Here is a 56665-nt window from a genome sequence, read left to right on the forward strand (position 1 = left end):
GCCCACACAGATTGCTTGATTCAAATTGTTAAAGAGCGTCACGCTTATCGCGTTGAGGAGGCGCATCTTACGCGCCTCACTTCGAAAGTCAAGCGATTGTTTTCGCTTTTCTTTCGGCGCCCACTTCCTAAGGAAGCTGGCTCATCAGGTTGGCGTGGTCCGCCGTGCTGGTAGGGGCGCATTATAGGGAGCCGCGCCGGGATGACAAGGGCTTTTTCACCGAGAAGAACCGTTCGCTCAGATATGCAGCAAAGCGGTTCTATTTCGTTCGCGTCACCACCATTTCGGGCTGTCATTGGATTTAAATTGAATATTTGAAAAGCCACTTTATAATTGGCTTTTCAAATGTTCAATTAAGGTTTCATTCATGCACCAGATCCTGGATAGCCGCAAAGAGGAGAGAATCGTTCCTCTGTTCCGCCTCGGGTTTCGGCCTTTCTTCCTGTTTGGCGCCTTGTTCTCGGCTTTGGCGATGCTCGGCTGGCTGGGGCAGCTCAACGGCTGGTTCGCTCTGCCCCGGATTGCCAACCCCATCTGGTGGCATGCACATGAAATGCTGTTCGGCTTTGGTGCCGCCATAGTGGCGGGTTTTCTGCTTACCGCCGTCCAGAACTGGACCGCTCACCCAGGTGTACGCGGTTGGCCGCTGGCACTGGTCGTGGGATTGTGGGCCATCCCGAGAGGCCTGCTCCCCTGGTTTGGAGAAAGCAATGTCACTCTGATGGTCATGGACCTGGCCTGGTTGCCCCTCTGTACCTGGTTCCTCGCCAGACCCATCATAGTAACGCGCCAGTGGCGCAATCTCTTTTTTGTTCCCCTGCTTCTCGTGTTGACCCTGCTCAATGCCGCTTGCTGGCGGTGGCATGCCGAATGGCCATTGGTGGAACATATACTGCTTGCAACCGTGCTCCTCTTCACGACCCTGATTGCCGTCATGGGAGGACGTGTCATTCCCTTCTTTACCGCCAGAGGCACTGGGGCGGAAAAAGCACCCCCACTGCCGTGGCTGGAGCGCATTGCCCTCGCGTCTCTGTGGCTCATCCTGCTGCTCTGGTTGGTGCTCCCGACACAGTGGGTCACCGGCATCCAGATGTTCCCTCTATATATAGTGGCGGCAGGGGCTCACCTCTACAGGCAACTGCGCTGGCGACCCGGAACCACGGTGGCCCACCCTCTGCTGTGGTCGCTTCACCTGGCCTACCTCTTTATCCCACTGGGGCTGACCGCCCTGGCGACACGCACGGCTGGCTGGCCGATTGCCTTGTCACTGGCCAGCCATCTGTTCAGCGCGGGCAGCATGGGGGCCATGATCCTCGCGATGATAGCCCGTGTATCCCTCGGACACAGTGGCAGAGCCCTGCAGATAGGACGCAGGATCACGGCAGCATTTGCACTGGTGATCCTATCCGCGCTGTTGCGGGTCTTGCTCCCCCTCTTTTGGCCAGACCTCACCCTCACTGGATGGAACCTCAGCGGATGGAGCTGGGTTGCCGCCTACGGTCTGTTCATCTGGGTTTATACCCCCATACTGACCAGTCCCAGGGCGGATGGCCGCCCCGGCTAATCATCGCGTGGCCATGGCCGGATAGTGGATCAGATTGTGGAAGATGGCGGGAGCGACCCCAAGATTGCGATAGCCATGGGTACGGTCCGCTGCAAACCGGACGGCCTCCCCCTGATCGAGGGAACGCCACGCTCCGTCAACCAGTACCTCCATCACACCGCTGATGACGATGACATGTTCGGTCACTCCGGGTTCATGGGGTTCTGATTCCCGCTGGTAGCCAGGTAGCAGGGTCAGTTCGAACAACTCGAAACCAAAGCGGGCCTCATAGGGGAAAAGCGGGGCAACCTGCATCCCCTCTCCCGCCGGCTGCTGTCGAATATCATCGGCAATACGGTATACCGTCTCTCCCTGTGCCGCTGGTGTCGGCTCAATGAAACTGGAGAAAGAGACCCGAAAACCGGTGGCAATCTTCCACAATGTTGCCACCGTCGGACTGGATTCACCTCGCTCGATCTGTCCCAGCATGGCCTTGCTCACCCCCGTTTCACGGGCGGCCATATCCAGGCTCCATCCTCTTTCAGTGCGCAGCCCTTTCAATCGCTGGGCCAGATAGCGACTCATCTCCTGCATCTGTTCTCCGATTTCTTCGAGCCATATTGTGCGCCATAACGCACAGCGTTATAGTCGAAACCACATTGTACGCAATAGCGCACAAGCTACCAGCATCCACAAGGAAGTTTCCCATGCCCCTAGCCCTCCCCCACATGGTCGCGGGACTCATCGCCGTATTGGTGGGTTACACGAGTTCTGTCGTCTTGATCATCCAGGCCGCCACGGCCGCCGGTGCCGATACAGCCCAGGTCTCTTCCTGGCTATGGACACTGGGTATCGGCATGGGGGTCAGCTGCATCGGCCTCTCCCTCTATTACCGGGTGCCTGTCTTGACGGCCTGGTCTACCCCGGGTGCCGCCCTGCTCATCACCAGCCTGGGGAACTTCAGTCTGGCTGAAGCCATCGGCGCCTTCATCATCTCTTCACTGCTGATCACCCTCTGCGGTATCAGCGGCTGGTTCGACAGGCTGATGCGTCACATTCCCGCCCCCCTGGCGGCCGCCATGCTGGCCGGAGTCTTGCTCAGGTTCGGGCTGGATCTCTTCAAGGTGGCACCGCAAGATCCTCTGCTGCTTGGCACCTTGCTACTGGCTTTCTTGCTGGGTCGCCACCTCTGGCCCCGCTACACCATGGTGCTGGTCCTGGCTGCCGGCATGCTGCTCTGCACCCTGAGGGGCGAGCTGCAACTCAACGAGGTTCACTGGCAACTCTCCACCCCGGTCTGGATCTCGCCAGCCTTTTCCATCGACGCCCTGCTCGGCATCGCACTCCCGCTCTTTCTCGTTACCATGACCTCGCAAAACATGCCGGGCATTGCCATCCTGCGCGCCCACGGCTATCAACCGGCCACTTCTTCCCTGATTGGCTGGACCGGATTCATCGGCGTGCTGCTGGCACCGTTTGGCGGCTATGCCTTCAATCTGGCCGCCATCACAGCCGCCATCTGCATGGGCAAGGAAGTGGATCACGATGTCACTCGACGCTGGCCTGCTGCCGTGTGGGCTGGATGTTTCTACCTGCTCACAGGCTGTTTCGGTGCCACCGTGGTTGCCCTGTTCAGCGCATTCCCTGCGGTGCTGGTCACCTGCGTGGCCGGGCTGGCGCTGCTCGGCACCATAGGCAGCAGCTTGCACAGCGCCTTGCAGCAGGACGAGGAGCGGGAAGCCGCGCTACTGACTTTCCTCGTGACTGCCTCGGGGATCACCCTGCTCGGGGTCGGGTCTGCCTGCTGGGGATTGCTGATCGGAGTGACATTGCATCAAGTCAACCGGCTCCGCTCCTGACCTGACCATCTGGGGAGACTCCAGTGAGACGCAGCACATAATCCTGAGAAGAGCGTTCACATATGAACCTTATTCCTTTCTAGTGAGAAAACGGCGCAGATCCTTCCCGACAAGCGCCGTTGTCAGACTCAATACTGGAGAACGAAGATGAGGAATCAGGCTGTCATTTTGTTACTGGCACTGCTGGGCGCCACCACGACCCAGGCTGCCGACACCGATCGGGAGCTGGCACGCCAGCTCGCGCTGCAGCAGAAGAACCTGCTGCCACTCCTGCACAATCAGGAATACCAGAGCCCGCTGCCCAACCTGCTGCCAAAGGCCAGCCCGCGTCTGAAGCGCCAGGCTCGGGATGCCAACCAGGCGGCCATCAGTCGGCAAGGGCTGGATGGCGAGGTCAGGGAACTGATGCAACTGCGGCTGGCCAATCCGGATCAGGCGGATGCACTGCAACAAGGGGTTGAGCCACTGGTTGCCTACATACCAAGTGGTGACGAAAAGAGCTGGAGCGCCATCGAGGCGTTCGACAGCGCCGGCAGCCCGATCTATCTCGATGTGAACCAGCCGCCGGCGCGGCCGGTACTGGTGGTGGAGGCCGATCCGGTAAAAGCCAAGAATGCCGGCCTGAAGGTGATGCGAAAGGCGCTGGCTGCCGCCGACATGCAGGTGACGCCCCGTGCCACCAGCAACACCACGCCCCTCAAGACCAGCATTCTCAAGAAGATCAGGCTCAACGATGATCAGGAGCCCTGGCTGCTGGGCGCCGCCGAGGTCTATGCCGTCGTGGCCGGGGTCAATCCTGGTAGGGACGAGCCCGTGGTAGATATCGTCGACATGCCCTATCTCGACTACGACAACACCGACTACACCCCCAACCAGATCCTGGTCTATTGGGATCGCTACCGCTGGGGAGCCGTCGACGTGGTCATGATGGAGCAGGATGACAACGTCAATTACAAGGCGCTGAGTGCCCTCCTGATTGACGCACTCAAACTCGGCTTCACTGCGGGCGGCGTACCCGAGGCCCTGCCCTTCCTCGACCTCGGCGGTCGTATCGTCAAGGCACTTCCGGACTCCTGGATGACCAACAACGACGACTACCTCGACACCTTCTATACCCTGGAGCAGGACCAGAGCTATCACCAGTATCCCGGTGCCGCCGGCAATGCAGTCATCGATCTCGAGCCCAGGGAGATCCAACCAACCCGGCCCTGACTGTCGCTCAAAATAAAAAGCCAATGAGAAGACTCATTGGCTTTTCTGTATCAGAGCCGCGGATCAGGCCTGACCTTTCGGCCTCACACCCAGTGTGTGACAGATGGCGTAGGTCAGCTCTGAGCGGTTCAGGGTATAGAAGTGGAAATCCTTCACCCCTTCCTGACTCAGCACACGCACCTGGTCGATGGCAATGCTGGCTCCCACCATGTTGCGAGTCATCTGATCGTTTTCCAGCCCTTCGAAACGCTGGTGCATCCAGCGCGGGATCTTCACGTTGGTGAAACCGGCAAACTTGGCCAGGGTCTGGTAGTTGGAGACCGGCAGTATCCCCGGCACGATCTCCGCATCGATACCGATGGCGGCGCAGCGATCCCGAAAACGCAGATAGGTCTCCACATCGAAGAAGAACTGGGTAATGGCCCGGTTGGCACCGGCATCTATCTTGCGCTTGAGGTTGAGCAGGTCGGATTGCGCACTGCGAGCCTCGGGGTGGCCTTCCGGATAGGCGGCGACCGAGATATCGAAATCGGCTTCGGATTTGAGCAAGGCGACCAGGTCGGTGGCATACATGTCAGGCTTGTCGAGGCCGGGAGGCAAGTCTCCGCGCAGGGCCACGATGTGGCGAATGCCGCTGTTCCAGTAGTCACGGGCAATGGTGCGCAACTCGTCACGGCTGGCATCGATACAGGTCAGGTGCGGGGCGGCGATGAGCCCGGTACGCTCCTTGATGTCCTTGATCACCTTGTGAGTGCGGTCCCGGGTGCCCGAATTGGCGCCATAGGTCACAGAGACGAATTTGGGCTCCAGCACCTGCAGGCGCTCGATGGACTGCCAGAGGGTGTTCTCCATCCCTTCGCTGTTGGGCGGGAAAAACTCGAAACTGACCGATATGTCGCCACCCAGATCCGCCAAACTCTGGTTGAGTGCCTCAACCTGACGCGCGCTGTGAAATCCCATCTGCTCTCTCCCTGTCCTGCAACCCATTCCTTCACGCCAAAACGGATGTTTGGACGTCTAAACGTCTTTCTATCTTTATGATAAAACGGATCAAAGTCAATACCGATTTGTCAGCGACAAGGGGGATTGCCGATTTTTTTATTTTGCAATTCAACCTAAGTAATGAGCGACCCCATCCCAAAATGCTGTCAGGCACGCTATGATGCGGGCGGATCGTCCTGGACGTTCTGAATCTGCGTGTGATTGTTTGGCCGGGTTTCCCGGCCTTTTTTTAACTTCTTTCCCCGCCTGCCGATAAGCAATTCAAGCGTTTGCAGGAGCCCCATCATGGAAGATCACCCCGGTTTTGCCACCGATCTGCTGTTCGATCGCTATCAGGGCGAGGTGACGGATCATGATGCGTTCTGGACCGTGCGCACCCCGGGCTCTCCAGACTACTACTTCGGCAACTACCTGTTGCTGCCCACCCCCCCAAGCGATCGTGACAAGGGCTGGCTCGAGGCCAGTTTCGACAGGCTGATTGGCTGGGATCCCCGTATCCGCCACCGCACCTTCCAGTGGCCCCTCGCCGCAGGCCAGAACAGCCGGGTCGCCGGGTTCGTGGCGGCGGGATACCAATACATGGAGTGCGTGGTACTGGCGCTGGGTGCAATGGAGTGGCAAGCCCCCACCGGCAGCGACCTGGCTCCGGCTCGCCCGTTCACCGCGGCAGACTGGGATCAGTGGCTCGCCTTCGAGCTGGCAGAGCGGGATCCCGCCCATTCGGAGGAGCGCTATCTTCCCTATCTCTTGTCACGCCGCCAGCTCTATCAGGCCATGATCGATGACGGGCTCGGACAGTGGTGGGGGTTATGGCACCAGGATCAACTGGTTGCCAGCTGCGGACTCTTCTTCACCGGCACCCTGGGACGCTTTCAACTGGTGCGCACGCACGCAGAGTGGCGAAACCGGGGGCTCTGTCGTCTGTTGCTGAGCCAGGTCGCACGCCAAGGACTGGCACGGGCCAGTTCGCTCATCATAGTGGCAGACGAGCACTATCACGCCCAGCGGGTCTATCGCACTCTGGGTTTCGTGCCGGTGGCCCGTATTGGCAGCCTGTGCCGCTTGCCACGGGAATGACAGGTCATCACGCAGATGAAGAACGGGAGGCCAAGGCCTCCCGTTCTTTATGGTGAACCATCAGGGCTGTGCCCCCTCCAGTTCGCTGGCGAGCGCCTCCTCCACTTCGGCAGGAGGCGCTGGAGCGACGGCTCCGGACACCGGTACTGACGGAGGCAGGGTCGCGCTTGCTCCGGAAGGCGCTTGTCCATCCGGCACCACAGGCGCAGCAGGCGCAGCAGGTTCGGTCCCGATGGCACCCGACACAGGGACGGCAGGCACGCTCGCCTCACACTGACACTCCTGTCCCTTGCCCTGGTTGCCCTGATGGGGGGCATACCACCCTTTCAACCCCTGTTCCAGGCGATCGGCCGCCGCCTTGGGTGCCACGGTTCCCAGCAATACCTGCTGGCTCACCTCGGCCAGTTCATCCCCGAGCTTGGGAGTGCCGCGGGAGAGGATCTGGGTGGCAACCCGGATGGTGGAATCGCACTGATCCCGCCACTCCATCATCTCTCTGGCCGCCGGATTGGTGGCTTCAAAGAAGTGGTTGGAGAGCGAGAAGAAGCCGGGCAGCGAGTTGGTATAGAGCTCGGCAAACTGGGGAGTGGTCAGCCACTGCAGGAAGGTCATGGCGGCCTCCTTGTTCTTGCTGGCCGGATTCATCCCCATACCGATATCGGTGTGATCGGTGAAGAAACAGCCATCCCCCTGCTTTGCCACGGGCGGGCGCATGACACCGAAGTCCACCTTGCCGGTGAAGGGGGCAATCTCCCAGGATCCCGCCGCATAGAAGGCAGCCTTGCCCGAGGTGAACAGCTCGTTGGTGGTGGCGTAGTCGCGGCTCTCGCCCCCCTCCCCCAGGTAGTCACGCCAGCGGGCCAGCTCCTCGAACACCTTGACGTATTGCGGGTTGTTGAAGCGCTCCTGGCCCCCGATCAACGCCAATCGACCATCCTCCCCCTTCCAGTAGTTGGGGCCTATGTTCTGGAAACCGAGCTCGGAGGCAACCCAGCTCTCCGAGCCGCTCACGGCGAGGGGAACATAGCGACCATCCGCCTTCACCTTGTCCAGGGCCGCGAAGAATGCCTCGCGGGTCTGGGGAACCGTCAGCCCCAGCTCACTGAAAATCTTCTTGTTGTAGAAGAAGCCGTGAATCACCGATGCCATGGGTACGCAGAAAGTCTGGGCGCCACTGTCGGTCTGCCAGGGGGATTGGGCAAAGCTCGGGAAGTTCTCCATCCCCGCCATCTCGCTCAGCTCCACCAGATGGCCCGCCTTGAACAGGGCCAGGGAGTCGTCAAACGGGCGGCAGGTGATGAGATCCCCCGCCTTGCCCGCCTTGAGGCTGGCCCAGAGGGTCGGCATGTACTCGACGTTCTGCACCCCGTTGAATTTCACCTGAATACCCGGGTGGGCGGCCTCGAATGCAGGAATGATCTTCTGTTCCCACAAGGCCTTGTCATCTATGCGCCAGCTCTCTATCACCAGCTCGCTGGCCATCAGCTGGCCACACAACAGGAGACTCAGGGCCCCGATCCACTTGTTAGCCATAAGTCCTCCTACACCTTGAAATGGGCGATCAATTGCTGCTGCTTGGCGACCAGATCCGCCAGCACCTCACTGCTGCTGGCCGATTCCCGCGCCTCCCGCTCGGTCTCGTAAGCCACATCCGCAATGCCGGCGACATGACGGGCAACCCCCTGACTCACGGAGATCTGTTCCTGGGCGGCATGAGCCACCTGATCCGCCATCGCCTTGATGGCACTCATCCGCTCGGCAATGGATTGCAACGCCTCGTCCATCACCCGGGTCTGGGCCACGCAATCCTGGGTCTGCTCCTGGCTGCGTGCCATCACGGCCACCACGTGCTTGCTGGAACTTTGCAGGTTCTCGATCATGGCCTGGATCTCCTCGGTCGAGGTCTGGGTCCGGTTCGCCAGTGCCCGCACCTCGTCCGCCACCACCGCGAAGCCGCGACCGGCGTCCCCCGCGCGGGCCGCCTCGATGGCCGCGTTCAGCGCCAGCAGGTTGGTCTGCTCGGCGATGCTGCGGATCACGTCGAGGATACTGCCGATGTTGTCGCTGAATTCCCCCAGCTTGTGGGTGATGCCGACCGCCTCTTCCATGGCACCCGCCAGTTGTTCGGTGATCTGGCGCGTAGTCGCCACCTGTTTGCGTCCGGCGCGGGCCTCTTCGTCCGCCAGGTCCACCTCACGCTTGGTGCCATCGGTGGAACGCGCCACCTCGGTGGCACTCACCTCCAGCTCGGTGATGGCGGCAGCCACCTGATCGGTCTGGCTCTTCTGATCCTGCACCCGTGACATGGCCCGCTCGCTTATCTCGGCGGCGCGGCTCGCCTCGTCCACCAGATGGCGCGAGCCGGCATTGATCTGGGCGAGCAGCTCGCCAGTCTTGTCTGCCAGGGTATTGATGGAGCGGGTCAGGCTGCCAAACTCGCAGCGGCTCTGGTAGTCGATGCGCCGGGTCATGTCACCCGTAGCCATGCGATCCAGCTCCCGATCGATGAGTTGCAGCGGACGCTGGATACTGCGGGCCGTGGTGTAACCGATGAGGAGCGCGGCGGCCGCGGAGATGGCAGACACGATCAGGATCCAGGCGCTGGCGCTGCTGACGGCGTCATCCGCCCCGACCCGGCTCGCTCTGGCAATGCTGCCCGCCGATTTGGCCATCTCGTCCAGCAGCGCTAGGCTGTTGACCAGACTGGTGTCGAGCTGCTGGTTCAGGGACTGCAGCGAGGCCGCCAGTTGCTGGCCATTGCGCATGGTCGCCAGCAACCCTTTCGGGCCGAGGGCCAGCTCCTGCATCCGATCGAGGTTGACGATGAAACGCTGCCTCACGTCATCGGGCACCTGCACCCGTTCGAGCCGTTTGCGTGCCATCTCGATATCCTTGCCGAGCACCTTCTCCAATTCATTGAGATCGGTCTTGGCATCGGCCCGGCGGATGTTTTTCAGATCCCGGGCAATGCCGGAGGTGATGAGTTCGGCCTTGTTGCGCATGGAGCGTTTGCTCGCGGTCTGCTGCAACAACAGGTCGGCGGCCCACTGGTAGGTATCTTCCAGCCGGATGAACGCCAGCTCCAGTTCATGGCGCCGATCGAGTGCGGCCACCCACTGGCCGTGCTGGGTCAGCACCTGATCCGCCAACCCGTAGAACTCGCGGGTCGCCCCGTCGACCTGGCGGAACCGCTCGCTCGCCTCGGCCACCCCGTCAAACCGGGCCATCTCCTTGCTCTGGGCCAGGAAACGCTCCTGCTGCGCCTTGAACTGGCTGGCCAGTTGCGGCAACTGGGCCGCCTCCTCGCTGGTTCTGTAGGTGAGCACCCAGCGGTTGCTGTCCTGCAGTGCCCCCTTGAGCCCGGCGACTGCGATCACCAGGGGGGTGGCACGATCAGAAACCTGGGAGAGCCCCTCGTTGATCCCCCGGATCTTCAGAATACTGATGAAGCCGAGCAGAACCAGCAACAACAGCATCAGCACGAAGCCGGCGATGATCCGCTGCACAATAGATAAACCCATGGAGGCATCCTCACTCGTTGGGGAAAGGGGTGAATGCCGAGGTTATCGGCAGCGGGGTGCAATGGAATAGCGGTTCGTGACGCGATGGCGGGCCAGATCACAGTTGGCGTGACATGGCAGGCAGAAAAGGGCCCGAACAGAGCCGGGCCAAAGAGACATGCTTGGTTGTCATGGCCGAGCACCGACCACGTTTGTCATCAGAAGCGGTAGCCGACGCCGAACATGAAGGCCACCGGATCGATGGAGGTGTTGATGGTGCCCACGGCGGTATGCACATCGGTATCGATGTCGATGAGCCAGGCGGAGGCGTTGACGAACCAGCGGTCATTGATCGCCATGTCCAGGCCCACCTGACCCGCCATCCCCCAGGAGGAGTCCACGCTCACATCCGTCCCGGCCAGGGCACCGCGCCCTTCCTCGTCGAAGAAGGTGGTGTAGTTGATACCGGCCCCCACATAGGGGCGCACCTTGCTGTTGGCATCACCGAAGTAGTACTGCGCCATCAGGGTCGGCGGCAGGTGTTTGACCTTGGCGACCTCACCCAGGCCGGCAGTCGACACCGAGTGGGAGAAGGGGGTCGCGGCCAGCAGCTCGACACCCCAGTTGTCCGTCAACATGTAGGAGAGGGTCAGGCCAAGCTGCATGTTGCTGTCGATCTCCAGCTCGCCCGTCCCCAGCACGTTGTCACTGCTGGTCTGGGGAGAGACGAACGCCAGGCCACCACGGACCAGGATGTCACCGGCCTGATGTGCCATGGCGACGGGGGAAGCAAAAGCGGCTGCGATTAACAGAGGAAGGATCTTTTTCATCACATTATTCCTTTTTTGTTTTCTTTCTATGTTGCAAGCCCGAAAACTATAAAAGGATGTGAATGGCCGGTTATTGATTTAGCTCAATAGTTATCAAGAAATAGATAGATGTACACGGCAGCTTTGATTGGACAATCAAACCGCAGATGAAAATAAAAAGTCATTCAAATACATGATGATGCCTTAAATTACCGCATCAGCATGAAATGTAAAATACCAATTAAATACACCTTAAACACCTTCATATCACCTTTCAATTGTTGTTTAATTATGCCCCGGGGCGTATTTTATTAATGCGATGTAACCACGCTGTAATTTGAATTTTATGAAACCACAGACACGCAAAGACAAAATTCTCGGCATTCTTGCCGCCATCTGGGGGATAGGTTCCTTCCTCTTCATTCTGCTGGGTTTCCTGTTCGCCCTCGCCTTCCTGATGCTGACACACTGAGTCTGCCGGACGAGTCCCTCTTTTCTCCCTCTCATCCCTGGCCGGGCGCCAGATCGGTGCACCTCGCCACCGGCCAACAAAAAAGGGGCCCTGGCCCCTTTTTCTCGAGTGACGCTTATTTTTCCAGTAGAGGAGCGAGGAAGCGCGCCGTGTGGGACTCCTTGCAACGGCTCATCTCCTCAGGCGTACCCGTCACCAGAATACGGCCACCACCAGCGCCTCCTTCCGGGCCCAGATCAACGATCCAGTCCGCGGTTTTGATGACGTCCAGGTTGTGCTCGATGATAACGATGGTGTTGCCCCGATCCCGCAGTTGGTGCAGTACCTTGAGCAACTGCTGGATATCGTGGAAGTGCAGCCCCGTGGTCGGTTCGTCCAGGATGTAGAGGGTCTGGCCGGTGTCCCGCTTGGAGAGCTCCCGCGCCAGCTTGACCCGCTGCGCCTCGCCGCCAGAGAGCGTGGTAGCGGACTGACCGAGCCGGATGTAGGAGAGGCCCACGTCCATCAGGGTCTGCAGCTTGCGCGCCACCGCCGGCACCGGATCGAAGAAGGCACGGGCATCTTCCACCGTCATCTCGAGGATTTCGTGGATGTTCTTGCCCTTGTACTTCACCTCCAGGGTCTCGCGGTTGTAGCGCTTGCCCTTGCAGACGTCGCACGGCACGTAGACGTCCGGTAGGAAGTGCATCTCCACCTTGATGACCCCGTCCCCCTGGCACGCCTCGCAGCGTCCCCCCTTCACGTTGAAGGAGAAGCGGCCCGGCTGGTAGCCACGGGAACGCGCCTCCTGGGTGCCGGAGAGCAGCTCGCGGATCGGGGTGAACAGGCCGGTGTAGGTGGCCGGGTTGGAGCGCGGGGTGCGGCCGATGGGGCTCTGGTCGATATCCACCACCTTGTCCAGATGCTCCAGCCCCTCGACGCTGCGATAGGGCGCAGGCGTGGACTCGGTGGCCTTGTTCAGCTCGCGGTGGGCGATGCGGAACAGGGTGTCGTTGATCAGGGTCGACTTGCCGGAACCGGAGACGCCGGTGACGCAGGTCATCACTCCGATGGGCAGATCCAGGTTGACGTTGCGCAGGTTGTTGCCGCTCGCCCCTTTCAATTTCAGCCACTTGCCAGTGAGCGGGGTGCGCTCGGCCGGGATGGCGATCTGCTTGCGCCCGGAGAGGTAGTCACCGGTCAGGGACTCGGGGTTCGCGATGATCTCCTCCGGCGTCCCCTGGGCGACGATGGCACCGCCGTGCACACCAGCCCCCGGACCGATGTCGAGCACATGGTCGGCGAGGCGAATGGCATCCTCATCGTGCTCCACCACGATCACGGTGTTGCCGAGATCACGCAGGTGAGTCAGGGTCTTGAGCAGTCGCTCGTTGTCTCTCTGGTGCAGGCCGATGGAGGGTTCATCCAGCACGTACATGACCCCCACCAGGCCGGCACCGATCTGGCTCGCCAACCGGATGCGCTGCGCCTCGCCACCGGAGAGGGTCTCGGCGCTGCGCGACAGGCTCAGATAGTTGAGGCCGACGTTCACCAGGAAGCCGAGCCGCTCGACGATCTCCTTGAGGATCTTGTCCGCTATCTGGGCACGCTGACCGGACAGGTTCAACCCTTCGAAGAAGGCCAGGGCATCGCCGATGGATTGCTCGGCGATGGCGGGCAGGTTGCGATTGTCCACGAAGACGTGGCGGGCTTCTTCCCGCAGTCGGCTGCCACCGCAACTGGTACAGGACTTGTTGGCGATGTATTTGGCCAGCTCTTCCCGCACCGCGTTGGATTCGGTCTCCCGGTAGCGGCGCTCCATGTTGTGCAGGATCCCCTCGAACGGGTGCTTGCGCACCACCACGTCGCCGCGGTCATTCATGTAGCGGAACTCGATCTCGGTGCGCCCGGAGCCGCGCAGGATCACCTCCTGGGTCTTGAGCGGCAGATCCTCCCAGGGGGTCTCCAGGTCGAACTTGTAGTGATCGGCCAGGGATTTGAGCATCTGGAAATAGTAGAAGCTGCGCTTGTCCCAACCACGGATGGCGCCGCCGGCCAGGCTCTGGCCGGGATCATGGATGAGCTTGGCGGGATCGAAATACTGCTGCACCCCGAGACCGTCACAGGTGGGGCAGGCCCCCGCCGGGTTGTTGAAGGAGAAGATCCGGGGCTCCAGCTCCGACATGGAGTAACCGCACTCGGGGCAGGCGAAGTTGGCGGAGAAGGTCATGGGGGCAACCCCATCCTCCCCGTCCATCGGCACCACCAGCACGATGCCGCCGGAGAGAGTCAGCGCCGTCTCGAACGACTCGGCCAGACGCAGCGCCAGGTCCTCACGCACCTTGAACCGATCCACCACCACCTCGATGGTGTGCTTCTTGTGCAGCTCCAGAGTCGGAGGATCGGAGAGATCGCACACCTCGCCGTCGATACGGGCACGGATGTAGCCCTGGGCCGCCAGATTCTCCAGCAGCTTGGCGTGCTCCCCCTTGCGGTTGCGCACCACGGGGGCCAGCAGCATCAGCTTGGCGCCTTCGGGCTGGGCCAGCACCTGATCCACCATCTGGCTGATGGTCTGGGCCGCGAGCGGAATGGCGTGGGTCGGGCAGCGTGGCTCCCCGACCCGGGCGAACAGCAGCCGCAGGTAGTCGTAAATCTCGGTGATGGTGCCGACGGTCGAGCGCGGGTTGTGGGAGGTGGACTTCTGCTCGATGGAGATGGCAGGCGACAGCCCCTCGATGTGGTCCACGTCCGGCTTCTCCATCAGGGAGAGGAACTGGCGGGCATAGGCGGAGAGCGACTCCACATAGCGGCGCTGCCCCTCGGCATAGAGGGTATCGAACGCCAGGGAGGATTTGCCCGAACCGGACAGGCCGGTGACCACGATCAGCTTGTCACGTGGCAGGATCAGGTTGATGTTCTTGAGGTTGTGGGTGCGGGCACCCCGGATCACGATTTTTTCCATCTTGTTGCGCGCTCGATACGGGAACCAGAGCGGGCCAGTATGGCATAGAGACTACTGGATGAATAGACAGTCTTTCCTTCCGTGCCCCTTCCTCAGAGATACTCCTTGGCCCAGCTCACCGCCTGCAGCCGGTTCTTGACGTTCAGCTTCTTGAAGACGTTGTAGAGATGGGATTTGACGGTGTGTTCGCTCACAAACAGACTGTCGGCGATCTCGGTGTTGGAGGCCCCCGTCATCAGGTGGCGCACGATCTCCTGTTCGCGGGCGGTCAGCAGCGTCTGCTGACGCTGAGGTTGCCCGCTCCCCTTGCGGTAGTAGTCCACCAGGTCGCACAGCAGGTGGCGAGGGATCCAGTACTCCCCCTGCAACACCTTGCGGATGCCGAAGACCAGCCTGTCCAGTGTGTCCTGACGAAAGAAGAGCCCACTGGTATGGGGCCACATCAGCAGCAGCTCTTTGTTGGTGCTGGTCGGGGCATTGAGCAACACGGCACTGGCCTCGCCAAAGCGCTGGCAGATGGCATTGCTCCACAGCTCCTGCTGGGTCGACTTGAGGTAGTCCAGATCGATCAGCAGCAAGGTTTTGGGGGCGCCCTCTGCAACGTCTGGCAGGTCATTCAGCTCCCCCACCAGCAAGATGGGCAGACCAAGCTCTTCACTGAGGTGACGCTGGAAACGGGAGGCTTGTGCGTTATTTTCGGTGATCAGCACCAGGAGGGAGTCGGGCGTCATCAAGAGAACTTCCTTGCACATTCGAGTCGGGGCTTTTTGGCAAGGAAGAGTACCAATCCCCCTCCCGGCTGCAGCATTAAAAAAGTATTAGACGCATCGGTGGCTCCTTTGAAGCCCAGCAATTTTCCAGCCAATACAATTGGCTAGCACGCCCCCCCCATTTGGGGGGTCAAGCAGTGCCGGTGCGCACCATAACAGCTCCGCCCTCTTCACGCAGCCTGCCCCAGCCGCCTCCCCTTGCTGGTGGCACCTTACCTCGGGTAAGTTACTCAGGCTGTGGCGATCCATTGACGCCACAGTGGCAGGGAAGATGTGCGCTCATGCCCGTCAACTGGTACTATGGCGGCCAAACGCTGTGGCCGATCCATGACGCCTCTGCCGGCAAGCTCCGGCGCAGCCAGGACACTGAAGAGAGATGACACCCGTCCAGGGCGCGCATCTCGTTGCAAACAAACGCATTATTGAATGGGCCCAGGCATCTGGCCTGGCCGGTATACATAAGGGTGGAAGAGAGATTATGGCCAGTCGAGGCATCAACAAAGTCATTCTGATCGGTAACCTGGGGCAAGACCCGGAAGTGCGCTACATGCCGAGCGGCGGTGCCGTGACTAACATCACCCTGGCCACCTCCGATACCTGGCGCGACAAGCAGACCGGTGAGCAGAAAGAGCGCACCGAATGGCACCGTGTCGTCTTCATGGGCAAGCTGGCCGAAGTCGCCGGCGAGTACCTGAAGAAGGGCTCCCAGGTCTATGTGGAAGGCAAACTCCAGACCCGTAAATGGCAGGATCAGAGCGGCCAGGAGCGCTACACCACCGAGGTGCTGGTCGACAGCTTCACCGGTGTGATGCAGATGCTGGGTGGCCGTCCGCAGGGCGGTGGCCAGGGCATGGGCGGCCAGTCATCCCAGGGCAACTGGGGCCAGCCGCAACAGGCTGCACCGCAACAGAACATGCAACGTCCTGCTGCCCCGCAGCAGAACATGCAACCGCAAGGCGGTTACGGCCGTCCGGCCCAGCAGCCGCAATCCGCCCCGCCGGTCTACAACGAACCGCCGATGGATTTCGACGACGATATTCCGTTCTGATCCCCTGCGGCAGGCCCTGATTCATCAGGGCCTTTTTTTACCTGTTTCTGACGCATTCACCTCCCCCGACGACCATGTTGCTGCCACTTTCCCCCGCTTTACGTCCCCTTCGTCCAGGCTTGTGGCTATCATCGAGACGATTTCTCCCTTCGGGAACCTGCATGAACCACTTGAGTCGTCTGCTGTGCCTCGCCCTGCTGATGTTCGGCAGCCACCTTGCCGCGGAGCCGCTGCGGGTGGGAGTCAGTTTTGCCATTCCTCCCTATGTCATCAGCCACGAAGACAGGGGCATCGAACTCGATCTCATGCGAGAGGCCTTCGCAGGCAGCCCCCATGAGCTGCAGGTCGTCTATCTTCCCCTGGAGCGCACCTTCAGGATGCTGGAGGAAGGCAAGCTGGACGCCATCATCAACGTCAAACCCGGCATGCTGGAAAGCGCCTACCTCTCACAGCCGGTGATCACCTTCCACAACCGGGTCTTTACCCTGGCGCCGACGGCAGTCCACACAATGAAGGATTTGCAGACCCTGCGAGTCAGTGCCTTCCAGCGTGCACGGCAGATCCTGGGAACGACCTTCTCCGACATCGTCGACCAGAATCCCCGTTATGAAGAGGTGGCGAGGCAGGAGGGACAGGTACAGCGGCTCCTGCTCGGGCGCACCGATGCCGTGATCCTGGAACAACGGGTGTTCTACTACTATCTGGCGCAGTTGCTCGGGGATGACCAGGAGGGCGACCGCTATCCCAAGGACAAGGTCAGACAGCACGACCTCTTCCCCCCGACTCACTACCACTTCGCCTTTCGCGAGGCGGGCCACCGGCAATGGTTCGACAGACAGCTCGCCAAGATGAAGGCGGACGGGCGCTATGAGCGAATTTTTGCCGCCTATGGCACCACCTCTACTGCCGGAGACAAAAAAGCCAGCCCATGATGGACTGGCTTGATACCGGCTCCGGGGAGCCGCAGTGGATGGAGCGTTACTTCATCGCGCTGCCGTTTTTCAGCTCTGCTTTCTGCCGTTTGGCTTCGCGTTTCTCTTTCAGTGACATCTGCGGTTTTTTCTTGGCATCTTTGCCGTGATGCTGTTCTTTGTTGCTCATCATCAGACTCCAAAAAGGTTACCTGGACAGTTGGACGGGTGTTCCAGCATGTCAGCCGAATCGTGGATTTCAGTACGCCAACAGTGACGATCGGGGATCGCACTGGCCTCAGCATACTCCCAATCTTCCGCCGGGATCCAGCCTATCGGCAGCGCCTGTCAGCCAGGCGTTCCCGCGGCGTGCTCCCCCGGAAATGACGACCGGGCGACACTTTTGGCATCCGGGGACGGATGGTCAGCCTGTCCCCGATGGATGTGTGTTAGGGTGGGCATTCAACGATCGCAGGAGCGCGTCATGAAGAAGCTCGAAATGAAAGATCTGACCGAGGCCGAGAAAGCCGAGATTGCCCTGCTGGTGCAAAAGGCCCAGGCCAATGCCGATCACACCCTGACCAACGGGGAGCGCAACAAGATCCGCGAGGCAGGACGCCAGAAGATCGCCGCCGATCGCGCCCAGGCCGCCAAGGCGGCATCCGCACTGGCGCGGGAGAAAGCCAAGGAGCGAGCCAGCGCCCAAGTGCTGCCTGACACCTTCAGCTGGTCCGATTCCGTCAGCAACAAATACCGTGGCAGACGGTAACGGCAGCATGAATGCACGCAGATGACGCTGCTGCATAAAAGGGGGCTGGCAGAGCGTCCTGTCATCCCCCTGAAAAGGGCAGCAGGAGGCGCCTGGCAGCTGATGCACACCCGGATAAAACGCCGATCCAGCCATCACTGACTGAAACGAATACCAAGATAAAGATTGCCATGACAGGGTGTGCGTGTTCTAATCGTTTTCGATGGTTCGGTAGTTCAGACCTGATTATGTTAGGCAGTCATCTTAAAGCAGTGATTTGTGCAGGCAGTTATCCCCGATAATTCTTGCCAGATAATTCTCCTTCTTTAGTGCTCCCCATACGTATTTCTGACGAAAAATCATGGATTGCCGCTCCGGTGGCGTTTCACTAATCACTACTCAAGGAAATTATCATGTCCAACAAAATGACTGGTACCGTAAAGTTCTTCAACGCTGAGAAAGGCTTCGGTTTCATCTCCCCGGCTGACGGCAGCAAAGACGTGTTCGTTCACTTCTCCGCCATCCAGTCCAACGGTTTCAAAACCCTGGAAGAAGGTCAGCGCGTTGAGTTCACCATCGAGCAAGGCCAGAAAGGCCCGGCTGCTGCCAACGTTACTGGCCTGTAATTCACGCCCGAGCCGCCTTCCGTTTATCGGCAGCGCCTCAGCAAGAATTGAAAAACCCGCTTCGGCGGGTTTTTTGTTGCCCGTTTCCGGGTGGCCGACCTGCTTCCCTAGCGCTACGGGCAGCAAAAAGGGCACCCTGGTGGTGCCCCATTTCCTGGTCAGGTTCCTTACAGGGGCAGGCTGATCCGCGCCTCCAGCCCCCCCTCCTGGCGATTGTGAAGGCTGAGCTCACCGCCGTGCTGGTGCACCAGGGTGCGGGCGATGGCGAGCCCCAGTCCCACGCTGCCAGACTCGGTGTTGCGGGCTTCATCCAGGCGCACGAAGGGCTTGAACACCTCCTCCAACTGACTCTCCGCAATCCCCGACCCCTGATCGCGAACCAGGATCAGCAACTCGCCGTCACCGCGCACCAACGAGACCTCGGCCCCCCCTGCGTACTTGATGGCGTTGCCGATGAGGTTTTGCAGCACCCGGCGCAGGGTGTTGGCCCGGCAGGCGTAAACCTGCTTGCCCTCGGCCAGGCAGGTGACGGGCTGGCCCATGTCGGCATAGTCGTCACACAGGCTCTCCAGCAGGCTGACCAGATCCAGCTCCCGGGTCGCCTCCTGCTGCCCCTCCTCCCGGGCAAAGCTCAGGGTCGCCGCCAGCATCTGCTCCATCTGCTGCAGGGTCTGCTGGAAGCGGTCCTTGTCTTCCCCGTCCGCCAAAAACTCGCTGCGCAGCCGCAGGCTGGTGATGGGGGTGCGCAGGTCGTGGGAGATGGCGGCCAGCATCCGGGTTCTGTCCTGCACGAAGCGATCGAGCCGGGTGTGCATCCGGTTGAAGGCCTGGATGGACTCGCGGATCTCGGTGGGCCCCTCCTCGCGCAGGGGCTCGATGTCCTCACCACGCCCCAGCCTGTCGGCGTTGGCCGCCAGTTGCTTGAGGGGACGGGTCGCCCGGCGGAACAGCCAGATCATCAGGCCGATCACCAGGCTCGCCACCAGCAGCAGGTTGAGGGTGGTCTGCCAGGACCAGCTCGCCGTCTCCTTGTCCACCAGGGAGCTGAACTGGAGCCAGCCGCCGTTGGGCAGTTCGATGGAGCCGTAGAGCCGCATGTCCTGGGGCGGCGGCATGCCGTTGCGATCCTTCATCATGCGGTTGTGGTGCTGCCAGGCCCGGCTGCGCTGGATGTCCTGCTTCAGCTCGGCGCTGATCTCCACCGCCAGGGAGGATGGATAGCCGAGCTTGGCCCGCACCAGCTTCTCGAAGCGGGGGCTGCGGTTGTCCGGCTGCAACGGCTCGTCGGCCAGACGCAGCAGCAGGGTCTCGCTGCGGCTTGCCTTGAGGATCTCGTGATAGAGGGAAGGAGGAGAGAGGGAGAGCAGGCGCACCACGGAGATGATGCGCTGCATGGCGTTGCGGCTGTTGACGTAACCGAGGGCCTCCTCCCTGTCCGAGCGGTAGATCTGGATACTGAGCAGCTGGATCAGTACCAGCCCCGCCAGGGCCACCAGCACTATCTGGCCGGTCAACCCCTTGGGCAGCAGCCTGGCGAAGACGCGCTTGATCATGTCGGCCTCACTCCTGGGTCACGTCGGCGGCGAACAGGTAACCGCCACCCCAGATGGTCTTGATGAGCTCGGGATTCTTGGGATCCCGCTCCAGCTTGCGCCGCAGCCGGCTCACCAAGGTATCGATGGCGCGATCGAAGGCCACCGCCTCCCGGCCACGGGCCAGATCCAGCAACTGATCCCGGCTCAGCACCCGCTGGGGCCGCTCCAGAAACACCTTGAGCAGATCGAACTCGGCGGTGGAGAGGCTCATCCCCACCCCCTCCTCGTCCACCAGCTCACGGCGATTGACGTCGAGCAGCCAGCGATCGAAGCGCAGATCCCGGGTCAGGGTCTCCGGCACGGGCAGGCTCTCCGCCTGGGTACGGCGCATCACCGCCTTGATGCGGGCCAGCAGCTCGCGCGGGTTGAACGGCTTGGAGAGGTAGTCGTCCGCCCCCATCTCCAGGCCGATGATGCGGTCCGTCTCCTCCCCCATGGCGGTAAGCATGATGATCGGCAGGCGGGATTTGACCCTGAGCTCGCGGCACAGGGTGAGGCCATCCTCCCCCGGCATCATCAGATCCAGCACCAGCAGGTCGAACTCCCGCTCATCCAGCAGCCGCTTCATCTCTTTACCATCGCGGGCGCAACTGACGCGCATGCCATGCTGCTCCAGAAAGCGCTTGAGCAGATCGCGGATCTCGCTGTGGTCATCGACCACCAGAATATGAGGGCTGCCTTGGTTCATCATCATCTCTCCGTTATCGGGCTGGGGCGATTATACGAAAATCAACCGGGCGGGTTGTGTCAAAGTGTGCCAGCATGCCCCTGTGCCACACTCTGCTACAAAATAGGCTTCTACTGGCAAATTTCAGACACTTCCACGGTGTTTACTGGATACCAAGGCGAAAGAGCCTCTACCCGTACACATCCGACAGGAGTTACCCATGAAAAAGCTGACCAAGACCCTGCTGACCGCCACCCTGATCCTCGGCCTGCCGCTGGGCGCCTATGCCGCCAGCGAGGCGGTCTCCACCGCGCAACCGACCCAGGCCACGGCGACCGGTTGCCCCATGGACGGTACCGGCATGATGGGCGGCAAGCATCATGGCGGCCGCCACGACAAGATGGCCCGCATGAAGAACATGACCCCGGAACAGATCCAGGCCCATCTGCAACAGCGCTACGACAAGATTGAAGATCCGGCCAAGAAGGCGGAGTTCGTGAAGAACCTTGGTCTGCGTGCCGACGGCATGATCAAGCATGCAGAGGTGATGAAGCAGTTCGCAGAAGCAAATCAGTAAGTCGAAGTGATGAAGCAGTTCGCAGAAGCAAACCAGTAAATCGAAGTAATGAAGCCGTTTGCCGAAGCAGACCAGTAAGTCGAGGTGATGAAGCAGTTCGCATAAGCAAACCAGTAAGTCGACGTAATGAAGCGGTTTGCCGAAGCAGACCCGTGATCCGGCGGGGCCCTGCCCCGACACCGGCGAAAACGACAGGGTGGCGCAAGCCACCCTTTTTTTGTCTCCACCCCCCAGTTTTTTCACCTTTTCCTGCCTGCCCACGTCATGTTATGTGAGCGATAACAAACGTTTCACTTTCGAAATAAATCATAATGGCCCTTCACACAACAGACGCGGGCACGATCCCGGACACAGTGGACAGGAGTCGTTATGGGATGGAATCTGGGCACAATCAAGGGGCGCTATACCGCCGTTTTTCTGGGCTTCATGGCGCTGGTGTGCGCCCTGACGGTGATCGGCATCCAGATCTGGATCACCCCCGCCCTGCAAAAAGCGGGGGAGGAGAACGTGGCGCTGCGGGTCGGCGAGATAGCGACCGATATCCGTGACCAGCTCAACGGGGTGCAGACCCAGTCGCGCAGCATCACCCAGCTGGTGGCACAACTGCCGAGCGAGCAGATAGATGCCCAGCTCCCGGCCCTCATCGACCAGTACGGCAACGGCATGGTCTTCGGTGGCGGCATCTGGCCCCTGCCGGACAAGCGGGAGGCGGGGCGCGCCAAGTTCAGCACCTTCTTCCACCGGGATGCGTCCAACGCCCTCATTCCCAACACCTACTGGAACTCGGCAGAGGCGCCCAACTATTTCGATCAGCCCTGGCACAAGGCCGGTCAGCAGGCGCCCCGTGGCGTCTGTGCCTGGGCCGCCGCCTACAAGGATGGCGCGAGCCAGCAGCCGAGAACCAACTGCGCCATGGGGATCTACCAGGATGGCGCCCTCTACGGGGTGTCGACCATAGACGTCACCCTGGGCTTCTTCAACGATCTGGTGGCCAAGAAAGAGCAGGAGATCGGCGGTCAGGTGATGATCATCGAGGCTGACGGCAAGATCCTGAGCCGCAACGCCCGTCTGACCGGGGATGTGGTGCTCGGCAACCTCTCCGCCCACGCCGACTATCCCTTCGCCCTCGCCATCAGCGGCCTGCTGGGCCAGGATGCGAGCAAGGGGCAGCTGCGCACCACCTTCCAGGATCAGGGTGAAGAACAGACCCTGCTGATGGAGGCCATCGAAGGGACCCCCTGGCTGCTGGCCGCCGCCCTGCCGACCCGCACCCTGACCCAGGACAGCCGGGATGTGCTCGCCACCCTGGCGAGCATCCAGCTCCCCCTGGCGGGGCTGCTGTTCGTGCTCATGGTGCTGGCCATCAGCCAGCTTGGCAGCCGCCTGCAGACCCTCAAGCTCAACATCGACGCCCTCAGCGCCGGCGACGCCGATCTGACCGCCCGCATCCAGGTCAAAGGGCATGACGAGCTGGACAACATCGCCCTGTCGGTCAACCGCTTCATCGCCTTCCTGCAACAGATGATGGTGCAGGTGACCGCCGCCACCGACCTCATCACCCGCGAGCTGGCCCAGCTCGATCAACAGACCGGGCAGGCTAGGCGGATCCTGGGAGAACACGCCAGCGAAACCGATCAGGTCGTCACCGCCCTCAACGAACTCAGCTCCACCGCCGACAGCGTTGCCCGCCACGCCAACGACTCCGCCAGCTTCACCGAGGCCGCCAACGGTCAGGCGGCCAGCTCCCGCAAGGTGGTGGGGTCAGCCTCCGCCAGCGTGGTGGCCCTCATCGACGAGGTGGATCTCGCCGCCGCCAAGGTGCTGGAGATGCAGGAAGATGCCCAGCAGATCGGCAGCGTACTCGGGGTGATCGGCGGCATTGCCGCCCAGACCAACCTGCTGGCGCTCAACGCCGCCATCGAGGCGGCCCGGGCCGGTGAACAGGGCCGGGGCTTCGCGGTGGTGGCCGACGAGGTGCGTGCCCTCGCGGCACGCACCCAGAACAGCACCGCCGAAGTGGGCAGCATGTTGTCACGGCTCACCCAGGGGGTCGCCGAGGCCGTGGTCGCCATGGAGCAGACCAAGCGCAGTTGCCAGGCGGCGGCCGACACCACGGGGCAGGTCACCGGCGGCCTCGACACCATGGCCGACGCCGTGGTGCAGATCCACGATCTCAGCAGCCAGATCGCCACCGCTGCCGAGGAGCAGAGCCGGGTGACCGAGGAGATCAACCGCAACATGGTGAGCATTCGCGACATGCTGAACCTCCTGGTGGAGAACGGCGGCAACACGGAGCAGAGCGCCGCCACCCTGCTGGGGTCCAACCGCCAGTTGCTGGCACTGGTGCACCGCTTCAAGGTGTGAGCCTGAACGCCAGGCAGCAAAAAGGGGCCCGCGGGCCCCTTTTTCATTCACTTTGCCAGGACTCAGGCCTTGTTGGCCAGGTTCAGGGTCTTCACGGTCTCGCCTTCGAACTTGATGACCACGTTCTTCTGGGCCACTTCGGAGTCTTTCAGCAGGGACTTGGTGGTCTCGGCCAGCAGCGGGGAGGCCTTGTTCAGAGCGTCCAGGTCATAGGTCCACACTTCCAGACCGGCGTCGGTCTTGGTGCTGGCCGGGGCGCCCAGCTTGTCCTTGATGGCCTGCTTGTTGGAGCCGCCTTCCTTGATGTCCAGGGCCTTCTTGATCGCTTCGTTGGAAGCGGTGTCCATGGCGTTGCCAGCCATCTCTTTGGCGGTGCTGGTGACGCTGCTGGTCACGGTGTCGGTCAGGGAATCCATCAGGCCGGCGTGGGCAACCAGAGGCAGGGCGGTCAGGGCAATCAGCAAGGACTTTTTCATGAAGATACATCTCGCAAGAATGAAAAGAGCGCGCATGAAACCAGCGGGATGAATTGGAGTCAAGAAAATCCCTTGGTCAAGCCGTATTCGGGGGGGAAAAGCCCCGTAGCGGCTCCGACCAGTGCCCTTATCAGCCGCTGAGCTGGTCCTTGCCCGCCAGCTTGGCCCGGTAGAGCGCCCTGTCGACCCGTGCCATCAGGTGGGACACCTGCTCGTCGGGGTCGGACTCCACCAACCCGAAACTCAAGGTCACGGGCTCGATCCCCTTGACCCTGGCATGGCTCAGGCGCTGCCTCAGCTTTTCGGCCACCACCCGGGCGTCGGGCAACCGGGTATTGGGAAGCACCAGCATGAACTCGTCACCCCCCCAGCGGGCCAGCAGATCGATCTCGCGGATGCAGCCCCGGGTCAGCTGCACGATATCGATCAGGGTCTGGTCCCCCACCCCGTGGCCATGGCGATCGTTGATCTGCTTGAAGTCGTCCACGTCCATGGCGATCACGGCAAAGGGCTCCTTGAAGCGCTTGGCGCGCTCATGCTCCAGCCGCACCGCCTGCTCCAGCCGATAGCGGCTGGCCGCGCCGGTCAGGGAATCCGTCTCCGCCAGGCGGCGGTTCTCCTCCACCTGAAACTGCAATGCCTGGTTGAGCCGCTCCAGTTCGGCGGTACGCTGCGCCACCTGCTGCTCCAGGGTGCGGTTTTGCAGCTCCAGCCTGGCGTAGAGTTCCCGCTGGGCGTGGATGTTGCGGTGTGCCCCCACCATCCTGGCGACACTGCCGTCGGGGTTGCGTGCGACGATGCGGCCGCAATCCGCCACCCAGAGGTAGTCACCGTTACGGCAACGGCAGCGGTATTCGGCCCGGTAGTCCGCCGCCCGCCCGCTCAGGCAGGCATCGAAGCTCTCCATGACCTGCGCCAGATCGTCCGGGTGGATCAGGTTCTCCCAGGTGAAGACGGTGTTGTCGAGGGAGTGGGGCTCATACCCCAGCATCTGATACCAGCCGGGATAGCGATGGACATAGCCGGTGTTGGCATTCCAGTCCCAGAGACCGTCGCTCACGACCTCCAGCATGCCGCTCATCACGGCCTCGTCGAGGGCCGGTAGCCTTGTCATCTCATTGTCATGCAGCATGAAAACCTTCCTTGTTCTGCTACTCGGCGCCACGGATCCGCTTGTTGACCTGGCGGGAAAACCGGGCCTGCCGGTCGAGCCTTCAAGGGGGCGACTGGCCTCGACACCCCGTCATGACGGGTTATCGGCCAGGTTGCCCTCTTGTTGAACAACAGTAGCAGCCCGCACACTTTCGAGTCTTGCGCGCCGTCACGCTCCCTTCCGTTCTTCTGCCGGCCAGATTGCACCACGGCGGTGCACACCTTTGGCGCAGCCCTGCCCATATTGGGCAAGCCTCGCTGACCAGGGCTGCGATTAATAAGTAAGTGCATGAATAAAAAGAAAAATACTTTTTTGGCGCAATATTTGCCTTTATCTGGGTGAACCACAAGGATTGGGGATATTGCATGAAATTAATCACCGCCATCATCAAGCCGTTCAAACTCGACGACGTGCGCGAAGCCATCGCCAACCTCGGCGTCGAGGGGCTGACGGTTTCCGAGGTCAAGGGGTTTGGCCGCCAGAAGGGGCACACCGAGCTGTACCGGGGTGCCGAATACCAGGTGGATTTCCTGCCCAAGGTAAAGCTGGAGATAGCCACCCTGGCCGACAACGTCGAGCAGATCATCGAAGCCATCAGCAAGGCCGCCCACACCGGCAAGATAGGTGACGGCAAGATCTTCGTTTATGACCTGCAGGCCGCCGTGCGCATCCGCACCGGCGAGACCGACGCAGACGCCCTTTGATACGACTGGAACTGAGGAATACGACATGGAAGAGTTGATCACATCCGTCAGCGAGCTGCGCTATGCACTCGACACCTTCTACCTGCTGATCTCCGGCGTGCTGGTCATGTGGATGGCCGCCGGGTTCGCCATGCTCGAAGCCGGCCTGGTCCGTGCCAAAAACACCACCGAGATCCTGACCAAGAACATCCTGCTCTATGCCATCGCCTGCATCATGTTCCTGCTGGTCGGCTACAACATCATGTACGTGGACAACAGCGCTGGCGGCTGGCTGCCGAGCTTTGGCAGCCTGATGGGCAGCCAGGCGGACGACGCGGGCCACTCCCTGCACTCCGACTTCTTCTTCCAGGTGGTGTTCGTCGCCACCGCCACCTCCATCATCTCAGGTGCGGTGGCAGAGCGGATGAAGCTCTGGTCCTTCCTGCTGTTCTGCGTGGTGATGACCGGCTTCATCTACCCCGTGGAAGGCTACTGGAGCTGGGGCGGCGGCTTCCTGAAGGAGGCGGGCTTCTCCGACTTCGCAGGCTCCGGCATCGTCCACATGGCGGGCGCTGCCGCTGCCCTGGCCGCCGTGCTGCTGCTCGGCCCCCGTCGCGGCAAATATGGCAAGCAAGGGGAGATCTACCCCATCCCCGGCTCCAACCTGCCGCTCGCGACCCTGGGCACCCTGATCCTCTGGATGGGCTGGTTCGGCTTCAACGGTGGCTCCCAACTGGCGCTCTCCAGCGCCGCTGATGCCACCGCCATCGGCACCGTGTTCGTCAACACCAACGCCGCCGCGGCCGCCGGTGTGGTCGGCGCCCTGCTGGTCAGCAAGCTCACCTGGGGCAAGGCGGATCTCACCATGATCCTCAACGGCGCCCTCGGCGGTCTGGTCGCCATCACCGCCGACCCGGCCTCCCCCAGCCCGCTGTTCGCCAGCCTGATCGGCGCCCTGGCCGGCGCCCTGGTGGTCTACGCCATCGTCGCCTTCGATCGCCTGAAGATCGATGATCCGGTCGGCGCCATCTCGGTACACGGCGTCTGCGGCCTGTTCGGCCTGATGGTGGTGCCCTTCTCCAACACGAGCGCCACCTTCGGTACCCAGTTGCTGGGTGCTGCCACCATCTTCGGCTGGGTCTTTGTCGTCTCCCTCGTGGTCTGGAGCCTGCTCAAGGCCACCATGGGCCTGCGGGTCAGCGAAGAGGAAGAGATGATGGGTGTGGATGTCCACGAGTGCGGCATCGATGCCTACCCCGAGTTCGTCAGCGTCAAATCCAGCATCTAAGCACGCCATCTGCTTGCGGGGCCCGGGGGACACCTCGGGCCCCGTTTTTTTGGGCGCCCTCAGCGCCCCTTGAAGGCGGGGTGATGCAATCGGCGATAGTGACTGGGCGCCAGCCCATGCTGGCGCTTGAAGGCGGTGGAGAAGTGGTATTCGTTCTTGAAGCCGCACTGCTCGGCCAACTGCTTCACCGGGTCGGCCCGGCTCGCCAGCAAGAGCGCCGCCCGCTGCAACCGCAACCGTTGCAGCAGCGCCATGGGCGCCAGCGCGAAATGCTGCTGACAGAGTCGATGGAGCTGACGCTCGGAGAAGTGCAGGGCGCCGGCCATGCGGGCTATGTCCCAAGGCTCGGTCAGCGCCTCTTTGAGCAGCAATTCGAGGCGCAGCGCCAGCCGCTCGCCGCGGCTCTGTCCCTCTCCCTTTTGCAGCAGGCGGCGCAGGTAGAAACCGAGCTGCTCCACCAGCAGAGCGCTGAGCAGCGGGTCCTGATGGCGCTCCTGCTCCGCATAGAGGTTCTCGATCGTGCGCAGCAGGGTGGCCTGCTGGGAGGTGCAGCCGAGCCGGGGGTGGCTGGCGAAGGCATCCCAGGGGGAATCCTTGTGCAACAGCAGCCACACCAGCTCCCACTCACCACCCTTATTCACCTGCTGGTTCAACGTCTCATTAAGCTGCTCACTCAACTGCTCACTAAGCTGGTAGCAGAGCGGCTCCCCGGCCGGGATCAGCGCCCACTCCCCGACCTGCAACCGCTCGAAGCGATCGCCGATCAGCACCTCTCCCTCGCCCCCCAGAGTCAGCAGAAAACAGTGCACATCGGCAAAGCGGCGGGAAATGCGATAACGGGTCTTGAGACGGGAATAGCCCGCCAGCCATACCTGCTCCTGTGCGAGGGCCGGCAGCAGGCTGTCGCAGCAGATCTGCTCGCGGCAGTCGAGGGAAACGTCAATGACTTCAAGATTGGCAGTTTCAGACATCATCAGGACGGGCTCAGCCATGTCGAAGGGACAGGCCACAGCATAGCATCAAGGGCATCGAGTCACAGGAGACCAGCCATGCACATCCATCACGTCGCCATCTGGACGCAGGATCTGGAGGCACTCAAGGCATTCTACTGCTCCCTGTTTGGCGGGCAGGCCAATGAGCGCTACCACAACCCGAGCAAACAATTCAGCTCCTACTTCGTGCGCTTCGAGGGAGGCGCCAGCCTGGAGCTGATGCACACCCCCATCCTGTTCCCGGCAGATCTCCATCTGCCGCACCCGTTGCAGGGGCTGGCCCATCTCGCCTTCTCCCTCGGCAGTGTGGATGCGGTGGACCAGATGACAGCCCGCCTCAAGCTGCTCAAGGGCGCCGAGGTGAAACACCTGGACGGCCCCCGCTGGACCGGCGACGGCTATTACGAGAGCACCTTCCTCGATCCCGAAGGCAATCGGCTGGAGCTGACTATCTAACCCAAGGGGACGGTTCGAGTGATGCCACTCTGCCAAGTAGCCGGTGAGCCATCTGCTTTGCCCCCTCCCCTTTTCAAGGGGAAGGTAGGGGTATGCCGTGCCGATTGACGGATGGGGCCATGACCCCCTCCCCACCTCCCCCTTGGCAGGGGGAGGAGCAAGCAAGCGCCCCTGGCTGGACGGATCAAATAATCGAGGTGGCAGCCACGTAGGTTCGATTAGCGAAGCGTAATCGGACAGCGGTAACGGCATTGCTCCCTTCTCCCGTTGATTAAAAAAGGAGGAGAAGAGCTGGAGATAAGGGGCAGGAAAAAGAGAGTTCGCGGTAAACGTTGGGCTTCGCTGCGCTCAGCCACAACCTACAAAAGCGGTAGGTTGGTGCTGAACCTGCGAAGCCCAACATAAGAGGTATAATCAAACCTCAAATTTTAATATAAATATACAATAGTAATGAATGGCCTTTATCATATGATTTATATTGTGCACTTCCCTAAATAACATCAGTATTTTTCGCATAAACTCCAAGAAATATATTTCATCAAATTCCTTTCTCTCTAAACCCTCTTTTTTAGGATAAATTTTTATAAGCTGTGTAGACTCTGTATACTCATACTTGTAATGCGCAATGCCATTTCTTAATCGACTGTCGACCGCTTCAATATTAACCATATAAAATGAATCATCTAAAGCTGCTAATTTGTTACCAAAATCAACGTCAGCAAACCTATCCAAAGATGAATAACCCCGAATAACTTCTTTCTTCTTGTTTAGCCTAACTTCATCACTAAACATGTTGTGATCGCCACGTTTTATTAAATTATTTATTCCAGCAACCAATGTAAGCTGACGCGAAAACACCTCAGCTAGATCCTTGTATATATTATTGCAAGTATCAAAGTCTGCACTCGAAACTCTTGCTGGCGTCAATCCAATATCATAACTGTCTATATAATCATAATATAGTGTAGGTCGTAACGGTAAATCTAAAGAAATCATCTTTGGATATAGTTTCAAACAATCATGATGCAGATTCTTCAAGAATGATTTATTAATTAACTCACTAATAAAATCACGTATTTTATCGTGTTCTGTCTCATCAAGATATTTAAGTAAGCTTGGAAATTCCGTGCTTAATTCTTTATTATGCTCATGTATCGTGAATGGTGACGACATAATCGATGTAGCTGAATACAGTGCTGCAAGTACGTCTTCTTTTTTATGTGTTCTTAATTTTACGTTTGGTATATCTATCGCGTTGCAAGCACGCTCAAAGCCTTGTATATCATTTCTAATATATTGAGTTATTAATCTTCTAAGGTCATTTTCTTTTTTATATAGTGTATTAAGAGTATTTAGACACAGACTTAAATCCCCCAAAGCCTCACGCCCAATCCTTTCCAAAACTTTAAAGAAAGTGGTCTCACCTAATTTGTAGATACCAAAATCGACGGGGAAATCAAGGTGTAAATCTATAAATGGATATTCACCTTTAAAAGGCCCATCGAAATTAAGAATCTCTTCAGCCCCCTCTAGACTTCCTGCCCCCGAACCAAGAACAAATGTAATTCGTTCCTCACAATTAGGACAAGCAAACTGGAATGGCTGAACATCTCTATTTGACATGCCAATTCTACAGTCAATAATTTCACCGCAAATATTACATTTAAACCTCTTGCCGATGTTCATTATAAATCCCCTTACAGAATGATCTGTAATTTCGTTCCTATACAAATATTTATACCAGCATTCCATTGCATCACGTTTGTAGGTTTAATTAGCCAGATCTCATCAAACACCGGTAAATCCCTTTACCGCCCCCCAATTCATCACTCCCCCAACCTCTCCGCCAACCCTGAATACCGCTCGGTCTTTTTCCGCACCGCCTGTGCCAGCAGGGCGCGATCGCCATAGAGATCAAGGCGCACCTTGGCGCGGGTGATGCCGGTATACACCAGCTCGCGGGTCAGCAGCGGGCTGGGGCTGTCGGGCAGCACCAGCACCGTATGGGCAAACTCCGAGCCCTGGGATTTGTGGATGGTCATGGCGTAGACGGTCTCATGAGGGGGCAACCGGCTGGGCAACAGCGCCCGCAGGGTGCCGTCCGGCTGCTCGAACCACACCTTGAGGCGGCCGGTGTCATCGGGCAGGCAGAGCCCCATGTCGCCGTTGTAGAGGCCGACCCCGTGGTCGTTGCGCACCACCATCACGGGGCGGCCCGCATACCAGTCGCCGTCGCGGGCGATCAGCCCCGCCTTGGCGAGGGCCAGTTCGAGCCGCTCGTTGAGCCCCGTCACCCCGAAGGGGCCGTCCCGCAGGGCGCAGAGGATCTGGAAGCCGTTGAACGCCTTGAACACCGCCGCCGGATCCTCGCCGGCCCGGGCCGCCTTGAGGTAGCTGCCATAACCGGCCACCCCCTCTGCGATCAAGGCGTTGTAAGCCTCCCCCGCCCAGGGGTGCAGGCGGATGTCGCCAAATCCTGCGCCCCAGACCGCTTCCACCGCCGCCCCGTCGCCGCTGTTGCAGGCTCGCGCCAACTGGCCGATGCCCGAATGCTGGTCAAAGCGCCAGCTCTTGGAGAGCAAACAGAGGCTGTCGCGCACGCTGGCCCCCGCCGGCGTGCCTTGCAGGCGATAGCCGGTCTGGCGGGAGAGCCAATCCGCCTGCGCGGGGCTGATGCCCTGTTCGATAAAGCTGCAGATATCCCCGAGCACGGCCCCCGCCTCCACCGAGGCGAGCTGATCCTTGTCGCCGAGCAGGATGAGGCGGGCGTGGCGGGGCAGCGCGTCCAGCAGGCGCGCCATCATGGGCAGGTCCACCATGGAGGCCTCGTCCACCACCAGCAGATCGAGGTGCAGCGGGTTGCCTCTGTGATGGCGGAACTGGCTGCGCCCGGGGATCACCCCGAGCAGCCGATGCAGGGTGCCCGCCTCGGTGGGGATGGCCTCCACCCACTCGGGGGGCAGATCCAGGGCCTGCAGGGCAGAACCGATACTCTCGGTGAGGCGCGCCGCCGCCTTGCCGGTGGGGGCCACCAGCCGGATCGCCGGGGCCTTGCCCGATTGCAACCCGGTCTCCACCAGGATGGCGAGCAGCTTGGCCACCGTCGTGGTCTTGCCGGTGCCGGGGCCGCCTGAGATCACCGCGAAGGGGCGCGCCGCCGCGGTGGCCGCCGCCAGCTTCTGACCGTTGCAGCAGAGCGCCTCGGGCACCAGGGTATCCAGCCGCTCCAGCTCGCTGGCCGCCTGGGCGCTTTTTAGCAGGGTCTCCACGGCGGGCCACTCCACCTCATGGGGGAAGACCAGATCCAGGTACTTCTCCACAAAGTGGCGGACGGAGAAATCCGGTGCGAGGCGGGCCTTGAGCAGGGCCCCGAACACCAGGCCGTAGTCGCGGGCAAAGAGGCGTGACAGGGCCGGGGCAATCTCCGGCCATTCGGCCCGTTCACTCAAGGTGCTAAGGTGGCGGGCCACCCCCAGCTCAAAGTCGTGGTAGCGGGTGAGGTAGAGGCGATCCCCCCAGAGTCGCAGGGGCCAGCGGGGGATCTCCCCCTCCTCCTGTTCGCTCCCCACCAGGGGGCTGGCCGCAAAGAGGGCGGGCCAGCTTGCAGGATCCGCGAGATCCGCCAGCAGATCCCGGCTCTGATCCGGATCCAGCCCGAAGGGACGCGAGGATCCCTGCCCGTCACCGCCCTGAGCGAGCATCGCCAGCGGCAGGCAGACATGGCCGCGCCCCAGCTCATGGCAGGCGAGCGCGGCCCCCAGCACCAGCTCGGGGCTGCCGCCAAGGTCGGCCACCAGCCTGGCAAATTGCAGGTCAAGCTGGCGGATGCGCCCCGCCAGCGCCAAGGCTTTCAGCCGCTCTATCATGGTTTCGCCCTTCATCTCGCCCCTCATGCCTCTGCCTTGTTCGATTTCTCTAAACGATGATCGTCAGATGTCACACCTTTACTAAACAACTCGTCCAGCCCCAGCACCAGTTCCCGGCTGGGCCTGGCATGGAAAATGCCCCCCTGGGGCATGCCGCGCAGGAAGAGATAGAAGACCCCGCCAAAATGCCGGTCGAAATCGTAGCCCGGCAGCCGCAAGGCGAGCAGCCGATGCAGGGCCAGCGAATAGAGCTGGTATTGCAGATCGTAGCGATGCTCGACCATGGCCCGCTCCAGGGCCGGGCGGCCGTAATCGGCGGGGCTCATGCCAAGGTGGTTCGATTTGTAGTCGAGCAGATACCAGCGCCCCTGCCACTCGAACACCAGGTCGATGAAGCCCTTGAGCATCCCCTGCACGGTGGCAAAACCGAGCGGCTTGCCGTCCCGCGACAGGGGGTCGTGCTGCTGGCAGAGTGCGGTCAGCGCCGGTGCCGTCACCCGCCCCATGGGCAGGAAGAACTCCAGCTCCACCTGTTTGCGCTCGGGGGCCAGATCCCGCAGCCGCACCGGGTCCCCAAGGCCGGTCTCAAGGGGGGTATCCAGCACCGCCTCCACCTGCTGTTGCAGCACGGGGGCCCAGCCTTCGTCGAACCCCTCCTGGGTCAGCAGGGCGGCGATGTGCTGTGCCAGCGACTCGCCCTTCGCGTGCTCGAAGTCGATGGTCTCGAACAGGCTGTGGAGCAGGGTGCCGGGACGCGCCCCCTTGGGGAAGGTGAAGATGGAAGGGGCGGGCGCCTCCTCTTCCTGCACGGTGACGGCAGCCTCGGTGGCCACCTCGTCGTCGAAGCCGGGGTTGGCCAGCACCCCCTTGCCGTGGCCGTTGCCCTGGGCCGCGAGCCCGGAGTAGGAGCTGATCCACCAGTCCCGCTCAAGCTGCCCCTGGAACGCGCGCACGCTGGGCTCCCCCGGCGTCTCCGCTTCGGCGGGCAGCGGGGCCGGGCGGGTGAGCGAGGGCTCACCGACGGCCACCCCCGGCAGGGCCTGGGCCAGGTCGGTGAGGGCGGTCGCCAGTGTCCCGGCGTCCCCCTCCTCCCCCTTTTGCAGCAGGTAGCCGATGGCGGTGCGGTGCAGGTCGGTCTTCTCCGACTTGCCCGCCCCGGAGCGCACCGGCGCCAGCCCCAGCCAGGTGGCATAGACCCCCCGGGTCAGGGCCACGTAGAGCAGGCGCAAGTCTTCGGCGAGGCGCTCCTTGTCGGCCTCGGCCAGGGACTCCTCGGCACCGGTGAGATCGAGCACGGTGCGATTGCCCGCCTCCCCCGTTTCGTGGAACAGGGGGGTGTCGGCGGCGCGGTGGCTGCAAATGAACGGCAGGAAGACCAGCGGGTACTCCAGCCCCTTGGATTTGTGGATGGTGACGATCTGCACCAGCTTGCGCTCGGACTCCAGGCGAAGTATCTGCTCCCCGTCCTGGCCGTTGGGCTGGCTCACCGCCTCCCCGAGCCAGCGCAGCAGGGCGTACTCCCCGTCCAGCTCGCCGCTCGCCTGTTGCAGTAGCTCGCCGAGATGGAGGAAGTTGGTCAGCCGCCGCTCCCCGTAGGGGCTCGCCAGCAAGGAGGCGGCGAGGTTGCGCCCGTGCATCAGGGCCCGCAGCATGGCCAGCACCCCGTGGCGATGCCAGACCGCGCGGTATCCCATGAACTCCTGCACCGCGCTTTCCCAGGCCCGCTCGTCCGAGGCCAGCGCGTCCAGGGCCCTGGCATCGAGATCGAACAGGCCGGTGGCGAGCGCCGCCCTAAGGCTTCGCTCATCGCTCGGGTTCTGGCAGGCGTGCAGGATCAGCAGGATCTCCCGCGCCTCCACCTGGGCCAGCACGCTCTCGCGGTTCGACAGATAGACGGAGGCGATGGCAAGGCGCGCCAGCTCCTGCTGCACCAGCTTGCCCTCGGCGCCGGTGCGCACCAGCACGGCGATATCCCCGGCCCTGACCGGCTCGCTGCCGAGCATCGCCTTGCCCTCCCGGGCCAGCGTGAGCAGGCGATGGATCTCCGCCGCCGTGGCGCGGGCCATCCTGCTCTGGTACTCCCCCTTGTTGAAGGTGGGCTGACCGGTGAGCTGCCAGCAGTGCAGCACGGGGGCGGTCTGCCCCTCGATCAGCAGTGCCCGGCTCTTGCCCTGCGCCTCCACCGGCAGGAAGGGGATGTCCGCCTCGTAGATGAAGGGATCCTTCGCCCGCTCGAACAGGCCGTTGACCGCCGCCACCAGGGCGCGGCTTGAGCGCCAGTTGCGCCCCAGGGTGTAGTGGGCGCTCACATTTCGCCGCGCCTGGATGTAGGTGAAGATGTCTGCGCCACGAAAGCCGTAGATGGCCTGCTTGGGGTCGCCGATCATCAGGAGCGCCGTGTCCTGGTGACCGCCGTAAAGGCGATGGAAGATGCGGTACTGCTGGGGGTCGGTATCCTGGAATTCATCGATCATGGCGACCCGGTAGGTGGCGCGGATGCGCTCGCACAGCCGCTCCCCCAGGCCCGAGCCGAGCGCCCCGTCGAGATCCCGCAGCAGATCGTCGAAGGAGAGCTGATGGGCCTGGCGCTTGCTCTCCTGCATCCGGTTGCGCACCACCACCGCCGCCCGTTGCAGGATCAGATCCCGAATGCCGGGACGGCTCGCCAGCAGGGCGTCTATCTCGCCAAAGAGCGGCAGGGTGGGCACCGTTCCCCCCTTCTTGAGGTTCTCCTCCAGCGCCTGCTGGCCGAAGCGCTCCAGCTCCTTGGGCAGGACGTAGCCGCTGGTCTCGTCCTGCGCCCAGTCGCCAATCTTGGCAAGCCACCCCTCGTAGTTCTTGCCGGTGTAACGGCTGATCTGCCCCTCGGTCTGGCGGCGGATCTCGTCCGTCTGCGCCAGCCACCCGGCTTTCACCGCCCCGATGCGGGCCATGGCGACACTGTGCCGTGCCGCCAGGGTCTCGTCCCCCGCCACCGGGCGGATCTCCAGCTCGTCGTTGTCGAGCCAGCTCCCCATCTCCCGCAGCAGGGCGGCGGGGCTCGGCCAGAGCCTTCGCACCGCCCGGGCCAGGGGCTGATCCACCGGATAGAACTCGGCGCGCCAGTAGTCACTCACCGCCTGCAGCCGGAGCCGGCTGTCGTCGGTCAAAAATTCGGTTTCAAAGAGGGCGCCCGACTCGAAGGCGTTCTGCCTGAGCATCCGCTGGCAGAAGCCGTGGATGGTGAAGACCGCCGCCTCGTCCATCTGCCGCTCTGCGGCCAGCAGGCGACGGGCCGCCAGGTCGTGATCCTCCACCTCCTTGAGCAGACCAGCTAACAATGGGTCTTTGTCTTCATCGACGACCTTACCGCGCATAAAGGCGAGGCGCGCCTCGTGGATGCGGGCGCGGATCCGCCCCCTCAGTTCGGCGGTGGCCGCCTCGGTAAAGGTCACCACCAGGATCTCGGTCACCGACAGGGGCCGCTCGTGGGCACAGGGCTGACCGGCGTCTCCCCCCTCCTCGCCTGCTTGTTCGATAACCGGGCCGTGGCCCAGCAAGAGGCGCAGATAGAGGCCCGCGATGGTATAGGTCTTGCCGGTCCCGGCGGAGGCCTCGATCAGCCGCTCGCCATAGAGGGGAAAACGCAGGGGATTGAGCGGGTTAGCCATTATTGCAACTCCTCCAGCGCCTGATGGAGCGGGGTCAGGTGTTCACGGGCCAGCCCCTGCAACTGGGCCAGCACCTCGTCATCAAGTTCCGGGAAGCAGCGGGCGACATAGACGTCCTGCCCCTCTCCCGTCACCATGTAGCCGCCGTTGAAGCGGGCAAGCGCCGCCTTGTCGGCCTCCTCCGGCTTTGCCGGATCCTTCTCGATCGCCTTGAGCCACTCCCAGGCGGTGCTCGGGAAGAAGGGCAGCGGCCGCTTCATCCCCTGGGTCCAGAGGGCCACCAGGGCCGCCAACCTGGGCCGCGCCTCGTCCGCCGCAAGCCTTGGCAGCCGCAGACTCTGTTTGGCATCGAACAGCAGGGTGTCGCCGGGGGCGCTGCTCAATGAGAGGCAAAGGTGCTGGATCCAGGCCAGCAGCAAATCCTTGCCGTTGAAGCTGCCGGGTTTGACCACCAGCGCTCGTCCCTTCTGGGTGTCTATCCAGCCCTGAAGCTGCCCCTGGGCCAGGGCGATGTCGATCTCCACAGCCTGTTTGTCCCCCGTCCAGGGGCGCAGCCGCGCCGCCAGCTTGCCCATCTCGCCGTCGATCTCCTCCAGCAGCAGGCTGCCGAACCACCCTTGCGGTAACAGGCCGGAGAGTTGCAGCCGGTGGCGACGGGCCTCGCTCTCCCCTTCGGTCAGATGGGCATCCAGCAGCAGCGCCTTGAGCTGATAGTGCTGCAGGCCGTCCAGCTCGAAGGGCTCGCTGTCTTCGATGGTCGCCTCCTCCAGCTCGAACCACACCTTGAGGCGGCGGTTGAGGAAGTACCTGGCAGGCTGGCGATAGAAGCGCAGCAGCTCCGCCAGCTCCAGCCCCTGCTCCCTGCCCCACTCCGCGGGCAGGGGCAGATCGCCGCTCTGGAAGTTGGCGGCCCCCCGCTCGGGGCTCAGGGCCGGCAGCCAGTCGGCGGCATAGGTGAAGAGACCGGAGCCGGGTTCGGGGTAAAAGTAGGCCGGGCTGTAGGGGGTGAGGGGGTGCGCCACGATCAGGTGTTCGAGCAGCCGCTGGCCCGAGGTGTCGTCGTCGAGATCTTCATCCCCCGCCAGCACGAAGCCCTGGCGCACGTAGTCGATGAGCTCCGCCAGCAGCACAGAGGGTACCTTCTCGCTGTTGTCCTGGGCGCTGAACCCCTGATAGCTGATGTAGAGCCCCTGCTGGGCACTGAGGAGCGCCTCGAGGAAGAGGTAGCGGTCGTCATCCCGGCGGGATCGGTCCCCGCGCCGCGAGGCCACTGCCATCAGATCGAAGCCCATGGGGGGCAGGGTGCGCGGGTAGACGCCGTCGTTCATGCCGAGCAGGCAGACCTGGCGGAAGGGAATGGAGCGCATCGGCATCAGGGTGCAGAAGTTGACCTGACCGGCGAGGAAGCGCTGGCTGGAGCGGGACTCCCCCAACACGCTGCCGAGGTAGTCCTGCAAGAGGTCGGCACTGATGGCCTGCTCGAAGCGGGCCTCGCCGAGCTGGGCCTGCCAGTCGGTGAGCTGGCTGCGGATGAGCTGGAGCTGGCGCTCTTCATCCTCGTCGGCGAGATAGAAGCGCTCCAGCAGCGCCAGCAGGCAGGCGTGCCATTCGGCCAGCGGCTGTGCCTGTTGCAGCCGGGGCAGAAACTCCGCCAGGGAGTCGACGAACCAGGCGAGCTTGCCGAGGATCAGCCCCTGCTGCCCCTCGATGTCCGCATAGGGCAGGATCCCCGCCACCGGCTCCCCGTCCCCCATGGCAAAGCCCAACAGCATGCGCCGCAGGCCGAACAGCCAACTGTTGCCGGACAGACGCGGCAGCGCGAAGCGCTCGGGATAGTCGTCATCCAGTCCCCAGCGGATGCCGGTCTCCTGCACCCAGCGTCGCAGCACGTTGAACTCGTCGTCGTCCAGCTCGAAGCGGCGCAGCACGGCGGGCACCTCCAGGATGGCGAGCAGCTCCCCCGCTCCGAAGCGGGCGTTCGGCAGCCTGAGCAGGGCGAGGAAACTTTGCAGCAGCGGGCTCTCCTGGCTCGCCGCCCGATCGGAGATCGCAAAGGGGATCTGGCCGCGGGCCCCGCCCCGCCCCTTGCCGCCCTCCTTGCCAAAGACAGCCTGGATGTAGGGGCCGTAGCTGTTGACGTCCGGCATCATCACCACCACGTCTTTGGGGGTGAGGGTGGGATCCTGCTCGAACAGGGCCAGCAACCGGTCGTGCAGCACCTCGAGCTCCCGCATGGGGCCGTGGCAGGCGTGGATCTGCAAAGTGCCGTCATCCAGGCTGACAGGGCTCTTGTGGTGGCTAGCATCGAGACTGAACTCGCCAGCCCCCCGTTCCGCCAGCTCCAGCACGTCTTTCTGGATGGCCCGCAGCAAGGTGACCTTGCCCTCATCGTCGCGATCCTCGATGTCGACGAAGGCCTCGATCTGCGGCACCTCCAGCTCCATCAGCTGGTGCAGGTAGTCACGCCCCAGCTTGCCCATGGAGGCGAGCAACGGATTGGCGGGGCCCTGCAGGGTCTCGAGATCCGTGCCGGGCTTGAGCTTGTTTTCGAGGCGGGCCAGGGTCTTGCGATCGAGCAAGTCCCCCCAGTAGTAGCGGCAGGGGTTGGTCACAAACAGGTGTACCTCCACCTCGGGGCGGCTGCCGAGGGCCAGCAGGGCCTCCACGTAGCGGGGCGGCAGGGCCGAGATGCCGAACACGAAGACCCGTTGCGGCAGCCTGCCCGGCAGATCCCGGGTGCGCTCCAGCTCGTGGATGAAGGCCTCGTAGAGGTTGGCGCGGTGGTAGCCGCTGGGGCTGAGGGCCAGGGTGCGGGCCACCAGCTCGCGCCAGAGCTCGGGCTGCCAATCCTGACCGCTCACTCCGGCCAGCTCCTGGCTCAATCCTTCCCCCTCTTCCCAGCGGGCGATCCAGTCCGGCCGGTAGACCAGATACTGGTCGAACAGATCCGCCACCTTCTGGCAGAGCTGCCAGAGCCGCACCTGCTCCGGCGCCGCCCCGTCACTGCTCCCCAGATAGGCCGCGAGGGGCGCAAAGGCGGGTCTGCCGAGCAGAGTGGGCAGAATGGTCATCAGGTGCCAGCTCATGGCCCCCTTGTTGTAGGGGCTCTGGCGGGGCACGTCTGCCAGCACCCGGGTGAACATCTCCCAGATGAAACTCGCGGGCAGGGGAAAGTCGATGTTGGCGGCGATGCCGAACGCCTTGGCCAGCTCCAGCTTGAGCCACTGGGCCATGCCGGGACTCTGCACCAGGATCTGCTCCCGATCGAAGGGGTGGGAGAGCGGAGCCTGCCGGATGCGGCTCACCAGCAGCTCCTTGAGCAGATCCAGCTGATTGGAGTGGTAGAGGGTAAACATGGACGACTCCCGCCAATTTCATGAAGAGGGGGTGCGCGGGGGGACACTCTCTGGCATTCCCGTCACGGCACGCGAATCGGGATTGTCGGGGATCGGGGGATAAGATGCAAAAGGCACTTGTGGCGTCCGGACTGCGCGCCGTCACACCGATGACATCCCTGGGAAGCGGGCACAAAAAAGCCGGTGCAGGGCACCGGCCAAAAGGCGTTGGAAAACTTGAAACGTCAGGGTATTACCAGTGCTTGCCGAGGCGGGCATCCAGGCTGAAAGCCCCTGCACCGGCCGCCGCCAGGGCCAGGAAACCACCGGCCACGGAGACGTTCTTCATGAACATCAGCATCTGCATCTGCTCGGCAGGCTGATAGTGGAAGATGAAGGCGGCCATCAGGGTGAAACCGGCCAGCAGCACGGAGAGGCTGCGGGTAAACAGGCCCAGCATGATGGCAAGACCGCCACCCAGCTCCAGCAGGATCACCAGGGGCAGCATGAACCCGGGCACGCCCATGGCTTCCATGTAACCCTGGGTACCGGCGTAACCGCCGATCTTGCCCCAGCCAGCCATCACGAACATCAGCGCCAGCAGTACACGACCCACCAGCAGTGCCACATCTTTCATCTTGTCCATCGTCATATTCCTTTGCTTACCATCATGGTATTTACAGTGTAAAAGCTAATTGTTAACTCATTCATTTCGCCAAGATTTTTCTATCAAGGCAGGTCAAACAGCAGGGCTTCACTCCCCTTGGAGGCGGTGAGCACCCAGCTCGACTCGTCGCGGCTGAGCAGCCCGTCGCCGGGTCGGGCAGCCAGACCGTTGCCGGTCAGCTCCCCTGAAATCATGTGCAGGTAACCATGACGCCCTTGCAATGCCCACTCGAGGGTCTCCCCTTCGGCAAGCTGCAGCCGCCATACGCGGGCCTGCTGGCGGATCCTGAAGGATCCCGCCTCGCCGTCCGGTGACGCCACCAGCGTCATCCCGGGCTTGTTTTCAATCTTCTTCTGCTGATAACCCGGGGTCGTGCCGTGTTCATTCGGCTCGATCCAGATTTGCAGCAGGGAGAGCGGCTCGGTCTGCGAGGGGTTGTACTCGCTGTGCCGGATGCCGGACCCTGCGCTCATCAGCTGGAAATCCCCCGCCGGGATCTGCTCGGCGTGGCCGAGGCTGTCCTTGTGCTCTATGGTGCCTTGCAGCACGCAGGTGAGGATCTCCATGTTGGCGTGAGGGTGGGTCGCGAAACCGCCACCCGGCGCCACCCGATCCTGATTGATGACCCGCAGGGCAGAGTGTCCCATCCATTCCGGGTCATAGTAGTGACCGAAGGAGAAGCTGTGACGGGCATCCAGCCAGCCAAAGTTGGCCTTGCCCCGTGCTTCTGCGGCTCTCAATTTCATCATGGTGTGCTCCTCACTGACCAAGTTGGTTCATTAACGCTGGCGACCGTCACCCAGACCGAAGGGAATACGGTAGCTGCTGCTTTCGTTGCCCAGGCTCACCGTCAGCTTGCCCTGGGTGCGGCTCGGGATGGCGACCTGCTGGGTGCCGATCAGGTTGGCGTGGACGGAAGCCAGCAGATCACCGGACTCGTCGCGCACCTCCAGCATGGGGTTGGCCTTGCCGTCCACCGCGGCGGTGGCGCTCCAGTTGACGAACAGCACGCCCGGGGCGGCATTGAAGTCAGCGGGAACGGAAGCCTGGGCGGCACCTGCGGTCATCAGGCCTGCAACGGCCAGCATCTTGATTACGTTTTTCATGTTCATTCACTCTCTTGGGTTCTATGTCATTGCCAAGGCCCCTTGGGCCCGAATCAATGCATCCATGCAAGAGATCATTCAAATACTATGTTGTTCTTTTGCTGACATCAGACATCGTGTTTGGGGATGTCTCAGCCCGGAACTACCTTTTATTTGGCTGCCAGGCGTTCCTGCCTAAGCGTTGATTGAATATTAAAGTGACTTCCCCTAAGTTGTTAGCGAGATAATCTGGTAAACACATTCAAAAAAATTGAAGGTTGGATATGGCCAAGGAATCGAACAAGGAGCGGGCGCTGACCCTGGAGGCGATCCGGGTGCTGGACGCCATCGACCGTCGTGGCAGCTTCGCGGCGGCGGCCGACGAGCTGGGCAAGGTGCCTTCGGCGCTGAGCTACACGGTACAAAAGCTGGAAGACGAGCTGGACGCCATGCTGTTCGACCGCAGCGGCCACAGGACCAAGTTCACCCCGGCGGGCCGCATGCTGCTGGAGCGGGGCCGGGTGCTGCTGGAGGCGGCCGAGCACCTGGTGGGGGAGACCCGGGCCCTCTCCCGTGGCTGGGAGACCGACATCACCATCGCCGTCGATGCCTTGATGCCGGTACAGGCTCTCTACCCCCTGGTGGATCGGCTGGCCGAACAGACCGATACCCGGCTGAGGTTTCGCGCCGAGGTGCTGGCGGGCAGTTGGGAGTGCCTGGAAGATGGCCGCGCCGACCTGCTCATCTCCTCTCTCAATGCCGATATCGCCATGACCGGCATCAAGCACCAGGTGCTCAGAGAGGAGGTGATGCTCTACGTCGCCCACCCCGATCACCCCCTGCATCAGGAACCCGAGCCCCTGGCGGACGAGACCCTGCGCCGCTATCGCGCCATCGCGGTGGCCGACACGGCACTGCGCAAGCCGGTGCTCACCTACCGCCTGCTCGACAAGCAGCCGCGCCTGACCGTCAGCACCATGGGGGAGAAGCGGGACGCCCTGCTGGCGGGGCTCGGCATCGGCACCATGCCGCAACGCTGGATTGAAGAGGACATCAAGGCGGGCAGACTCAAGGTGATCAGTCCCGAATATCGCCACCAGATCCAGGTCGTGCTGGCCTGGCGGCGGGACACCATGGGCAAGGCCAAGAGCTGGCTGGTGCGGGAGATCCCCAAGCTGTTTGCCGGTCAGGGGGAATAAAGGACTGCCTTCCGGGGTCGGTGGCGCAGGAAGTACCAAAACTGCGCCCCATTCTTGACGACGGGCTCAGATTCGGAGAAAAGAAAAAAAGCGGACCTCTTGCGAGTTCCGCTCAATGCCAGGAAAGAATAAAACCTTGCGGTTAAAAAAACCCTTAAATTGGAAGCAAACAATCGTTTTCTCAACCAGGAAGGTATTGAATCCGATTCGTGTTGAATTATGTGCGATGTAATATGCATCACCAGCAAAATGTTGAAAGGTTGAAGGATATGCACCACCGAGTGTCATTTTCTGCCACCTTGCACCACAACTGGTCAGGCCATTTCCGCCATTATCACCGGGTTACCCTCCTCTGGTTTTTCTAGGTGTCAAAATTTGAGCCCAATACAGACAAACCACTCAATTCCTGACACGACTAAAAATGCAGATAAAGGAATAGTTGCATGACCTACAGCCAGACACTGGCCAATCACATCCTCGACACCCTGAAGAAAACCCTGACCGACAAGGGGATCCGCTATCAGACCCTGGCAGAAGCCATGGGGGTTTCCATCGCCACCGTGAAGCGCATGATGAACAAGCCCTCCCTGCCGTTCGACACTCTGCTGGAGATCTGCCATCTGGTGGGACTCTCCTTCGAAGAGCTGCTGGACCGGACCCAGGATGCCCAGAGCCGCCGGGCCGTCTTCACCCAGGAGCAGGACGAGGCGTTTCACAAGGAGCCGGGGCTCTATGCCTTTCTCGCCAACATCTTCTGGCGCGACAAGACCCTTATCGATCTCAAGCGGGAGTACGGCCTGACCGATGCCTCCTGCTACCTCTATCTGCGCAAGCTGGAGAAACTCGGCATCCTGCAGCTTGGCATCGACAACAGCTACCACTTCCTCATCAGCGAGCGCATCAGCTTCGAGCAGCACAGCCGTTTCGCCCGCCAGCAGGCGCGCCAGGCCATGTCGGTGCTGGGGGACTATCTGGTGGAGAACATGCACAGGCCCAACAACTACATGGCGCTGTGCCAGCTCCATCTGGGGGAGAGCGAGGCCATGGCGCTGATCGATCGCATGAAGGAGTACTGGCATCAGGAGCTCAAGCTCAACCGCCCCGCCATCGGCCAGCGGGAGGGCAGCAAGACCTACACCATGTCGCTGCAACTGGCGGACTGCGGCTACCAGAGCTTCGACGATCTGATCCCCAACATCGACAACTGATCCCGGTGGATCCTGCGGGATCCGCCATGTCAGCGCCAGAACGCCGCTACTCTGCCAGTTGCACCTGCCGCGCGCCCATGGCGAGCGGTTGCAGTGCCCGGGTATCCAGGCAGATGCGGATGGCGTCCGGTCGCCAGTGCTCGATGTCGCAATCCACCAGCTTCCCCTCCTCGTCATGATTGACCCGCACCAAGCGCAGCACGGCGCTCCCCTGGGCCAGGTTGAGGGCGCGGGCTATCTCTCCCCGGGCCGCCGAGGGGGTGATCTCGAGGCTCGCCCAGCCCTGGCCTATGCCATAGCGCTGCCGGTAAAGCTCGGTGAGGGAGCTGGCCAGAGGAGCGCTGGCGATGTCGGGGAAACGGCTCGCCAGCAGGTGATGGCTGACGTGGAGCACGGGGCGACCGTCGATCAGCCGCTGGCGGCGGATCTCGTAGAGCGGCGTAAAGGGTTCCAGACCCATCCAGCGGCACAACTCGCTGCTGGCAAGCTGGTTGCCATGAGCCAGCACCCGGGTCTCGGCGGTGCGCTGCTGCTCGCCAATCCACTGGTGAAAGTGGGTGTGGATGGCGGGATCGTAGGTGAGGCGAGGCGGCGCCACGAACCAGCCGCGCCGCTCGGCCCGGTAGATGAGGCCGTCCGCCTCGAGGCTGGAGAGTGCCTCCTTGATGGTGATGCGGGTGGTGGCGAATCGCTCGCTCAGGGCCCGTTCGGCGGGCAGCTGCTGCCCCGCCGCCAGGTGTCCGCTGCCGATATAGCGGCGCAGGGTCCGGCAAATCTGTTCACACTTGGAGGGTGTGCGGCCATCGGCCATCCCCTGTTCACTCAATCGCTCTGTCACTGTCACATCCCTGTCGGTCATTCGGATTTGCACACCACTGGAGTAGACCAGAGGTTGTCGACCCCGAGTTGTACCCCCTCGGGATGACAGCGCCATGACAGGGCGATTGTCACGAAACTGCCATCAAAGCGCCCCGCCACCGTCATATTTCCCCTCTAGCATCCCTCTCGAACCTTAACTGACCTAGTCCAGAGGGATGGGATGATGAAAAGCGTGATCGCAAGTGCACTGGCCCTGGTGGCCATCAGTCAACCGCTGTTTGCCGCCGAGAACATCGCGGATCTCGAAAAAGCCGCCCGCGGTGAAGGCCAGCTCCAGAGCGTCGGCATGCCGGACAGCTGGGCCAACTGGAAGGATACCTGGCAACAGCTCGGCAGCATCTACGGCATCAAGCATCAGGATACCGACATGAGCTCCGCCCAGGAGATCGCCAAGTTCGCCGCCGAGAAGGCCAACGCCACCGCCGACATCGGTGACGTGGGCGGCGCCTTCGGCCCGGTGGCGGTCAAGCAGGGTGTCACCCAGCCCTACAAACCCTCCACCTGGGCCGACATTCCCAACTGGGCCAAGGATGCGGATGGCCACTGGATGCTGGCCTATACCGGCACCATCGCCTTCCTGATCAACAAGGATCTGGTCAAGGCCGCCCCCACCAGCTGGCAATCCCTGCTGGGTGGCGACTACAAGGTGACCCTGGGTGACGTGGGCGTCGCCTCCCAGGCCAACAACGGCGTGCTGGCGGCGGCCTATGCCACCGGCGGCAGCGAGAAGAATCTGAAACCCGCCCTGGAGTTGTTCGGCAAGCTGGCCAAGCAGGGCCGTCTGTCGCTGAACGACCCGACCATCGCCAACATCGAGAAAGGCGAAGTGGAAGTGGGGGTGCTGTGGGACTTCAACGCCCTCAACTACCGCGACCAGATCGACCCCAAGAAGTTTGATGTGGTGATCCCGAGCGACGGCTCCGTCATCGCCGGCTACACCACCATCATCAACAAGTGGGCCAAGAACCCCAACGCCGCCAAGCTGGCGCGGGAATACATCCTCTCCGATGCAGGTCAAATCAACCTGGCCCGTGGCTACGCCCGCCCCATTCGCAGCAACGTGACCTTGCCGGATGACGTCAAGGCCAAGCTGCTGCCGACCGAGCAGTATGCCAACGCCAAGCCGGTGCAGGATCACGCCGCCTGGGAGCAGAGCTCCAAGGCCCTGCCGCGCCAGTGGCAGGAAACCGTCATGATCAACATGCAGTAAGGAGTGGCCAGTGCAACACAAGGTGATAGTGGTACTTGTGGATGGCCTGGCAGCAGAGGTAGCCCATTGCATGGGCTACCTCTGTGGCATGGTGGAGGCAGAGCGCGGCCTGCATACGACCCTGAGTGCCGCCCTGCCCTCCCTCTCCCGCCCTCTCTACGAGTGCATCCTGACCGGCGTGCCGCCGGTGGCGAGCGGCATCACCCACAACGGGGTGACGCGCCTGAGCCGGCATGACTCCATCTTCCATCTGGCCCGGGCCGCGGGCAAACGCACCGCAGCGGCGGCCTACCACTGGGTGAGCGAGCTCTACAACCAGAGCCCCTGGCTGGCGGCCCGCGATCGCTTCACTCACGATGAGCAACTGCCCATCCAGCACGGCTGCTTCTACTGGGATGACGGCTACCCCGACAGCCACCTGCTGATGGACGGCGAGTGGCTGCGCAGCCAGTACGACCCCGATTTTCTGCTGATCCACCCCATGGGGGTGGACGATGCGGGCCACCAGTTCGGCCTCCATTCCCGCCAGTACCGCAATCAGGCTCGCCGCATGGACAGCCTGCTTGCCGACCTGCTGCCCCAGTGGCTGGCAGAGGGGTATCAGGTGATGATCACCTCGGATCACGGCATGAACAACGATCTCAGCCATGGCGGCACCCTGGCCGAGGAGCGCACTGTGCCACTCTGGCTCTTTGGCGATGCGTTCGTCGAGCGCTGGCCGGATGGGGTGGCGATCGCCCAGACCCAGCTCTGCGCCCTGATGGCGGATCTGCTGGGAGTTCCCCACGACAAGCCGGCAGCCCCCCCGCTGCTCAAGGCGGCCTTTATGCGCGAGGTGCACTGATGATGCCTGCCACCACCGAGATCCTCGCGGATCAACAGGTGAAGCCACGCCGGGTGCGCCGCCACTGGCTGCCCGTTCTGGTGCTGCTGCCCTTTGTCCTCTTGATGATCCTGTTCCAGCTCGCCCCCATGGTGTGGGTGCTGGTGGGCAGCGTCCAGACCCCTGATGGCTGGGGTCTCGACCACTACCGGGAGATTTTGAGCTCCCCCTTCTACCTGCAATCCTTCGGCAACTCGTTGCGCATTGCCGGCATCGCCAGCCTGGCGGGGCTCGCCATCGGCACCCTCGGGGCGGCGGCGCTGCGCCACAGCGGCGAGCGGGTCAAGCGGGTGCTGCTGGCCTTCGTCACCATGACCGGCAACTTCAGCGGCGTGCCGCTGGCGTTCGCCTTCATCATCGTGCTCGGCATCAATGGCGCGGTGACCCTGCTGCTCAAATCCTGGGGCCTCATCGATGGCTTCAACCTCTATTCGGGCAGCGGTCTTATCCTGATTTACACCTACTTCCAGATCCCCCTCGCCCTGCTGCTGCTCTACCCGGCGTTCGACGCCCTGCAGGAGGAGTGGCCCCAGGCCGCCGCCCTGCTGGGTGCGAGCAGGGGGCAGTATGTGTGGCACGTGGCGCTGCCGGTGCTGACGCCCGCCTTGCTCGGCACCCTGATCATCCTGTTTGCCAACGCGGTGGGAGCCTATGCCTCCGCCTATGCCCTCACCACCGGCAACTTCAATCTGGTGACCATCCGGGTGGCCAGTCTGGTCTCCGGCGACATCTTCCTCGAGCCCAACCTGGCGGCGGCACTGGCGGTGATCCTGATGGTATTGCTGGGGGTGGTGACGGCCGCCAACCAGTGGCTGCTGAAAAAGAGCTATGTGAACAAGGGGCAATCCCATGCATGATTTGACGCCGCGCTGGCCCAGATGGGTGCTGGGGGCGCTGGTCGCCACCCTGCTGCTGCCGCTGCTGGCCACCTTTCTCTACTCCATCTCCACCCGCTGGGGGGCGACCCTGCTGCCGGATGGCTTCACCCTCGACTGGTATCTCAAGCTGTGGGGCGACCCGCGCTTTCTGGCGGCCTTTGGCCGAAGCCTCTTGGTCTGCTTCGCCACCCTGCTGCTGGGGACCCTGGTGCTGGTGCCCACCGTGCTGGTGGTGGCCTACTACTTCCCCAGACTGGATCCCTGGATGAACCTCTTGATCCTGCTCCCCTTCGCGGTGCCGCCCGTGGTCTCCTCGGTGGGCTTGCTGCAGATTTACGCCGACGGCATCCTGCCCATCATCGGCACCCCCTGGATCCTGATCGGCACCTGGTTCACCGTGGTGCTCCCCTTCATGTACCGGGCGCTGGCCAACAGCCTGCAGGGGGTGCCGCTGAAAGATCTGATGGATGCCGCCCACCTGCTGGGGGCGAGCAGCGCCCGCGCCTTCCTGCTGGTGGTGATCCCCTGCCTGCGCAAGGGGCTGCTGGCAGCGCTGTTTCTCTCCCTCTCCTTCCTGCTCGGGGAGTTCGTGTTTGCCAACATGCTGGTGGGCACCCGTTACGAAACCCTGCAGGTCTACCTCTACAACATGCGTGCCACCTCGGGCCACTTCACCAGCGCCCTGGTGATGAGCTACTTCCTGCTGACCCTGCTGCTCACCTGGGCAGCCAACAGATTTCATCGGTGAATCAACATGTTCCATCTAGAAGTGAATCAACTGCACAAATCCTACGGCGACACCAAGGTGTTCGAGGGGATTGAATTCGGCATCCGCAAGGGGGAGCTGGTGACCCTGCTCGGCCCCTCCGGCTGCGGCAAATCCACCCTGCTGCGGGCCCTGGCCGGGCTCACCCCGGTGGATGGCGGTCAGGTGCGGGTGGCCGGTGAGGACATTACCTGGCAGGAACCCCAGAAGCGGGGCATCGGCATGGTGTTCCAGAGCTATGCGCTGTTTCCCAACATGACGGTGTGGGACAACGTCGCCTTCGGCCTCCAGATGAAGCCCCAGCCGGGGCGGGATCTCGCCGCCAGCGTGCAGGAGGCGCTGGCGCTGGTGGAGCTGACCGGCTTCGAGCGCCGCTATCCAAGCGAACTCTCCGGCGGCCAGCGCCAGCGGGTAGCGCTGGCTCGGGCGCTGGTGGTGCAGCCGCGGATCCTGCTGCTGGATGAGCCGCTCTCGGCGCTGGATGCCCGCATCCGCCGCAGCCTGCGCCAGCAGATCCGCGCGATCCAGCAGCGCCTCGAGCTCACCACCATCTTCGTGACCCACGATCAGGAGGAGGCACTGACCCTGTCGGACAGGATCTTCCTGATGAACAAGGGCTCCATCGTCCAGAGCGGCACGCCGGAGCAGATCTATACCCGTCCCGCCAGTGAGTTCGTGGCGGGCTTTATCGGCAACTACAACCTGCTGGATGGCGAGCAGGCCAAATCCCTGTTCGGCCCGCGCTTTCGCGGCAAGCTGGCGCTGCGGCCGGAGTCCATCACCCTGCTGCCCGCCGGGGCGGTCAGCCACGAGCCCAGCCTGCCCGGCATCGTTCGCCAGCAGCAGCTGCTCGGCAACGTCATCCGCTATCAGGTGGAGTGCGAGGCGGGGCTGTTGACGGTGGATTGCCTCAACCGCCGTGCCGGCGATCTGCTGCCGGTGGGCAGCGCCGTGACCCTGGTGGTGGCCCGGGATCAACTCTGTGAGGTAGCATAACGCCATGAATCCCATTCATTTTTCAGCCAGTACCCCGATGCTGGCAGCCAACCCGAGGAGCAGCCATGGCCCTGGCACTGTTTGATCTGGACGAGACCCTGATAGCGGGGGATTCCGCCAGCCTCTGGCTGGAGTACATGGTGGCCCAGGAGCTGGCCCCGGCGGGCATGGTGGCCGAGGAGCAGGCCATGATGTCCCTCTACCATCAGGGCAAGATGGACATGCACCAGTACATGGCCTTCACCCTGCAACCGCTGGCAGGCAGGACGCGCCAGTGGCTCGACTCCCTCTGCACACGCTTTGCCGAACAGGTGCTGCGGGAGCGCCTCTACCCCGAGGGGCTGGCCCGCATCGAGTGGCACCGCCAGCGTGGCGACGAGCTGATACTCATCTCCGCCTCCGGCGAGCATCTGGTGGCTCCCATGGCGCAGATGCTGGGGATGGATCACTGCGTGGCCATCCTGCTCGACGAGGAAGCCGGCATGCTGACCGGCCAGACCCGCGGCACCCTGAGTTTTCGCGAAGGCAAGGTGGCCCGCATCAACCAGCTCTTTGCCGGAAAGGAACACCTCTGGCAGGGGAGCTTTGGCTACAGCGATTCCCACAACGATCTGCCCATGCTGCAGGCGGTGAGCCATCCCCATGCGGTCAATCCGGCCCCCGCCCTGCGCCAGTGCGCCGAGGAGCTGGGCTGGCCCCTCTGGACCTGGCAGTTGCACCCTTGATCCGCGCAATGAAGAAGAGGCCCTCAGGCCTCTTCTTTGCTCAACATGCCATCCCCTGAGGGCGAGTCGTCCCGGGGAGCCAGGGGATCCACCATGTAGATGCGATTCTTGCCGTCACCCTTGGCGCGATAGACCTCGGCATCGACCATGGTCAGCAGGCTCCTGGCCCCAAGCCCGGGGGCACTCGCCACCAGGCCGCCGCTGAAGGTGATCCCAAGACCGGGTTCACGCCAGTGCAGGGAGGCCACCCCAATCCTGTACTGCTCCAGCAGCATCTGGCAGAAGTGGATATCCGGATTGGCGAACAGCACCACCAGCTCTTCCCCGCCATAGCGGCATACCCAGCCATGATCCCCCAGCAGCTTGGCGCCAAAGCTGGCCACCCGCTTGAGCACCACATCCCCGGTCTGGTGGCCATAGGTATCATTGATCCGCTTGAAACCGTCCAGATCGATCATGGCCAGGCAGAAGCTGTCCTGATCGAGCAGCAGCCGATTCAACCGCTCGTCGAAGAAGCGCCGGTTGTAAAGGCCGGTCAGCTTGTCGAGGTTCGCCTGCTGGCGCACCTCGTGATAATCCTTGCTCACCTCCGCCAGCTCGGCATAGACGTGCCTGAGCTCGCGCATCCCCCCCTGGTGCACCTCGTCAGGCTGGGTCCGGCTGGCCCGGATCACGGTGGAGATCTCGTCCAGCATCCGCCTGAAATAACGGGACCAGATCAGTGCCAGCACCATGTAGAGCACGCTGGCCAGCACGATGGTCCCGAGCACGTTGAGGGAGGCGCTCGCCACCACCGCCTGGATGCTGGAGGCGGGCAACACGCTGATCAGCACCCAGTTGTGGTCCGGCAGGCGGCTGTAGGCCACGAACTGGCGAGACGCCTGATCCAGGAAGATGCCGTCCTCCCCGCTGAAGCGGGAGAGCCAGGTCGGGTGGGTCATGGGCTTGAGCAGTTGTGAGGGATCGGGGTGGGCCAGCACCTTGCCCGACTGGTTGACGATCATCTGGTAGCCGCTGTTCCACTGCCGGTTCAGCTGTGCGGAGAAGGGGGCCAGGATGGCATCCACCGCGAAGACCCCCCGCACCTTGCCCTCCTTGTCGGTGATGGCCCGCGCCAGGGCGATCACCAGCGTGCCGTTGGTGTAGTCGTAGTAGGGTTCGGTCCAGACCATCTTGCCCACATGCTGGCTGGCCAGCTGATACCAGGGGCGCACCCTGGGATCGAAGTCCGCATCCGCCTGCCATTCGGGGTAGATCAGCATCTGGCGCTCGGCGGTGCCCACATAGATGTAGATGAGATCCGCCATCACCCCCTTGTAGAGACGCCACTCCCTGAGATAGGAGTCGGTGTTGCGCAGACGGGGGCCGCTGATGTCCTCCACCTTGACCTGGTCGTAGATGAGGGAGAACTGACGCTCCATCTCGTTCAGGTAGGGTTCGATGAAGACGTGGCGCAACTGGTGATTGGTGGCGAGCAGGCGCTGTTGCAGCTCTTGCTGCAGGCTGCGCTCCATGTGCAGGTAGTAGATGGCGCCCAGCATCAGGACGGGAATGAAGAGCAGAAGCAGGCCCAGGCGCATCCGTGCCACCAGGGACCAGGTCTTTTTGGAGACTGCTCGCTTATCCAACCCTGACTCCATGCTATCCCCTGACATCGTGTAGTGTCAGAATATCAGCCCCACCTGATGGCGTCCAAAGGGAAGCGCATCAGGTGGCCAACGAGAAGGAACTGGCCTGGATGTTGAAACCGGAACTGCTGACTGCCCTCCATTACTGCGCCGTGATCACCCTGACCGGTGCCATCACCTCGGAGTATTTCCTGTTCCGGCGCGGCATGTCCATCGAGCAGGTGCGTAAGCTGCTGCTGGCTGACAGCCTGGCCGCCCTGGCCCTGCTGCTCATCTTCATCACGGGCGTGCTGCTGGTGGTCGCCCATCCCCAGCCACCGGCCATCCTGCTTGCCAATCCGGGTTACCGCACCAAGCTGCTGATGTTCTTCGCCATGGCCATCAGCTTTGGCTACCCCAGCCGGCTGTTCCACCACTGGCGCCGATCCTTGCGCCAGGGACGGGCTCCCCTTGTCTCCACCCAGCAGCAGTTCTGGGTGATCTGGATCCTGAGGGGCAACCTGCTGCTGCTCGCCCTGCTGCCCCTGCTCGCCAAGCTGGCCAGCCGCTGATCCTGCCCTCGCCCGGCAACAAATGGCTGACGACAAACGCCCCTTCTCGCAGGTATCGTAATGGCGGGGCCCGAGTGCCGCCGAGACTCTTTCTCAGGGATGATTCCGTATGCGTTCAAACATGATGTTATTGATGGCCGCCGCCATCTGGGGGCTGGGCTTCGTCGCCCAGCGTCTGGGGATGGATCACATGGGGCCCTTCACCTTCAACGGCCTGCGCTTCCTGCTGGGCGCCCTCTCCCTGCTGCCGCTCTTGTGGTGGCTCAAGTCACGCCAGCCGCCCCAGCCTGCCGGTGATCACCGCCTGCTGCTGACCGGGGGCCTCATCGCCGGCACCGTGCTCTTCTCCGCCGCCTCCCTGCAACAGGTGGGGCTGCTCTACACCACGGCCGCCAAGGCGGGCTTCATCACCGGCCTCTACATCATCCTGGTCCCCGTCATCGGCCTGGCCCTGCGCCACAAGACCGGGGCCAACACCTGGGTAGGCGCCCTCATCGCCATGGCCGGGCTTTACTACCTCAGCGTCACCGAGGAGTTCACCATCGGCTACGGCGATCTGCTGCAAGTGATCGGGGCCCTGTTCTGGGCCGTGCATCTGCTGGTGCTGGATCACTACTCGAACCGGGTCGCCCCCATTCGCCTTGCCGGGGTGCAGTTCGTGGTGTGCGGCCTGCTCAGCCTGGCCACGGCCTTCGTCATCGAGACCCCGACGGCGAGTGGTGCCGTGGCGGGCTGGCAGGCGCTGCTCTACGCCGGTCTGGTCTCGGTCGGCATCGGCTATACCCTGCAGGTGGTGGGGCAGCGCGGTGCCCATCCGGCCCATGCCGCCATCATCCTCAGCCTGGAGACGGTGTTCGCCGCCATCGGCGGTGTCTTGCTGCTGGGGGAACATCTGGACGAACGGGCTGTGGTCGGCTGTGCCCTGATGCTGGCGGGGATGCTCATCTCCCAGATCCGCCTGCGCTGGTGGTGGAAGTCCCGCCGAAACAAGGTGCCCAGCCAGCCCTGATATCTGCGGTGGTCATTGACCCCAAATAAAACGAGGCGCCCTTGGGCGCCTCGTTTTATTGCCGCCTGCCTAGCGCACGCTGGAGCAGAAGCTCACGTCATCCCGCAGCGGGTCATTGCTCACGCTGTGATAGAGCTCGAAGCAGGGGCCGTCCCCAAAGGCGAGCCCGGCCGCGACGATATCGCCGATGTGCTCCTGCCAGCGCTCCCCGTACTGGCTGCGATCCGTGATGAGGTAGCGGGACTGGGCGTAGCGTCCGGCGGGGATGTGCTGGATCTCCACCTCCCCCGCCCCCAGGGTGCCCACCGGCACGCTGATGCCGATGTCGGTGCGGCACTGGGCCGGCGGCGTCACCTCGGGGTTGTCGTGGTAGATGAAGATCCACTCTCCTCCTTCCAGGCCACGGGGCGCGGCCCACTGGTGAAGACGATGGCAGACGGCGTCATACCCTTCGCCATAGGGGCCGGTCACGCGGATATAGGCCAGGGTGCGGGCGTCCATCTCGACGGTGTTCATGGTGTTGCTCCTTGCTGATGAGTGGCCTTCAGCATAAGGGAGTGCCCCTTGCCATGCGTGTCCTTCCTTGCGATCCAGGTGTCCATTCTTGCCCTTGTCGCGGCGAAACGCCCCCGGGGTGCAACCATAGTGACGGCGAAACGCCTTGGCGAAAGCCTGGGAGCTGCCAAGTCCCGCCCCCAGAGCGATGGCGGTGACGCTGGCATCGGTGTAGCAGAGCTGCCAGGCCGCCCGCTGCATCCGCAGGCGGCGGCACATCTCGCCGGGGGCCTCCCCCACCACGGCGGTGAACACCCGGTGGAAATGGTAGAGGGAGAGGCAGGCGCGACTCGCCAGCGCCTCGATGGAGAGATCCGGATCCTGCTCCAGTGCCCGCAGCACCGGCGTCAGGCGCTCGCGATAGTCGATCATCGGCGCACCCTGGCCATGTAGAGGGCATCCACCAGCACCCCATGACGCAGGCCGTAATCCCGGGCAACGCCCTCCTCCACAAAGCCCGCCTTGCGATAGAGGGCCAGGGCCGCCTGGTTGTCGGCCCAGACCGTCAGCTCCACCCGCGTCAAGCCGAGCCAGTTGTCCGCCAGATCCAGCGCAGCCTGCATCAGGGCGGTGCCCACCCCGCGCCCGGCCCAGTCATCGTGTACCGCCATGCCGATGCTCGCCACGTGGCGGCGGCGGGGGGCCGGCTCCACCATCAGGACCAGCGCGCCCGCCACCTCCCCCTCCCACTCCGCCAGCAGGCTGTAGATGCCATCCCGCGGAGTCAGCTTCTGCTCCCACTGCTGCAGGGAGGGGAAGGGAAGTTGCAGGGTGCCCGCCTGGGCATGGGGCATGGCGTGAAGATCCCGCAGGGCGGCGGCATCTTCCGGCCCGGCGCGGCGAATGGTGATGGACATGAGACCTCCTGATTGGCTGAATCCCATCTTGCCGCAATGCTGGCGTCTGTTTCCACCCCCATCAGCGAAACCAATCAAAGGGTTAGGCACACTCCATTGGAGCCGCTCCCCCACTTCACCTAGTCTGGCGACTCATCACAAGGAGACCCGCCATGACCGACAAGACCCTGCGCAGCGCCAACGGCGCCCCCGTCGTCGACAACAACAACAGCCTCACCGCCGGCCCCCGCGGCCCCGTCCTGATGCAAGACATCTGGTTGATGGAGAAACTCGCCCACTTCGACCGCGAGCGCATTCCCGAGCGGGTAGTGCACGCCAAGGGCTCGGGCGCCTACGGCACCTTCACCGTGACCCACGACATCAGCGCCTTCAGCAAGGCCGACCTGTTCAACGCCGTCGGCAAGCAGACCCCGGTGTTCCTGCGCTTCTCCACCGTGGCCGGCGAGAAGGGGGCCGCCGACGCCGAGCGTGACGTGCGCGGCTTCGCCCTCAAGTTCTACACCGAGCAGGGCAACTGGGATCTGGTGGGCAACAACACCCCGGTGTTCTTCATTCGCGATCCCCTGAAATTCCCCGACTTCATCCACACCCAGAAGCGGGATCCCCGCACCAACCTGCGCAGCGCCACCGCCGCCTGGGACTTCTGGTCCCGCCACCCGGAATCCCTGCACCAGGTCACCATCCTCTTCAGCGATCGCGGCATTCCCAGGAGCCTGCGGGAGATGAACGGCTACGGCAGCCACACCTTCAGCTTCATCAACGACGCGAACGAGCGCTTCTGGGTCAAGTTCCACTTCAAGACCGAGCAGGGCCACAGCTTCTACACCGATGAAGAGGCGGCCACCGCCGTTGGTCAGGACAGAGAGACCAGCCAGGCAGATCTGTTCAACGCCATCGAACGGGGGGACTTCCCGCGCTGGAAGGTCTATGTGCAGGTGATGCCAGAGGCCGAAGCCCAGACCTACTCGATCCACCCGTTCGACCTCACCAAGGTGTGGCCCCACAAGGACTACCCGCTCATCCCGGTGGGCGTGCTGGAACTCAACCAGAACCCGGACAACTACTTCGCCCACGTGGAGCAGGCCGCCTTCACCCCGGCCAACGTGGTGCCCGGCATCGGCTTCTCGCCGGATCGCATGTTGCAGGGGCGGCTCTTCTCCTACGGTGACACCCAGCGCTACCGTCTCGGCGTCAACCACGGCCTGCTGCCGGTCAACGCCCCGCGCTGCCCGTTCCACCACGGTGCCCACCGCGACGGCGCCATGCGGGCGGACAGCAACGGTGGCGCCAGCCCCAACTACCAACCAAACCGCTTCGGCACCCAGCAGCCGAGCGAGCAGCACGAACCGGCCCTGAGTCTGGAAGGGGCTGCCCTGCACTACGATTTTCGTGACTACGACAGCGACTACTACAGCCAGCCGGGGGATCTCTTCCGCCTGATGGACGAGGGGCAGCGCGCCCGCCTCGCCGCCAACCTGGCCCGCTCCCTCATCAATGTGGAGGATGACGCCATCGTCACGGCCCAGCTCAGGCACTTCGAGCAGGCCGACCCCGAGTACGCCAAGCGGGTCGAGCTGGCCCTGGCCGCCCTGCAGCGCTGAGTCGCAGGCAGCCAACCTCTGCAAAAGCAAAACGGGGGCCTGATGGCCCCCGTTCTCGCATGACGGTCTTGATGAATGAAAAACGCAGCCCAGGGCTCCGTTTTTCCATGCCGTATCCATCCCGGAAGCAGCGCCCTCGCGCTTCCCTCCCTTGCCAACAAGGGTTTGTACCGCCAGCTCACGGCGGCAACGACGTTGTGCACTGGCAGAGCGGCACCATTATCCACCTGTGGTAATAAACCTGCCTGCGGTAATGCACTTTTAGTCACCAATAAAAACGGAGCCCGAGGCTCCGTTTTTCAATGCAGTATCAATCCCGGACGGAACGCGCTTCGCGCTCTTCCC

The 56665-nt window shown here is 62.4% G+C and carries 49 protein-coding genes; 25 read left to right on the forward strand and 24 right to left on the reverse strand.

Annotated features, from left to right (window positions below; translation table 11 throughout):
• Positions 1–367: 367 nt before the first annotated feature.
• Positions 368–1564, forward strand: coding sequence for an NnrS family protein (locus AB5Y59_RS04835; RefSeq protein ID WP_368211566.1), 1197 nt, complete (start codon positions 368–370; stop codon positions 1562–1564).
• Here the strand turns inward: AB5Y59_RS04835 and AB5Y59_RS04840 are convergent, their stop codons facing one another.
• The gene (locus AB5Y59_RS04840; RefSeq protein ID WP_010674223.1) at positions 1565–2137 is read right to left on the reverse strand and encodes a helix-turn-helix domain-containing protein; all 573 of its coding nucleotides are present in this window, start codon (positions 2135–2137) and stop codon (positions 1565–1567) included.
• Between the two features lie 113 nt (positions 2138–2250).
• On the opposite strand from AB5Y59_RS04840, the gene AB5Y59_RS04845 reads away from it, so the two are divergent.
• Both AB5Y59_RS04845 and AB5Y59_RS04850 read left to right on the forward strand, forming a co-directional pair.
• On the forward strand, positions 2251–3402 hold the full coding sequence (locus AB5Y59_RS04845) for a benzoate/H(+) symporter BenE family transporter (protein WP_368211567.1): 1152 nt from the start codon (positions 2251–2253) through the stop codon (positions 3400–3402).
• 147 nt (positions 3403–3549) lie between these two features.
• Positions 3550–4614: a DUF3103 family protein gene (locus AB5Y59_RS04850; RefSeq protein WP_043156075.1), complete on the forward strand. Its 1065-nt coding sequence runs from the start codon at positions 3550–3552 to the stop codon at positions 4612–4614.
• 63 nt (positions 4615–4677) lie between these two features.
• Here the strand turns inward: AB5Y59_RS04850 and metF are convergent, their stop codons facing one another.
• On the reverse strand, positions 4678–5574 hold the full coding sequence (metF, locus tag AB5Y59_RS04855; protein WP_010674220.1) for a methylenetetrahydrofolate reductase: 897 nt from the start codon (positions 5572–5574) through the stop codon (positions 4678–4680).
• A gap of 327 nt (positions 5575–5901) precedes the next feature.
• Between metF and AB5Y59_RS04860 the strand changes: the two genes are divergently transcribed.
• Positions 5902–6693 carry a GNAT family N-acetyltransferase gene (locus AB5Y59_RS04860; RefSeq protein ID WP_043156071.1) on the forward strand — a complete coding sequence of 264 codons (792 nt, stop codon included), beginning with the start codon at positions 5902–5904 and terminating at the stop codon, positions 6691–6693.
• A 60-nt stretch (positions 6694–6753) separates the two neighbouring features.
• Here AB5Y59_RS04860 and AB5Y59_RS04865 read toward each other — a convergent pair whose 3' ends face one another.
• From AB5Y59_RS04865 to AB5Y59_RS04875, 3 genes are all read right to left on the reverse strand, one after another.
• The gene (locus AB5Y59_RS04865) at positions 6754–8226 is read right to left on the reverse strand and encodes an ABC transporter substrate-binding protein (protein WP_319921550.1); all 1473 of its coding nucleotides are present in this window, start codon (positions 8224–8226) and stop codon (positions 6754–6756) included.
• 8 nt (positions 8227–8234) lie between these two features.
• A complete protein-coding gene (locus tag AB5Y59_RS04870) occupies positions 8235–10214 on the reverse strand; it encodes a methyl-accepting chemotaxis protein (RefSeq protein ID WP_368211568.1) in 1980 nt (659 codons plus the stop codon).
• 197 nt (positions 10215–10411) lie between these two features.
• On the reverse strand, positions 10412–11023 hold the full coding sequence (locus AB5Y59_RS04875) for an OmpW family outer membrane protein (RefSeq protein WP_010674216.1): 612 nt from the start codon (positions 11021–11023) through the stop codon (positions 10412–10414).
• A gap of 325 nt (positions 11024–11348) precedes the next feature.
• Between AB5Y59_RS04875 and AB5Y59_RS04880 the strand changes: the two genes are divergently transcribed.
• Positions 11349–11474, forward strand: a complete 126-nt coding sequence (locus AB5Y59_RS04880; protein WP_010674215.1) for a hypothetical protein — start codon at positions 11349–11351, stop codon at positions 11472–11474.
• Positions 11475–11589: 115 nt separating this feature from the next.
• Here the strand turns inward: AB5Y59_RS04880 and uvrA are convergent, their stop codons facing one another.
• Together uvrA and AB5Y59_RS04890 are read right to left on the reverse strand one after the other, a co-directional pair.
• Complete coding sequence (uvrA, locus tag AB5Y59_RS04885) at positions 11590–14418, reverse strand: excinuclease ABC subunit UvrA (RefSeq protein ID WP_268453849.1); 2829 nt, start codon at positions 14416–14418, stop codon at positions 11590–11592.
• A gap of 92 nt (positions 14419–14510) precedes the next feature.
• Complete coding sequence (locus tag AB5Y59_RS04890) at positions 14511–15149, reverse strand: LuxR C-terminal-related transcriptional regulator (protein WP_010674213.1); 639 nt, start codon at positions 15147–15149, stop codon at positions 14511–14513.
• 517 nt (positions 15150–15666) lie between these two features.
• On the opposite strand from AB5Y59_RS04890, the gene AB5Y59_RS04895 reads away from it, so the two are divergent.
• Positions 15667–16236 carry a single-stranded DNA-binding protein gene (locus AB5Y59_RS04895; protein ID WP_010674212.1) on the forward strand — a complete coding sequence of 190 codons (570 nt, stop codon included), beginning with the start codon at positions 15667–15669 and terminating at the stop codon, positions 16234–16236.
• Between the two features lie 161 nt (positions 16237–16397).
• Positions 16398–17168 carry an ABC transporter substrate-binding protein gene (locus AB5Y59_RS04900; protein WP_128296910.1) on the forward strand — a complete coding sequence of 257 codons (771 nt, stop codon included), beginning with the start codon at positions 16398–16400 and terminating at the stop codon, positions 17166–17168.
• Positions 17169–17214: 46 nt separating this feature from the next.
• Here the strand turns inward: AB5Y59_RS04900 and AB5Y59_RS04905 are convergent, their stop codons facing one another.
• Positions 17215–17337 carry a hypothetical protein gene (locus AB5Y59_RS04905; protein ID WP_010675895.1) on the reverse strand — a complete coding sequence of 41 codons (123 nt, stop codon included), beginning with the start codon at positions 17335–17337 and terminating at the stop codon, positions 17215–17217.
• A gap of 294 nt (positions 17338–17631) precedes the next feature.
• On the opposite strand from AB5Y59_RS04905, the gene yjbD reads away from it, so the two are divergent.
• Together yjbD and AB5Y59_RS04915 are read left to right on the forward strand one after the other, a co-directional pair.
• A complete protein-coding gene (gene yjbD / locus AB5Y59_RS04910) occupies positions 17632–17916 on the forward strand; it encodes a DUF3811 domain-containing protein (RefSeq protein WP_039040119.1) in 285 nt (94 codons plus the stop codon).
• A 392-nt stretch (positions 17917–18308) separates the two neighbouring features.
• On the forward strand, positions 18309–18521 hold the full coding sequence (locus AB5Y59_RS04915; protein ID WP_042078672.1) for an RNA chaperone/antiterminator CspA: 213 nt from the start codon (positions 18309–18311) through the stop codon (positions 18519–18521).
• A 167-nt stretch (positions 18522–18688) separates the two neighbouring features.
• Here the strand turns inward: AB5Y59_RS04915 and AB5Y59_RS04920 are convergent, their stop codons facing one another.
• Positions 18689–20074 (reverse strand): ATP-binding protein, encoded by a 1386-nt coding sequence (locus tag AB5Y59_RS04920; protein ID WP_368211569.1) that lies wholly within the window; start codon positions 20072–20074, stop codon positions 18689–18691.
• A 7-nt stretch (positions 20075–20081) separates the two neighbouring features.
• Entirely contained in the window at positions 20082–20804 is a 723-nt protein-coding gene (locus AB5Y59_RS04925) for a response regulator (RefSeq protein WP_010675899.1), read from the reverse strand.
• 199 nt (positions 20805–21003) lie between these two features.
• Here AB5Y59_RS04925 and AB5Y59_RS04930 point away from each other — a divergent pair, with 199 nt between their 5' ends.
• Positions 21004–21360 carry a hypothetical protein gene (locus AB5Y59_RS04930; RefSeq protein WP_010675900.1) on the forward strand — a complete coding sequence of 119 codons (357 nt, stop codon included), beginning with the start codon at positions 21004–21006 and terminating at the stop codon, positions 21358–21360.
• Between the two features lie 369 nt (positions 21361–21729).
• Positions 21730–23724: a methyl-accepting chemotaxis protein gene (locus AB5Y59_RS04935; RefSeq protein WP_039040120.1), complete on the forward strand. Its 1995-nt coding sequence runs from the start codon at positions 21730–21732 to the stop codon at positions 23722–23724.
• Positions 23725–23786: 62 nt separating this feature from the next.
• On the opposite strand, the gene AB5Y59_RS04940 is transcribed toward AB5Y59_RS04935, so the two are convergent.
• Positions 23787–24200: a hypothetical protein gene (locus AB5Y59_RS04940; RefSeq protein ID WP_010675902.1), complete on the reverse strand. Its 414-nt coding sequence runs from the start codon at positions 24198–24200 to the stop codon at positions 23787–23789.
• A gap of 130 nt (positions 24201–24330) precedes the next feature.
• The gene (locus AB5Y59_RS04945; protein WP_039040121.1) at positions 24331–25332 is read right to left on the reverse strand and encodes a sensor domain-containing diguanylate cyclase; all 1002 of its coding nucleotides are present in this window, start codon (positions 25330–25332) and stop codon (positions 24331–24333) included.
• A 386-nt stretch (positions 25333–25718) separates the two neighbouring features.
• Between AB5Y59_RS04945 and glnK the strand changes: the two genes are divergently transcribed.
• Together glnK and AB5Y59_RS04955 are read left to right on the forward strand one after the other, a co-directional pair.
• Positions 25719–26057: a P-II family nitrogen regulator gene (gene glnK / locus AB5Y59_RS04950; RefSeq protein WP_010675904.1), complete on the forward strand. Its 339-nt coding sequence runs from the start codon at positions 25719–25721 to the stop codon at positions 26055–26057.
• A 25-nt stretch (positions 26058–26082) separates the two neighbouring features.
• Positions 26083–27324, forward strand: coding sequence for an ammonium transporter (locus AB5Y59_RS04955; protein WP_368211570.1), 1242 nt, complete (start codon positions 26083–26085; stop codon positions 27322–27324).
• A gap of 59 nt (positions 27325–27383) precedes the next feature.
• On the opposite strand, the gene AB5Y59_RS04960 is transcribed toward AB5Y59_RS04955, so the two are convergent.
• Positions 27384–28298: a helix-turn-helix transcriptional regulator gene (locus tag AB5Y59_RS04960; RefSeq protein ID WP_069785367.1), complete on the reverse strand. Its 915-nt coding sequence runs from the start codon at positions 28296–28298 to the stop codon at positions 27384–27386.
• A gap of 75 nt (positions 28299–28373) precedes the next feature.
• Between AB5Y59_RS04960 and AB5Y59_RS04965 the strand changes: the two genes are divergently transcribed.
• The gene (locus AB5Y59_RS04965; RefSeq protein WP_368211571.1) at positions 28374–28772 is read left to right on the forward strand and encodes a VOC family protein; all 399 of its coding nucleotides are present in this window, start codon (positions 28374–28376) and stop codon (positions 28770–28772) included.
• Positions 28773–29186: 414 nt separating this feature from the next.
• Here the strand turns inward: AB5Y59_RS04965 and AB5Y59_RS04970 are convergent, their stop codons facing one another.
• The 7 genes from AB5Y59_RS04970 to AB5Y59_RS05000 all read right to left on the reverse strand — a co-directional run bounded on the left by AB5Y59_RS04970 (position 29187) and on the right by AB5Y59_RS05000 (position 41402).
• Complete coding sequence (locus tag AB5Y59_RS04970; RefSeq protein WP_368211572.1) at positions 29187–30458, reverse strand: hypothetical protein; 1272 nt, start codon at positions 30456–30458, stop codon at positions 29187–29189.
• A gap of 140 nt (positions 30459–30598) precedes the next feature.
• Positions 30599–32653, reverse strand: coding sequence for an exodeoxyribonuclease V subunit alpha (recD, locus tag AB5Y59_RS04975; RefSeq protein WP_368211573.1), 2055 nt, complete (start codon positions 32651–32653; stop codon positions 30599–30601).
• 8 nt (positions 32654–32661) lie between these two features.
• Positions 32662–36288, reverse strand: a complete 3627-nt coding sequence (recB, locus tag AB5Y59_RS04980) for an exodeoxyribonuclease V subunit beta (RefSeq protein ID WP_368211574.1) — start codon at positions 36286–36288, stop codon at positions 32662–32664.
• On the reverse strand, positions 36288–39644 hold the full coding sequence (recC, locus tag AB5Y59_RS04985; RefSeq protein ID WP_368211575.1) for an exodeoxyribonuclease V subunit gamma: 3357 nt from the start codon (positions 39642–39644) through the stop codon (positions 36288–36290). The genes recB and recC overlap by 1 nt, the downstream gene beginning before the upstream one ends.
• 232 nt (positions 39645–39876) lie before the next feature.
• Positions 39877–40269 carry a DoxX family protein gene (locus AB5Y59_RS04990; RefSeq protein ID WP_010675909.1) on the reverse strand — a complete coding sequence of 131 codons (393 nt, stop codon included), beginning with the start codon at positions 40267–40269 and terminating at the stop codon, positions 39877–39879.
• Between the two features lie 83 nt (positions 40270–40352).
• The gene (locus AB5Y59_RS04995) at positions 40353–41039 is read right to left on the reverse strand and encodes a pirin family protein (RefSeq protein ID WP_104453210.1); all 687 of its coding nucleotides are present in this window, start codon (positions 41037–41039) and stop codon (positions 40353–40355) included.
• Between the two features lie 30 nt (positions 41040–41069).
• Entirely contained in the window at positions 41070–41402 is a 333-nt protein-coding gene (locus tag AB5Y59_RS05000; protein WP_368211576.1) for a hypothetical protein, read from the reverse strand.
• Positions 41403–41659: 257 nt separating this feature from the next.
• Here AB5Y59_RS05000 and AB5Y59_RS05005 point away from each other — a divergent pair, with 257 nt between their 5' ends.
• Complete coding sequence (locus tag AB5Y59_RS05005; RefSeq protein WP_010675912.1) at positions 41660–42574, forward strand: LysR family transcriptional regulator; 915 nt, start codon at positions 41660–41662, stop codon at positions 42572–42574.
• A 443-nt stretch (positions 42575–43017) separates the two neighbouring features.
• Positions 43018–43782, forward strand: a complete 765-nt coding sequence (locus AB5Y59_RS05010; RefSeq protein ID WP_010675913.1) for a helix-turn-helix transcriptional regulator — start codon at positions 43018–43020, stop codon at positions 43780–43782.
• Positions 43783–43828: 46 nt separating this feature from the next.
• On the opposite strand, the gene AB5Y59_RS05015 is transcribed toward AB5Y59_RS05010, so the two are convergent.
• Complete coding sequence (locus AB5Y59_RS05015; RefSeq protein WP_368211578.1) at positions 43829–44641, reverse strand: UTRA domain-containing protein; 813 nt, start codon at positions 44639–44641, stop codon at positions 43829–43831.
• Between the two features lie 183 nt (positions 44642–44824).
• Between AB5Y59_RS05015 and AB5Y59_RS05020 the strand changes: the two genes are divergently transcribed.
• The 6 genes from AB5Y59_RS05020 (at position 44825) to AB5Y59_RS05045 (ending at position 50119) form a co-directional block, all read left to right on the forward strand.
• Positions 44825–45871 (forward strand): ABC transporter substrate-binding protein, encoded by a 1047-nt coding sequence (locus AB5Y59_RS05020; protein WP_319885079.1) that lies wholly within the window; start codon positions 44825–44827, stop codon positions 45869–45871.
• Between the two features lie 10 nt (positions 45872–45881).
• Positions 45882–46715, forward strand: a complete 834-nt coding sequence (locus AB5Y59_RS05025) for an alkaline phosphatase family protein (protein ID WP_210538786.1) — start codon at positions 45882–45884, stop codon at positions 46713–46715.
• Positions 46715–47611 (forward strand): ABC transporter permease subunit, encoded by an 897-nt coding sequence (locus AB5Y59_RS05030; RefSeq protein ID WP_268453159.1) that lies wholly within the window; start codon positions 46715–46717, stop codon positions 47609–47611. Before AB5Y59_RS05025 ends, AB5Y59_RS05030 begins: the two co-directional genes overlap by 1 nt.
• A complete protein-coding gene (locus tag AB5Y59_RS05035; RefSeq protein ID WP_161469736.1) occupies positions 47604–48380 on the forward strand; it encodes an ABC transporter permease in 777 nt (258 codons plus the stop codon). The genes AB5Y59_RS05030 and AB5Y59_RS05035 overlap by 8 nt, the downstream gene beginning before the upstream one ends.
• A gap of 6 nt (positions 48381–48386) precedes the next feature.
• On the forward strand, positions 48387–49394 hold the full coding sequence (locus AB5Y59_RS05040) for an ABC transporter ATP-binding protein (protein WP_268453158.1): 1008 nt from the start codon (positions 48387–48389) through the stop codon (positions 49392–49394).
• A gap of 65 nt (positions 49395–49459) precedes the next feature.
• A complete protein-coding gene (locus AB5Y59_RS05045; protein ID WP_323893110.1) occupies positions 49460–50119 on the forward strand; it encodes an HAD family hydrolase in 660 nt (219 codons plus the stop codon).
• A gap of 23 nt (positions 50120–50142) precedes the next feature.
• Here AB5Y59_RS05045 and AB5Y59_RS05050 read toward each other — a convergent pair whose 3' ends face one another.
• Positions 50143–51747, reverse strand: coding sequence for a diguanylate cyclase (locus AB5Y59_RS05050; protein ID WP_368211580.1), 1605 nt, complete (start codon positions 51745–51747; stop codon positions 50143–50145).
• A 110-nt stretch (positions 51748–51857) separates the two neighbouring features.
• Here AB5Y59_RS05050 and AB5Y59_RS05055 point away from each other — a divergent pair, with 110 nt between their 5' ends.
• Both AB5Y59_RS05055 and AB5Y59_RS05060 read left to right on the forward strand, forming a co-directional pair.
• On the forward strand, positions 51858–52298 hold the full coding sequence (locus tag AB5Y59_RS05055) for a DUF2214 family protein (RefSeq protein ID WP_039040139.1): 441 nt from the start codon (positions 51858–51860) through the stop codon (positions 52296–52298).
• A 109-nt stretch (positions 52299–52407) separates the two neighbouring features.
• Entirely contained in the window at positions 52408–53307 is a 900-nt protein-coding gene (locus tag AB5Y59_RS05060) for a DMT family transporter (protein WP_042864813.1), read from the forward strand.
• 69 nt (positions 53308–53376) lie between these two features.
• Here AB5Y59_RS05060 and AB5Y59_RS05065 read toward each other — a convergent pair whose 3' ends face one another.
• Together AB5Y59_RS05065 and AB5Y59_RS05070 are read right to left on the reverse strand one after the other, a co-directional pair.
• A complete protein-coding gene (locus tag AB5Y59_RS05065) occupies positions 53377–54234 on the reverse strand; it encodes a GyrI-like domain-containing protein (RefSeq protein WP_213320794.1) in 858 nt (285 codons plus the stop codon).
• Positions 54231–54719: a GNAT family N-acetyltransferase gene (locus AB5Y59_RS05070; RefSeq protein ID WP_010675925.1), complete on the reverse strand. Its 489-nt coding sequence runs from the start codon at positions 54717–54719 to the stop codon at positions 54231–54233. Before AB5Y59_RS05070 ends, AB5Y59_RS05065 begins: the two co-directional genes overlap by 4 nt.
• Before the next feature lie 152 nt (positions 54720–54871).
• Here AB5Y59_RS05070 and AB5Y59_RS05075 point away from each other — a divergent pair, with 152 nt between their 5' ends.
• Complete coding sequence (locus tag AB5Y59_RS05075; RefSeq protein ID WP_323930110.1) at positions 54872–56320, forward strand: catalase; 1449 nt, start codon at positions 54872–54874, stop codon at positions 56318–56320.
• Positions 56321–56665: the final 345 nt, after the last annotated feature.

Origin of the sequence: Aeromonas sp. s10, assembly GCF_040907975.1 — a bacterium.
Lineage (GTDB): Bacteria > Pseudomonadota > Gammaproteobacteria > Enterobacterales > Aeromonadaceae > Aeromonas > Aeromonas caviae.

What these genes read in the sequence shown, in the direction of transcription:
- AB5Y59_RS04835 (WP_368211566.1), top strand. Translation starts at nt 368, where the DNA reads ATGCACCAGATCCTGGATAGCCGCAAAGAGGAGAGAATCGTTCCTCTG.
- AB5Y59_RS04840 (WP_010674223.1), bottom strand. Translation starts at nt 2,137, where the DNA reads ATGCAGGAGATGAGTCGCTATCTGGCCCAGCGATTGAAAGGGCTGCGC.
- AB5Y59_RS04845 (WP_368211567.1), top strand. Translation starts at nt 2,251, where the DNA reads ATGCCCCTAGCCCTCCCCCACATGGTCGCGGGACTCATCGCCGTATTG.
- AB5Y59_RS04850 (WP_043156075.1), top strand. Translation starts at nt 3,550, where the DNA reads ATGAGGAATCAGGCTGTCATTTTGTTACTGGCACTGCTGGGCGCCACC.
- metF (WP_010674220.1), bottom strand. Translation starts at nt 5,574, where the DNA reads ATGGGATTTCACAGCGCGCGTCAGGTTGAGGCACTCAACCAGAGTTTG.
- AB5Y59_RS04860 (WP_043156071.1), top strand. Translation starts at nt 5,902, where the DNA reads ATGGAAGATCACCCCGGTTTTGCCACCGATCTGCTGTTCGATCGCTAT.
- AB5Y59_RS04865 (WP_319921550.1), bottom strand. Translation starts at nt 8,226, where the DNA reads ATGGCTAACAAGTGGATCGGGGCCCTGAGTCTCCTGTTGTGTGGCCAG.
- AB5Y59_RS04870 (WP_368211568.1), bottom strand. Translation starts at nt 10,214, where the DNA reads ATGGGTTTATCTATTGTGCAGCGGATCATCGCCGGCTTCGTGCTGATG.
- AB5Y59_RS04875 (WP_010674216.1), bottom strand. Translation starts at nt 11,023, where the DNA reads ATGAAAAAGATCCTTCCTCTGTTAATCGCAGCCGCTTTTGCTTCCCCC.
- AB5Y59_RS04880 (WP_010674215.1), top strand. Translation starts at nt 11,349, where the DNA reads ATGAAACCACAGACACGCAAAGACAAAATTCTCGGCATTCTTGCCGCC.
- uvrA (WP_268453849.1), bottom strand. Translation starts at nt 14,418, where the DNA reads ATGGAAAAAATCGTGATCCGGGGTGCCCGCACCCACAACCTCAAGAAC.
- AB5Y59_RS04890 (WP_010674213.1), bottom strand. Translation starts at nt 15,149, where the DNA reads ATGACGCCCGACTCCCTCCTGGTGCTGATCACCGAAAATAACGCACAA.
- AB5Y59_RS04895 (WP_010674212.1), top strand. Translation starts at nt 15,667, where the DNA reads ATGGCCAGTCGAGGCATCAACAAAGTCATTCTGATCGGTAACCTGGGG.
- AB5Y59_RS04900 (WP_128296910.1), top strand. Translation starts at nt 16,398, where the DNA reads ATGAACCACTTGAGTCGTCTGCTGTGCCTCGCCCTGCTGATGTTCGGC.
- AB5Y59_RS04905 (WP_010675895.1), bottom strand. Translation starts at nt 17,337, where the DNA reads ATGAGCAACAAAGAACAGCATCACGGCAAAGATGCCAAGAAAAAACCG.
- yjbD (WP_039040119.1), top strand. Translation starts at nt 17,632, where the DNA reads ATGAAGAAGCTCGAAATGAAAGATCTGACCGAGGCCGAGAAAGCCGAG.
- AB5Y59_RS04915 (WP_042078672.1), top strand. Translation starts at nt 18,309, where the DNA reads ATGTCCAACAAAATGACTGGTACCGTAAAGTTCTTCAACGCTGAGAAA.
- AB5Y59_RS04920 (WP_368211569.1), bottom strand. Translation starts at nt 20,074, where the DNA reads ATGATCAAGCGCGTCTTCGCCAGGCTGCTGCCCAAGGGGTTGACCGGC.
- AB5Y59_RS04925 (WP_010675899.1), bottom strand. Translation starts at nt 20,804, where the DNA reads ATGAACCAAGGCAGCCCTCATATTCTGGTGGTCGATGACCACAGCGAG.
- AB5Y59_RS04930 (WP_010675900.1), top strand. Translation starts at nt 21,004, where the DNA reads ATGAAAAAGCTGACCAAGACCCTGCTGACCGCCACCCTGATCCTCGGC.
- AB5Y59_RS04935 (WP_039040120.1), top strand. Translation starts at nt 21,730, where the DNA reads ATGGGATGGAATCTGGGCACAATCAAGGGGCGCTATACCGCCGTTTTT.
- AB5Y59_RS04940 (WP_010675902.1), bottom strand. Translation starts at nt 24,200, where the DNA reads ATGAAAAAGTCCTTGCTGATTGCCCTGACCGCCCTGCCTCTGGTTGCC.
- AB5Y59_RS04945 (WP_039040121.1), bottom strand. Translation starts at nt 25,332, where the DNA reads ATGCTGCATGACAATGAGATGACAAGGCTACCGGCCCTCGACGAGGCC.
- glnK (WP_010675904.1), top strand. Translation starts at nt 25,719, where the DNA reads ATGAAATTAATCACCGCCATCATCAAGCCGTTCAAACTCGACGACGTG.
- AB5Y59_RS04955 (WP_368211570.1), top strand. Translation starts at nt 26,083, where the DNA reads ATGGAAGAGTTGATCACATCCGTCAGCGAGCTGCGCTATGCACTCGAC.
- AB5Y59_RS04960 (WP_069785367.1), bottom strand. Translation starts at nt 28,298, where the DNA reads ATGATGTCTGAAACTGCCAATCTTGAAGTCATTGACGTTTCCCTCGAC.
- AB5Y59_RS04965 (WP_368211571.1), top strand. Translation starts at nt 28,374, where the DNA reads ATGCACATCCATCACGTCGCCATCTGGACGCAGGATCTGGAGGCACTC.
- AB5Y59_RS04970 (WP_368211572.1), bottom strand. Translation starts at nt 30,458, where the DNA reads ATGAACATCGGCAAGAGGTTTAAATGTAATATTTGCGGTGAAATTATT.
- recD (WP_368211573.1), bottom strand. Translation starts at nt 32,653, where the DNA reads ATGAAGGGCGAAACCATGATAGAGCGGCTGAAAGCCTTGGCGCTGGCG.
- recB (WP_368211574.1), bottom strand. Translation starts at nt 36,288, where the DNA reads ATGGCTAACCCGCTCAATCCCCTGCGTTTTCCCCTCTATGGCGAGCGG.
- recC (WP_368211575.1), bottom strand. Translation starts at nt 39,644, where the DNA reads ATGTTTACCCTCTACCACTCCAATCAGCTGGATCTGCTCAAGGAGCTG.
- AB5Y59_RS04990 (WP_010675909.1), bottom strand. Translation starts at nt 40,269, where the DNA reads ATGGACAAGATGAAAGATGTGGCACTGCTGGTGGGTCGTGTACTGCTG.
- AB5Y59_RS04995 (WP_104453210.1), bottom strand. Translation starts at nt 41,039, where the DNA reads ATGATGAAATTGAGAGCCGCAGAAGCACGGGGCAAGGCCAACTTTGGC.
- AB5Y59_RS05000 (WP_368211576.1), bottom strand. Translation starts at nt 41,402, where the DNA reads ATGAACATGAAAAACGTAATCAAGATGCTGGCCGTTGCAGGCCTGATG.
- AB5Y59_RS05005 (WP_010675912.1), top strand. Translation starts at nt 41,660, where the DNA reads ATGGCCAAGGAATCGAACAAGGAGCGGGCGCTGACCCTGGAGGCGATC.
- AB5Y59_RS05010 (WP_010675913.1), top strand. Translation starts at nt 43,018, where the DNA reads ATGACCTACAGCCAGACACTGGCCAATCACATCCTCGACACCCTGAAG.
- AB5Y59_RS05015 (WP_368211578.1), bottom strand. Translation starts at nt 44,641, where the DNA reads ATGACCGACAGGGATGTGACAGTGACAGAGCGATTGAGTGAACAGGGG.
- AB5Y59_RS05020 (WP_319885079.1), top strand. Translation starts at nt 44,825, where the DNA reads ATGAAAAGCGTGATCGCAAGTGCACTGGCCCTGGTGGCCATCAGTCAA.
- AB5Y59_RS05030 (WP_268453159.1), top strand. Translation starts at nt 46,715, where the DNA reads ATGATGCCTGCCACCACCGAGATCCTCGCGGATCAACAGGTGAAGCCA.
- AB5Y59_RS05035 (WP_161469736.1), top strand. Translation starts at nt 47,604, where the DNA reads ATGCATGATTTGACGCCGCGCTGGCCCAGATGGGTGCTGGGGGCGCTG.
- AB5Y59_RS05040 (WP_268453158.1), top strand. Translation starts at nt 48,387, where the DNA reads ATGTTCCATCTAGAAGTGAATCAACTGCACAAATCCTACGGCGACACC.
- AB5Y59_RS05045 (WP_323893110.1), top strand. Translation starts at nt 49,460, where the DNA reads ATGGCCCTGGCACTGTTTGATCTGGACGAGACCCTGATAGCGGGGGAT.
- AB5Y59_RS05055 (WP_039040139.1), top strand. Translation starts at nt 51,858, where the DNA reads ATGTTGAAACCGGAACTGCTGACTGCCCTCCATTACTGCGCCGTGATC.
- AB5Y59_RS05060 (WP_042864813.1), top strand. Translation starts at nt 52,408, where the DNA reads ATGCGTTCAAACATGATGTTATTGATGGCCGCCGCCATCTGGGGGCTG.
- AB5Y59_RS05065 (WP_213320794.1), bottom strand. Translation starts at nt 54,234, where the DNA reads ATGATCGACTATCGCGAGCGCCTGACGCCGGTGCTGCGGGCACTGGAG.
- AB5Y59_RS05070 (WP_010675925.1), bottom strand. Translation starts at nt 54,719, where the DNA reads ATGTCCATCACCATTCGCCGCGCCGGGCCGGAAGATGCCGCCGCCCTG.
- AB5Y59_RS05075 (WP_323930110.1), top strand. Translation starts at nt 54,872, where the DNA reads ATGACCGACAAGACCCTGCGCAGCGCCAACGGCGCCCCCGTCGTCGAC.